Origin of the sequence: Micromonospora sp. CPCC 206171, from assembly GCF_036906755.1 — a bacterium.
Taxonomy (GTDB): domain Bacteria; phylum Actinomycetota; class Actinomycetes; order Mycobacteriales; family Micromonosporaceae; genus Micromonospora; species Micromonospora purpureochromogenes.
On record NZ_JBAKHT010000024.1, the window covers coordinates 1 to 57,353 of the forward strand.

The 57,353-nt window shown below is 74.9% G+C and carries 50 protein-coding genes; 17 read left to right on the top strand and 33 right to left on the bottom strand.

All coding sequences use genetic code 11. The features are described 5' to 3' along the window. Positions 1-234: 234 nt before the first annotated feature. The 7 genes from V6U89_RS23560 to V6U89_RS23590 all read right to left on the bottom strand — a co-directional run bounded on the left by V6U89_RS23560 (position 235) and on the right by V6U89_RS23590 (position 8,811). Positions 235-957, bottom strand: a complete 723-nt coding sequence (locus tag V6U89_RS23560; protein WP_334573521.1) for an ABC transporter ATP-binding protein — start codon at positions 955-957, stop codon at positions 235-237. After that, positions 954-1,952, bottom strand: coding sequence for an ABC transporter ATP-binding protein (locus tag V6U89_RS23565; RefSeq protein WP_334573523.1), 999 nt, complete (start codon positions 1,950-1,952; stop codon positions 954-956). Before V6U89_RS23565 ends, V6U89_RS23560 begins: the two co-directional genes overlap by 4 nt. Position 1,953: 1 nt before the next feature. Further along, positions 1,954-4,707 (bottom strand): FtsX-like permease family protein, encoded by a 2,754-nt coding sequence (locus tag V6U89_RS23570; RefSeq protein ID WP_334573525.1) that lies wholly within the window; start codon positions 4,705-4,707, stop codon positions 1,954-1,956. Next, positions 4,704-7,895 (bottom strand): FtsX-like permease family protein, encoded by a 3,192-nt coding sequence (locus V6U89_RS23575; RefSeq protein ID WP_334573527.1) that lies wholly within the window; start codon positions 7,893-7,895, stop codon positions 4,704-4,706. Before V6U89_RS23575 ends, V6U89_RS23570 begins: the two co-directional genes overlap by 4 nt. Positions 7,896-7,983: 88 nt before the next feature. Then, positions 7,984-8,388, bottom strand: coding sequence for a hypothetical protein (locus V6U89_RS23580; protein ID WP_334573529.1), 405 nt, complete (start codon positions 8,386-8,388; stop codon positions 7,984-7,986). A 49-nt stretch (positions 8,389-8,437) separates the two neighbouring features. Continuing rightward, positions 8,438-8,626: a hypothetical protein gene (locus V6U89_RS23585; protein ID WP_334454231.1), complete on the bottom strand. Its 189-nt coding sequence runs from the start codon at positions 8,624-8,626 to the stop codon at positions 8,438-8,440. 11 nt (positions 8,627-8,637) lie between these two features. Then, positions 8,638-8,811 (bottom strand): hypothetical protein, encoded by a 174-nt coding sequence (locus tag V6U89_RS23590; RefSeq protein ID WP_218897567.1) that lies wholly within the window; start codon positions 8,809-8,811, stop codon positions 8,638-8,640. 103 nt (positions 8,812-8,914) lie between these two features. On the opposite strand from V6U89_RS23590, the gene V6U89_RS23595 reads away from it, so the two are divergent. Further along, positions 8,915-9,214 (top strand): hypothetical protein, encoded by a 300-nt coding sequence (locus tag V6U89_RS23595; protein ID WP_334573531.1) that lies wholly within the window; start codon positions 8,915-8,917, stop codon positions 9,212-9,214. A gap of 1,153 nt (positions 9,215-10,367) precedes the next feature. Here V6U89_RS23595 and ligD read toward each other — a convergent pair. After that, a complete protein-coding gene (gene ligD, locus V6U89_RS23600) occupies positions 10,368-11,396 on the bottom strand; it encodes a non-homologous end-joining DNA ligase (RefSeq protein WP_334573533.1) in 1,029 nt (342 codons plus the stop codon). Between the two features lie 47 nt (positions 11,397-11,443). On the opposite strand from ligD, the gene msrB reads away from it, so the two are divergent. Continuing rightward, entirely contained in the window at positions 11,444-11,857 is a 414-nt protein-coding gene (gene msrB / locus V6U89_RS23605) for a peptide-methionine (R)-S-oxide reductase MsrB (protein ID WP_334573534.1), read from the top strand. 155 nt (positions 11,858-12,012) lie between these two features. Here msrB and V6U89_RS23610 read toward each other — a convergent pair whose 3' ends face one another. The 3 genes from V6U89_RS23610 to V6U89_RS23620 all read right to left on the bottom strand — a co-directional run bounded on the left by V6U89_RS23610 (position 12,013) and on the right by V6U89_RS23620 (position 13,772). After that, positions 12,013-12,573 (bottom strand): DUF305 domain-containing protein, encoded by a 561-nt coding sequence (locus V6U89_RS23610; RefSeq protein WP_334573535.1) that lies wholly within the window; start codon positions 12,571-12,573, stop codon positions 12,013-12,015. A gap of 68 nt (positions 12,574-12,641) precedes the next feature. Next, positions 12,642-13,379, bottom strand: a complete 738-nt coding sequence (locus V6U89_RS23615) for a lytic polysaccharide monooxygenase (RefSeq protein ID WP_334573537.1) — start codon at positions 13,377-13,379, stop codon at positions 12,642-12,644. Between the two features lie 117 nt (positions 13,380-13,496). Next, on the bottom strand, positions 13,497-13,772 hold the full coding sequence (locus tag V6U89_RS23620; protein ID WP_334573539.1) for a glycoside hydrolase: 276 nt from the start codon (positions 13,770-13,772) through the stop codon (positions 13,497-13,499). A 157-nt stretch (positions 13,773-13,929) separates the two neighbouring features. Between V6U89_RS23620 and V6U89_RS23625 the strand changes: the two genes are divergently transcribed. The 3 genes from V6U89_RS23625 to V6U89_RS23635 all read left to right on the top strand — a co-directional run bounded on the left by V6U89_RS23625 (position 13,930) and on the right by V6U89_RS23635 (position 15,931). Then, positions 13,930-14,187 carry a Prokaryotic metallothionein gene (locus V6U89_RS23625; protein ID WP_280836355.1) on the top strand — a complete coding sequence of 86 codons (258 nt, stop codon included), beginning with the start codon at positions 13,930-13,932 and terminating at the stop codon, positions 14,185-14,187. A gap of 71 nt (positions 14,188-14,258) precedes the next feature. Then, positions 14,259-14,735 carry a GNAT family N-acetyltransferase gene (locus tag V6U89_RS23630; RefSeq protein WP_334573541.1) on the top strand — a complete coding sequence of 159 codons (477 nt, stop codon included), beginning with the start codon at positions 14,259-14,261 and terminating at the stop codon, positions 14,733-14,735. Positions 14,736-14,854: 119 nt separating this feature from the next. Beyond that, positions 14,855-15,931, top strand: coding sequence for a lytic polysaccharide monooxygenase auxiliary activity family 9 protein (locus V6U89_RS23635; protein ID WP_334573543.1), 1,077 nt, complete (start codon positions 14,855-14,857; stop codon positions 15,929-15,931). 80 nt (positions 15,932-16,011) lie between these two features. On the opposite strand, the gene V6U89_RS23640 is transcribed toward V6U89_RS23635, so the two are convergent. The 6 genes from V6U89_RS23640 to hemE form a co-directional block, all read right to left on the bottom strand. Then, the gene (locus V6U89_RS23640; RefSeq protein ID WP_334573545.1) at positions 16,012-17,388 is read right to left on the bottom strand and encodes an extracellular solute-binding protein; all 1,377 of its coding nucleotides are present in this window, start codon (positions 17,386-17,388) and stop codon (positions 16,012-16,014) included. Beyond that, positions 17,385-19,967: a trypsin-like peptidase domain-containing protein gene (locus tag V6U89_RS23645; RefSeq protein ID WP_334573547.1), complete on the bottom strand. Its 2,583-nt coding sequence runs from the start codon at positions 19,965-19,967 to the stop codon at positions 17,385-17,387. Before V6U89_RS23645 ends, V6U89_RS23640 begins: the two co-directional genes overlap by 4 nt. Before the next feature lie 25 nt (positions 19,968-19,992). Continuing rightward, positions 19,993-20,319 (bottom strand): CU044_2847 family protein, encoded by a 327-nt coding sequence (locus V6U89_RS23650; protein WP_334573549.1) that lies wholly within the window; start codon positions 20,317-20,319, stop codon positions 19,993-19,995. A gap of 87 nt (positions 20,320-20,406) precedes the next feature. Beyond that, complete coding sequence (gene hemQ / locus V6U89_RS23655) at positions 20,407-21,108, bottom strand: hydrogen peroxide-dependent heme synthase (protein ID WP_334573551.1); 702 nt, start codon at positions 21,106-21,108, stop codon at positions 20,407-20,409. Further along, positions 21,105-22,514: a protoporphyrinogen oxidase gene (hemG, locus tag V6U89_RS23660; protein WP_334573553.1), complete on the bottom strand. Its 1,410-nt coding sequence runs from the start codon at positions 22,512-22,514 to the stop codon at positions 21,105-21,107. The genes hemQ and hemG overlap by 4 nt, the downstream gene beginning before the upstream one ends. 6 nt (positions 22,515-22,520) lie before the next feature. Continuing rightward, positions 22,521-23,618, bottom strand: coding sequence for a uroporphyrinogen decarboxylase (hemE, locus tag V6U89_RS23665; protein WP_334573556.1), 1,098 nt, complete (start codon positions 23,616-23,618; stop codon positions 22,521-22,523). Between the two features lie 208 nt (positions 23,619-23,826). Between hemE and V6U89_RS23670 the strand changes: the two genes are divergently transcribed. From V6U89_RS23670 to V6U89_RS23695, 6 genes are all read left to right on the top strand, one after another. Continuing rightward, positions 23,827-24,399: a DUF3000 domain-containing protein gene (locus V6U89_RS23670; RefSeq protein WP_334573558.1), complete on the top strand. Its 573-nt coding sequence runs from the start codon at positions 23,827-23,829 to the stop codon at positions 24,397-24,399. A 175-nt stretch (positions 24,400-24,574) separates the two neighbouring features. Beyond that, a complete protein-coding gene (locus tag V6U89_RS23675) occupies positions 24,575-25,882 on the top strand; it encodes a ribonuclease D (protein WP_334573560.1) in 1,308 nt (435 codons plus the stop codon). A 192-nt stretch (positions 25,883-26,074) separates the two neighbouring features. Beyond that, positions 26,075-27,268: a thiolase family protein gene (locus V6U89_RS23680; protein ID WP_088963308.1), complete on the top strand. Its 1,194-nt coding sequence runs from the start codon at positions 26,075-26,077 to the stop codon at positions 27,266-27,268. Beyond that, on the top strand, positions 27,265-29,334 hold the full coding sequence (locus V6U89_RS23685) for a 3-hydroxyacyl-CoA dehydrogenase NAD-binding domain-containing protein (RefSeq protein ID WP_334573563.1): 2,070 nt from the start codon (positions 27,265-27,267) through the stop codon (positions 29,332-29,334). Before V6U89_RS23680 ends, V6U89_RS23685 begins: the two co-directional genes overlap by 4 nt. A gap of 200 nt (positions 29,335-29,534) precedes the next feature. Continuing rightward, entirely contained in the window at positions 29,535-30,512 is a 978-nt protein-coding gene (locus V6U89_RS23690) for a hypothetical protein (protein WP_334573565.1), read from the top strand. A gap of 168 nt (positions 30,513-30,680) precedes the next feature. Further along, positions 30,681-31,538: a hypothetical protein gene (locus V6U89_RS23695; RefSeq protein ID WP_334573567.1), complete on the top strand. Its 858-nt coding sequence runs from the start codon at positions 30,681-30,683 to the stop codon at positions 31,536-31,538. A gap of 55 nt (positions 31,539-31,593) precedes the next feature. Here V6U89_RS23695 and V6U89_RS23700 read toward each other — a convergent pair whose 3' ends face one another. From V6U89_RS23700 to V6U89_RS23715, 4 genes are all read right to left on the bottom strand, one after another. Continuing rightward, positions 31,594-31,980, bottom strand: coding sequence for a VOC family protein (locus tag V6U89_RS23700; protein WP_154942882.1), 387 nt, complete (start codon positions 31,978-31,980; stop codon positions 31,594-31,596). 163 nt (positions 31,981-32,143) lie between these two features. Further along, positions 32,144-33,385: an AEC family transporter gene (locus V6U89_RS23705; RefSeq protein ID WP_334573569.1), complete on the bottom strand. Its 1,242-nt coding sequence runs from the start codon at positions 33,383-33,385 to the stop codon at positions 32,144-32,146. A gap of 34 nt (positions 33,386-33,419) precedes the next feature. Next, positions 33,420-34,634 (bottom strand): sensor histidine kinase, encoded by a 1,215-nt coding sequence (locus tag V6U89_RS23710; RefSeq protein WP_334573572.1) that lies wholly within the window; start codon positions 34,632-34,634, stop codon positions 33,420-33,422. After that, positions 34,631-35,299 carry a response regulator transcription factor gene (locus V6U89_RS23715; RefSeq protein WP_334573574.1) on the bottom strand — a complete coding sequence of 223 codons (669 nt, stop codon included), beginning with the start codon at positions 35,297-35,299 and terminating at the stop codon, positions 34,631-34,633. The genes V6U89_RS23710 and V6U89_RS23715 overlap by 4 nt, the downstream gene beginning before the upstream one ends. A gap of 132 nt (positions 35,300-35,431) precedes the next feature. Between V6U89_RS23715 and V6U89_RS23720 the strand changes: the two genes are divergently transcribed. Next, positions 35,432-36,706 (top strand): peptidase C39 family protein, encoded by a 1,275-nt coding sequence (locus V6U89_RS23720; RefSeq protein WP_334573576.1) that lies wholly within the window; start codon positions 35,432-35,434, stop codon positions 36,704-36,706. A 58-nt stretch (positions 36,707-36,764) separates the two neighbouring features. On the opposite strand, the gene V6U89_RS23725 is transcribed toward V6U89_RS23720, so the two are convergent. After that, positions 36,765-38,051, bottom strand: coding sequence for an outer membrane protein assembly factor BamB family protein (locus tag V6U89_RS23725; RefSeq protein ID WP_334573578.1), 1,287 nt, complete (start codon positions 38,049-38,051; stop codon positions 36,765-36,767). Positions 38,052-38,166: 115 nt separating this feature from the next. On the opposite strand from V6U89_RS23725, the gene V6U89_RS23730 reads away from it, so the two are divergent. After that, the gene (locus V6U89_RS23730) at positions 38,167-40,038 is read left to right on the top strand and encodes a hypothetical protein (protein ID WP_334573653.1); all 1,872 of its coding nucleotides are present in this window, start codon (positions 38,167-38,169) and stop codon (positions 40,036-40,038) included. Positions 40,039-40,096: 58 nt separating this feature from the next. Here the strand turns inward: V6U89_RS23730 and V6U89_RS23735 are convergent, their stop codons facing one another. Beyond that, entirely contained in the window at positions 40,097-41,950 is a 1,854-nt protein-coding gene (locus V6U89_RS23735; RefSeq protein ID WP_442933975.1) for a hypothetical protein, read from the bottom strand. A gap of 480 nt (positions 41,951-42,430) precedes the next feature. Between V6U89_RS23735 and V6U89_RS23740 the strand changes: the two genes are divergently transcribed. Further along, complete coding sequence (locus V6U89_RS23740) at positions 42,431-43,624, top strand: hypothetical protein (protein ID WP_334573581.1); 1,194 nt, start codon at positions 42,431-42,433, stop codon at positions 43,622-43,624. A 273-nt stretch (positions 43,625-43,897) separates the two neighbouring features. Here the strand turns inward: V6U89_RS23740 and dxs are convergent, their stop codons facing one another. The 4 genes from dxs to V6U89_RS23760 all read right to left on the bottom strand — a co-directional run bounded on the left by dxs (position 43,898) and on the right by V6U89_RS23760 (position 50,425). Then, positions 43,898-45,847, bottom strand: coding sequence for a 1-deoxy-D-xylulose-5-phosphate synthase (gene dxs / locus V6U89_RS23745; RefSeq protein WP_334573583.1), 1,950 nt, complete (start codon positions 45,845-45,847; stop codon positions 43,898-43,900). Positions 45,848-45,917: 70 nt separating this feature from the next. Continuing rightward, on the bottom strand, positions 45,918-47,078 hold the full coding sequence (locus V6U89_RS23750) for an anhydro-N-acetylmuramic acid kinase (RefSeq protein WP_334573584.1): 1,161 nt from the start codon (positions 47,076-47,078) through the stop codon (positions 45,918-45,920). Positions 47,079-47,090: 12 nt separating this feature from the next. Then, positions 47,091-48,356, bottom strand: coding sequence for a class I SAM-dependent RNA methyltransferase (locus tag V6U89_RS23755; RefSeq protein WP_334573585.1), 1,266 nt, complete (start codon positions 48,354-48,356; stop codon positions 47,091-47,093). Beyond that, positions 48,353-50,425, bottom strand: coding sequence for an APC family permease (locus tag V6U89_RS23760; RefSeq protein WP_334573586.1), 2,073 nt, complete (start codon positions 50,423-50,425; stop codon positions 48,353-48,355). The genes V6U89_RS23755 and V6U89_RS23760 overlap by 4 nt, the downstream gene beginning before the upstream one ends. A 167-nt stretch (positions 50,426-50,592) precedes the next feature. Between V6U89_RS23760 and V6U89_RS23765 the strand changes: the two genes are divergently transcribed. Continuing rightward, positions 50,593-51,258, top strand: coding sequence for a potassium channel family protein (locus V6U89_RS23765; protein WP_334573587.1), 666 nt, complete (start codon positions 50,593-50,595; stop codon positions 51,256-51,258). 2 nt (positions 51,259-51,260) lie between these two features. Then, positions 51,261-51,950 (top strand): potassium channel family protein, encoded by a 690-nt coding sequence (locus V6U89_RS23770; protein ID WP_334573589.1) that lies wholly within the window; start codon positions 51,261-51,263, stop codon positions 51,948-51,950. Between the two features lie 122 nt (positions 51,951-52,072). Here V6U89_RS23770 and V6U89_RS23775 read toward each other — a convergent pair whose 3' ends face one another. The 4 genes from V6U89_RS23775 to dut form a co-directional block, all read right to left on the bottom strand. Next, a complete protein-coding gene (locus V6U89_RS23775) occupies positions 52,073-52,750 on the bottom strand; it encodes a DUF3159 domain-containing protein (protein ID WP_334573591.1) in 678 nt (225 codons plus the stop codon). Further along, positions 52,747-53,127, bottom strand: coding sequence for an OB-fold nucleic acid binding domain-containing protein (locus V6U89_RS23780; RefSeq protein WP_154942867.1), 381 nt, complete (start codon positions 53,125-53,127; stop codon positions 52,747-52,749). Before V6U89_RS23780 ends, V6U89_RS23775 begins: the two co-directional genes overlap by 4 nt. A gap of 360 nt (positions 53,128-53,487) precedes the next feature. Continuing rightward, a complete protein-coding gene (locus V6U89_RS23785) occupies positions 53,488-54,156 on the bottom strand; it encodes a DUF3710 domain-containing protein (RefSeq protein WP_334573594.1) in 669 nt (222 codons plus the stop codon). A gap of 25 nt (positions 54,157-54,181) precedes the next feature. Further along, positions 54,182-54,709 (bottom strand): dUTP diphosphatase, encoded by a 528-nt coding sequence (gene dut, locus V6U89_RS23790; protein ID WP_334573596.1) that lies wholly within the window; start codon positions 54,707-54,709, stop codon positions 54,182-54,184. A 91-nt stretch (positions 54,710-54,800) separates the two neighbouring features. Here dut and V6U89_RS23795 point away from each other — a divergent pair, with 91 nt between their 5' ends. Continuing rightward, on the top strand, positions 54,801-55,295 hold the full coding sequence (locus V6U89_RS23795; RefSeq protein WP_211364601.1) for a DUF3093 domain-containing protein: 495 nt from the start codon (positions 54,801-54,803) through the stop codon (positions 55,293-55,295). 4 nt (positions 55,296-55,299) lie between these two features. Here V6U89_RS23795 and V6U89_RS23800 read toward each other — a convergent pair whose 3' ends face one another. Then, complete coding sequence (locus tag V6U89_RS23800) at positions 55,300-56,178, bottom strand: hypothetical protein (RefSeq protein WP_442933976.1); 879 nt, start codon at positions 56,176-56,178, stop codon at positions 55,300-55,302. Positions 56,179-56,787: 609 nt separating this feature from the next. Next, positions 56,788-57,084: a DUF4193 domain-containing protein gene (locus V6U89_RS23805; RefSeq protein WP_046565779.1), complete on the bottom strand. Its 297-nt coding sequence runs from the start codon at positions 57,082-57,084 to the stop codon at positions 56,788-56,790. Positions 57,085-57,353 lie beyond the last annotated feature (269 nt).

Genomic DNA, 57,353 nt, shown 5'->3' on the forward strand with positions numbered 1-57,353 from the left:
TAGCCGGACGTGTCACCCACGTCCCGAGACTGATCTGTCACGCAGGTCCTGAGACTCGACATCAAAACGCCAGAGCACATTGACCTGCCAGCGGCTGCATACCCCTCTGACGGCCCCCACCCCGCTCTTCACCTCGGTGATCAAGAAATGTGCGGCAGAACCCGCCGCCCTCACGGCGACGCAAACGTCCTGACCATCGAGGCGAAGCCGAGGCGAGGGCGGACGGGGTGGGGGTCAGGCGTCGACCAGGTGGCCGTCGCGCAGGGTCAGGGTGCGGTCGGCCAGCTCGATGAGGGCCGGGTCGTGCGTGGCGACCAGGGCCGTCATGCCCCGGGCGTGCACCACCGCGCGCAGCAGGTCCATGATGGAGCGCCCGGTCTCCGAGTCGAGCTGGCCCGTCGGCTCGTCGGCGATCAGCAGGGCCGGCTCGTTGGCCAGCGCCCGGGCCACCGCCACCCGCTGCTGCTGCCCGCCGGAGAGCTCGTACGGCCGCTGCGCCGCGTGCCCACCCAGCCCGACCAGCTCCAGCAGTACGGCCACCCGCTCCTCCCGTTCCGCCGCGGGCACCCGGGCCAGCCGCAGCGGCACGCCGACGTTCTCCGCGGCGGAGAGGATCGGCACCAGCCCGAAGGTCTGGAACACGAAGCCCACCGTGCCCCGGCGCAACCGCAGCAGCTCGGCCTCACCGGCGGCGGTCACGTCGTGCCCGGCCACCCGCACCCGGCCACTGTCCGGCCGGTCCAGCCCGCCGACCAGGTTCAGCAGGGTGGTCTTGCCGGCGCCCGAGCGGCCCCGGACGGCCACCAGCTCACCCCGGCCGGCCGAGAAGGAGACGTCGCGCACCGCGTGCACGGCGTGCTCACCCCGGCCGAAGGTGCGGCTCACCCCCTCCACCCGGACCACCTCGTCGACGACGGCCGCGGCACCGGCCGGGCCGGCGGAAACCTGCTCGCTCATGCGTCACTCCCATTCGGTTCCGGCGTGCGGTCGCCGGGGCGGACCTCGACGTGGTCCGGTTCGAGGTTGAGGCGGACCCGGTCGCGCAGCGCCAACGCGTCGACGAAGGACGCCGGCAGCTGCATCCGGCCGGCCCGGTCGAGCACGGCGTACTCCTCGCTGACCAGCTCGGTGCTGCCGTCGGCGCCGATCCGCGCCGTCCGGCGTACCTCGGAAGAGGTCCGGCCGTCGCGGATCGCGACGGTCCGGCGGACCTGGGTGGCCACGGCCTGGTCGTGGGTGACCACCACGATCGTCACGCCCAGCTCGGCGTTGATGGTGCGCAGCGCCGCGAAGACCTCCGCACCGGTGGCCTCGTCGAGTTCACCGGTCGGCTCGTCGGCGAAGAGCACCTCCGGGTCGTTCGCCACCGCCACCGCCACCGCGCAGCGCTGCTGTTCACCGCCGCTGAGCTGGCTGGGACGCCGGTCGGCGCAGTAGCCCACCCCGACCAGGTCCAGCAGCTCCTCGGCCCGCCGCCGCCGGGCCCGCCCGCCGCCGGCCCGGCCGGCCAGCTTCATCGGCAGCTCGACGTTCTCCCGCGCGGTCAGGTACGGCAGCAGGTTCCGGCCGGTCTGCTGCCAGACGAAGCCGACCACGTCCCGCCGGTAGCTCAACCGTCGCCGGTGGGAGAGGGCGAGCAGGTCGTAGTCGGCGACCCGGGCGATCCCGGCGGTCGGGGTGTCCAGCCCGGACAGGATGTTGAGCAGCGTCGACTTCCCGGAGCCGGACGCGCCGACGATCGCCACCAGCTCACCCCGGTCGATGACCAGGTCGAGCCCCTGCAGGGCGACCACCTCCACCCCCTCGGTCTTGAAGATGCGGACCAGGCCGTCGCAGACGATGTGCCCGCGCAGGCGGTCCTGCCCGCCGGCCCGCTCGGCCGCACGCTGCGCGGCCCGCCGCTGCAACGCGGCCAGATCCGGTACGGCGGACGTCTCGGCGGTAGCCGTCATCTCAGCTCTCCTCTCCGAGCCGGAGCACCTCGCCGAGGCGCATCCGACGGTTGTTCACGGCCTCGACCGCGACGGCGAAGGCCAGCGCCAGCAGGGCCAGCCCGAGCACCCCGGCCACCAGGCCGGGTTCGAAACGCACCGTCACCGGCGCCCCGCCGGTGAACGTGGACAACCCCAGCACCGGGTTCAGCAGCACCGGCAGCAGGGCGCCCACCACGGCGCCGGTCAGCACCGAGACCACCACCAGCGGGGCGAGTTCCACCAGCAGCAGGCCCCGCCATTGTTGGCGGGACAGCCCCATCGTGCGCAGCCGGGACAGCACCTGCGCCCGGCCGCGGGCACCCGCGAGCACCGCGAACGCCAGCGCGAGCAGCCCCAGCAGGCCGCCGCCGGCCGCGCCGGTGGCGAAGCCGAAGACGAGCAGCCCGTTGACCCCGCTGCCGCCCAGCCGCTCCCGCTCGGCCGCCCAGGTCGTCACCTGCGGGGGCAGCGGTCGCTTCCCGCCGGTCACCGCGCCGCTGGTCTGGTAGCGGGTCTGTCCCTCCTCGGCGACCCGCGCCAGCGCCGCCGGGTCGACCGTGGCGTCCCCCGCGGCGAGCAGGAACCCGGTCGGCGCGAGCGGATGCGGGGCGTTGGCGGGCTGCCCCGGCCAGGGCAGCACCAGGAATCGTCCGGTCCCGCCCGGGATCAGCGGGAACTCCGCCGCCGTGCCGGCGACCCGGAACGGCAACCGGTTGCCCTGCACGTCCACCCAGCCGGGCCGGCGCCCCGCGCCGTCGGCGAGCTGCGCGTCGGCGAGGGCGGCGGCGAAGTCCGGCGACACCAGCGCGGGCAGCGCCGTCGCGACGTCCCCGCCGGCCCGCAGCGCGGCGGGCACCACCAGGTCGAGCCCGGAGCGCCGGGCCACCTCCGCGAAACCGGCGGGCTCCACCAGCAGCACGTACGCCTCGCCGGCCCCGCCGGGGCGGCCGTCGGAGTCGGCGTAGAGCCGCTGCCCGGGAGTGGCCAGCACGGGGGTGACCGCCCGGATGCCGGGCAGCCCGGCCAGCTCGGTCGCCGTGTCCGGGGCGAACCGGTCGCCGCTGACCAGCGCGTCGGCCGGCACCGTCCGGGTGACCGCCCGGTCCCGCCCGTCCTCGATGCCGACGGCGACCACCCCGCAGAAGGCCGCCGTGGCGACCGCCAGCACGACCACCACCAGCGGCGCGGCCACCCCGGCCCGGCCGGCGCGGGCGGTGCCGAGGAAGGCGACCGCGCCGCGCGCCCGCGCGGCCAACCGGCTGAACAGCCGCAACGGCCACGGGTACGCCCGCAGCGCCAGCAGCGCGGCGGCGCCTGCGAGCAGCACCGGCACCGACACCAGCAGCGGGTCCACCTCGCCGCCGAGGACGAGACCCCGCCTACGCAGCAGGAACGCGGCGAGCGCGGCCAGGCCGACCACGGTCACCTCGACGGTGAGCCGGCCCGCGCCGCTGCGGGCGCGCAGCAGATCTGACCGGCCGCCGCCGTCCCGCTGGCCGGTCAGCACCGCCACCGGCAGCGCCAGCGTGGCCAGCACCGCCGCCGCCACGGTCAGCCGGCTCGCCGCGTCGGGTGTGCCGGCGCCCAGCGGGTCAGCGGGGAGCAGGCCACCGAGCAGCCACCCCGCCACCGCGGCGACCGGCACCACCAGCAGCGACTCGGCCAGGCCCCGTCGGACCACGGTGGTGGTCGAGCCGCCCCGGGCGCGCAGCAGCAGGTACTCGTCGCGGCGGCGGCGCACGGCCAGCCGGGCGGCGAGCACGGTGAGGCCGGCAAGGGTGGCGAGCACCCCGGCGGCGATGACGGTCAGCAGCGTACGGGCGGCGGCGAGCGAGTCCGCGTACTGCCGCAGCGGGATGTCGACGCCCTGGGCGAGCAGCAGCCCGGCGGGGCGCTCGCGATCGAGCTGGGCGACGCCGTCGACCACCGCGTCGAGCCGACCCGGGGTGAGCCGCTCGGCGTCGATCCGGTACCGCCAGCCGAAGCCGACCGCCCAGCCGGCCGCCGCCCGGTCGTCGAAGCCGGCGTCGTCGGTCAGCCCCACCAGTTGGAAGGGCTCGCCGTCACCGACCGGTGGGGTGAGCCGCAGCGCCGAGGGGAGCGCGTCCCACGCACCGCCGCCGGCGTCGACCGGTCGGAACAGCCCGACCACCGCGACGGTGGTGGCGGCGTACTCCCGGCCGTCTGGGGCGAGCAGCGCCAGGTGCAGCCGGCTGCCGGCGCGCAGGCCGAGCTGCCGGGCGACCGGTTCGGCGAGCGCGGTCTCCACCGGCGCGGCCCGGTCCGCCCCCTCGCCCGGCCAGCGGCCGTCGACCAGGGTGGCCGACTCCGACAGTCCGGTCATGGTGCGCAGGCTCAGGTCGATCAGCCCCTCGTCGGGGGTCAGCTCCGCCCCTTTGAGCCGGCCGAACTCGGTCTCGGCGGTGTACCAGCGCTCGCCGACCACCTCGCGCACCGGTGCGGGCATCCCCGCCAGCAGGGAGTCCAGGCCGGCCCGATGGTCGGCGGCCACCCCGGGCTGGCCGGGCCGCGGCTGCGCCGGCCGGGTGTAGAGCATGTCGCGCCGGGGTCCCGGCAGGTCGGCGAACTGTTCGCGCAGCCCTTGGCCGGACAGCCGGTCGGCGATCCGGGGCATGCCGGTGACCAGCAGCGCGGTGACCAGCGCCAGCACCGCGAGGAGCAGGAAGTGCCCCCCGTACGCGCGCACCCGGCGCAGCACGGCCAGGACGCTCATCGTTCTCCCCCGATCCGCAGCTGGACCGCCGCGACACGTTGCCGGATGCCGGTGGTCAGGACGGCGCTGCACGTGAGGGCGGCCAGCAGCAGCCCGAGCCCGGTGAGCCCGATCGGCGTCCACGGCAGGCTGAAGGCCGCCTCCGGCACCGGTCGGCCGGCGCTCGGGGTGAGGATCACCAGTGGTGCCATGGTGGCGCCCACCCCCGCGCCCACCAGCAGGCCGACGGCGACCCCGATGCCGGCCAGGAAGGTCTGTTCGGCCAGCATCGCGCGGGCCAGCAGGGGCGGCCCGGCGCCGAGGGTGTGCAGGACGGCGAACTCGGCGAGCCGGTGCCGGGCGGTGGCCCACACGTCCACGGCGAGGCCGACCAGGGCGAGCAGCACCGACCCGAGGGCTGCGGCGAGCAGCCCGGTCCGCGCGCCCCGCCAGTACGGGTCCCGGCCGGCCTCCTCGGCCACGGCCCGCCGGTCGAGGACCGTCACGGCCGGCAGGTCCCGGATCGCCGCCGCCGCAGCGGCGTGCCCACCATCGTCGGTCCGTACCCACCACTCCGGCACCGGCCGGACGGCGGCGCGCTGCCGGATCAGCCAGTCCGCGGCGGCGGGCAGGTCGATCAGCATGCCCCCGCCGTCGGCCACGCCCGGCACCGCGTCCAGTTCGCCGACCACCCGCACCGGCACGGACGCCCCGGACAGTGGCAGCGGGACGACATCGCCGAGCCGGACGTTCAGGGCCGCCAGCACCTGCGGGGTGACCAGCGCCGGCACCGGCCGGCTCTCTCCCACCGGTACGACGGCGAAGCGGACCGTCGGCTGCCGGGCGAAGCGGCCGCCCTCCGTCAACGTGATCCGGTAGTCGGCGTTCACCCCGCCCGCGGTGACGGCCGTCGTCGGCACCGGCGTGTCCAGGACCGCGTCCACCATGGACCAATCGCCGTCCAGCACGACCGGCCGGGAAGTGCCGGCCGCGTCGGTCACCCGCAGCCCGTCGATCCGCAGCCCGTAGCCGGGGGCCGCCGCGTCACCGGCGTCGGCCTGAAAGCCGGCCACCCGCCAGGCGCCAGGGGGCAGGTCGACGGCGAACGGCACCGGGCGGTCGACGAGGGAGTCGGTGGTGGCCAGCGGCAGCGCCAGAGCCAGCCCGTCGGCCCGGGCGAGCAGCACCGACGCCTCGATCCGTTGGGCGGTCACCGGCTGGCGTACCGGGGTGCGGACGGTGCCGCTGAGCTGCCGGGCGTCGGCGGGCAGCGGGACGCCGGCCGGGGCGTCGCGGTCGCGCGCCAGCCGGGCGAGCAACTCGCCGGGCGGCCGGTCGGCGAGCCGGTCGGCGATCCGGGCCACGTCCGGCGCGGCGGTCGCGTCCAGGGCGAGCACGGTGGTCGGCAGGCTGTCGCGGCCCAGCCGCACCTCGTCCCGCCAGGCCGGCAGCACCTGCCGCACCCCCGGCACGCCGGCCAGGTGGGCGGCCCGGTCCACGGGCGCGGCACCGCCGCGCTCCGTGACCCGCAGGTCGGCGCCGACGCCGTGGTCGGCCTGGTCGGTGTGCGACCGCTCCCAGGTGCTGACCAGCGACCAGGCCAGGGTGCTGCCGCCGACGGCGAGCGCGAGCAACAGCACCGGCCCGGCGTGCGGGCGGCGGCCCGCCTGCCACATGCCGAACATGGTCGCCGTCCACGGCCGCCGGTCGACGAACCGTTCCGCGACCCGGGTGGCCGGGGGCAGCAGCCGCAGGGCGAGCACCGCCCCGGCCAGCACGCCGAGGGTGGGGGCGACGGCGAGCAGCGGGTCGATGCCGAGCCGGCCGCCCGCGCCGGCCAGCGGCGAGGAGTACTGGCGCAGCTGCGCCCAGGCGAGCAGGGCGAGCAGCACCAGCGCCAGGTCCACCCCGGCCCGCTGCACGGTGGCGGCCCGGGTGGGGCGGGACCGGGCGGCCATGTCGGCGACGTAGCTGCCGGCGCGGCGCAGCGCCGGCAGCACCATGGCGAGCAGGCAGCCCACCGCCGCGGCGAGGGCGATCGCCCAGACCGCCCCGGCACCGCCGTCGTCCAGTCGGAGGCCGGCCGGGCCCTCGCCGCCGCTGATCCCGCGCAGCGCCGCGCCGGCCAGCGGCGGCGCGAGCAGCGCGGCCGGCAGCACCACCAGCGTCGCCTCCCGTACGGCGAGATTGGCGAGCTGTCCCCGGCCGGCTCCGCGGGCGCGCAGCAGGGCCGTCTGCGCCCGGCGGTCCTCGTTGAGCAGCGCGGCGACCAGCACCAGCGCGTAGCCGCCGAGCACCACGATCAGCAGTAGTGGGGTGAGCAGCGCCGAGCGGCCCACCAGGTCGGCCCGGCCGAGCCGGTCGATCAGCCGGTCCAGGCCGGTGACACTCTGCGCGGACGAGCCGAGACCGGCTTTCTCCGGCACCTCGACGGCGGCGGTGGCGACCGCCTGCTGCACCTCGGGCAGCCGGCTCGACGCGACGCTGCGCAGGTCCGGCTCGACCACCCAGGAGACCGAGGTGGAGCCGGGGAAGGTGCGGGCGAAGTCGGCCGGGTCGAGGGCGAACGGGCCGTACGAGTCGCCGTCGTCACCGGTGCCGCTCACCCCCGGCGCGAGCTGCCAGTACGGCGCGGCCAGGTCGCGGGGGCGGAAGATCCCGGACACCACCACGTCGGCCGCGCGTCCGGAGCTGCGGTCGGTCATCGGCACCTGGGTGCCGGGGGTGAGCCGCAGCGCGCCGGCGACCCGTTCGGGGACGGTGACCTGGGTCGGGTTCGCCCCGGCGACGGGCCAGGCTCCACCGACCAGCTCGGCGCGGCCGGCGAGGTCGTCGAGGGTGGCCAGGTCGGCGAAGACCGGGTCGTCATCGGTGCGGGCGGCGCCGAGGTCGCCGGTCAGCTCCCGGCCGGTGCCGTGGCGGGCGCCGGACACGACGACCGTCGCCCCGCCCAGCCCGCCGGCGAAGCTGTCCCGGACGGCCCGGTCCCGGCCGGCGGCCTCGGCCGCGTCCCGGCCACCGGACCCGCTGATCAGCAGGCTGCGCTCGGCGGCGGGCGCCGCCGCCAGCATCGCCCGCTGCCCGGCGTCGATCGCCCGCTGGTTGTAGTCGGACAACCCGGTGACCAGCGCGACGGCGACCAACGCCGCGACCGTCGCCGCCGCGAGCAGGCCCCGCGCCTCGTAGGCCCGCCTCCACACCAGCTTCATCCGTACGCCTCCCCCGGGGCCCTCGCTGGGCCGGTGACCAGGTAGAGCGGGTACGGGCCGGAAAAGGTTCGCGCCCTTTACATGATCGTTATCCGACGCCGTCCCAGTGCAGGCCGGCCAGCGTGGCGGCCGCGCGCAGCGCCTCGGCGAAGCGGGCGACGCTGCCGTTGAGGGCGGCCAGCTCGTCCGGGCCGAGCAGCACCACCGGGCCGCCGTCGGTCACCGCCAGCACGCAGGGGGTACGCCCCTCGCTGGCCGCCCGGACCGCCGGGCTGCGCTCGTTGAGGTGCACCAGGTCCACCGGCACGCCCAGCTCGGGCACGAGTTCCCGCCACTCCCGCTTGCGACCGAGGCCGTGGTGGGTGACGTCACAGAGCGGACACGAGGTGGTCCCCCGGACCTTGCCGACCAGGTACGTCAGTTCGCCGCGCAGCCCGCCGTCGGCGTGGTAAACGCCGACCAGTCGCCGGACCACGCCCGAGGTGGAGGTCATGCCGGCCAGTGTGCCGGACGTCGACCTGCGCGGACAGGAATCGGCGCGCTCAGTCGGTGGCCAGGTCCGGCCGGTGCTGCTTGATCCACTTTTCGACGTCGGACTTCCGCCACACCTTGCCCTGCATCAGATCAGCGACCGGCTCGGGGAAGTTGCGGTGACTGGTGATCACGTAAACGCGCTGCTTACTGATGTTGCCCAGCATCACGCGGATCTCGTGCGCTCCCACCAGCTCCATACAGCGGACGCTCAGTCGGCCAGCGAGTCCGGCCGGTGCTGCTTGATCCACTTTTCGACGTCGGACTTCCGCCACACCTTGCCCATGGCCAGGACGGCGATCGGCTCCGGGAAGTTCCGTTGATTGGCGATCACCGACGCGCGCTGCCGGGAGACGCCACCGAGCATCTCGCGAATCTCCGACACGCCGACAAGCTCCACACGTTGACGATGACAGCGCCGCAGTCGCCACACGGCGACAACTACGCTGATTGTTGACGTAGACAACAAGACCGGTCAGCATGGGTGCATGACCATGCCGCACACCTCCGCCGTACCGGACCGTCAGCGGCGGGCGGTGCGCCCGCACGTGCCGATGCGGCCGCTCTGGCTGTGCCGGGTGTGCGCCGCCGCCTGGCCGTGCCCGCCTGCGCGGCTACTGCTCGGCATGGAGTACCGCCGGGACCCAGTGGCGCTCTCCATCTACATGGCGGGCTGCCTCTTCGACGCCACCGCCGACCTGATCAAACTCAGCCCGAACCCGGCCCCGTCCCCGGCGGACCTATTCGACCGGTTCCTGGCCTGGACGGCCCGGCGGCGGGCGCAGTAAGGCCCCGATGAACGCCCGCCGTATCGCGTCCATTGCTGGCACCGTTGCCGCCACCGTGGTTGCCGCTGTCGGCAGCTACGACCACATGCCGACCCTGGCCTTGAGGCGGGCCAGACCCCTTTCCTGGCAACCGTTCTGCCGCTGTCGTAGACGGAATGATCCTGGTTGCCACCCTGGCCCCCGGGGACGGTAGGCGGTCCCGCTGGTCCGACTGGTTGGCCTTCCTGGTCGGCGTAGCCGCTTCCCTGGTCGCCAACGTCATAGTTGCCGACCCTGACCCGGTGGCCCGGGTAGTTTCCGCGTGGCCTGCCGTGGCCCTGCTGCTCACGGTTGAGGTGTTGGCCCGTTGCGGGAAGGGTGCCGCCGTTGTTCCGGCGGAAGTTGTTACCCGGCAACGGAAAACGGCCCCTGAGGGCCCGGAGGTTGCCGCCCCTGCCGACATCCGCCGAAGGCTCTACGGATGGCCCCAGCGGCTCCGTAGCCCCGGAACCTGAGCGGCCCCGGAAGGTCCGTCGCCCGGTGGCGGACACCCGCCGCCTGGCCGTGGCGATGCTTGCGGAACCCGGGGCCAACCGTGAGCGGGTTGCCGCCGCTCTCGGGATCACTCCCCGGAGGCTCCGCCAAGTCCTGAACGTCGCCGGGTAGGTGTACGGTCCGCGCCATGGTTGCCGTCAAGCTGTGGCACATAGCCGTGTGCGTCGTGTTGTCAGCCGTGCTCATCGGCGGTTTGGTCCGGCTCCTGGTGAAGAGGGCCAGCCGCCGGTAGCGCGGGACCGTTCGGCACGCAGGAAGGATCATGGTTCTTGAGGGTTGTTAGGGACTCCCCCGGAGTGTGGGTTAGCACCGTTGAGCCGCCCGTTACCGCCGCCGCCCTGGCGGAGCTGATCGCCCAGGTTCCCCCGGAGTCTGTGCTCACTGAGGTACTGCTAGACCCTGACGGGGACCTGTTCGCCACGTTCGAGCTTCCCGACGTCTCCTGAGTCCAGCCGTAGCCGGGGGCCCGTTCACGGGCCCCCGGCTACCCGCAGCTGCCACCCACGGCCGGACCGCACCAGATAACCGTCGGGCGACCGTTGGCCGCCTCAACAGCGGCCATCGCATCAGCGATAGCGTCGTGCGAAATCCTCGGGCTTCCGCCCCTTGGGGCGGTGTTTTACCTGGTCCGGTCCCGGTCCTTGGAGGGCTGCACGCGCTTCGGCTCCCCCGGCATCTTCGGGTGGTCCGGCGGGTACGGCATGTCGCCCTGGCCGGCGGACGCGTCGCGCTCGGCCCATTCCAGCAGCGGGGTGATGTCGAACGGCGCGTCGTCGATGCCGGCGTGCGGGTCGCCCCGCTCGGCGAGCCGGGTGGGCACGCTGCGCAGGTCGAAGTCGTCCGGCTCGACGTCGGGCAGCTCGTCCCAGGTGACCGGGGTGGAGACGGTGGCGCGGGCGTTGGCGCGCAGCGAGTAGGCGCAGGCGATGGTGCGGTCCCGGGCCATCTGGTTGTAGTCGACGAACACCCGCCGGCCCCGCTCCTCCTTCCACCAGGCGGTGGTGACCAGGTCGGCGCGGCGGCGCTCCAGCTCGCGGGCGAGCGCGATGGTGGCCCGGCGCACCTCGGTGAACGTCCAGCGGGGCTCGATGCGCAGGTAGACGTGCACGCCCCGGCCGCCCGAGGTCTTCGGCCAGCCGGTCGCACCCAGCTCGGCCAGGAGCGCCCGCACCTCGCCGGCCGCGGTCGCCGCGTCGGCGAAGTCGGTGCCGGGCTGCGGGTCGAGGTCGACGCGCAGCTCGTCGGGGCGGTCGACGTCGGCGGCCCGCACCGGCCACGGGTGGAAGACGATGGTGCCCATCTGGGCGGCCCAGGCCACGTGGGCGAGGTCGGCCGGGCAGAGCTCGTCGGCGCTGCGGCCACTGGGGAAGCTGATCTTCGCCGTGCGCACCCACGGCGGGACGCCCCGGGTCGGCACGCGCTTCTGGAAGAACATCTCCCCCTCGATGCCCTCGGGGAAGCGCTGGAGCGTGGTGGGGCGGTCCCGCAGGGCGCGCATGATCCCGTCGCCGACCGCCAGGTAGTAGTGGAAGACGTCCGCCTTGGTGAAGCCGCGGCCGGGGAAGATCAACCGGTCGGGACTGCTCAGCCGGACGGTGTGCCCGGCGACCTCGATCTCGGTCACCGTAGCCTTCGAGGAGCCGCCCATTCCGCGACCATATGCGACGCCCCCGACATCCGACGTACCGTTGACGGGTGAGTCTTGACAAGAACGAGCTGCCCCGCACCGAGGAAGAGTGGCGGGTCCGGTTGAGCCCGCAGGAGTTCCGGGTGCTGCGCGAGGCCGGCACCGAGCCACCGTGGACGGGCGAGTACGTCGACACCAAGACCCCCGGCGTCTACCACTGCCGGGCCTGTGGCCTGGAACTCTTCTCCAGTGACACCAAGTTCGACTCGCACTGCGGCTGGCCGAGCTTCGACGACGCCATCCCCGGCCGGGTCAAGGAGATCGAGGACCGCACCCTGGGCATGAGCCGTACCGAGATCCGCTGCGCGCGCTGCGACAGCCACCTCGGGCACGTCTTCCACGGTGAGCACTTCACCCCGAAGGACACCCGGCACTGCGTCAACTCGCTGTCGATCCGGCTGGAACCGCGCACCGAGGCCTGACCCACCGGGCACCGGCGAGACCGTGTCGGCCGCCCGGGCCGGCTGATCGACTCCGTGTCGGCGAGGTGGCGGTGTCCCGGTCCCGCTCATACCGCCGTTCCGGCGACATGGAGTCGATCGACGACCGCGTGACCTCGGTCGTGTGGGTGGCGTGGCTACCGGCCGGCCGGCCCCGTCAGGAGCCGCACCTCGGCGGTACGGGACTGCTCGACCCGCCCGGCCAGCTCGCGCACCCGTGGGCTGGTCGCGGTTTCCCGGTGCGCCCGGGCCAGGTCGGCGGCCTCCTGCTGGTGGCTGCCGAGCAACCGCCGCAGGACGGCGTCCGCCTGGCCGGCCGGGGCCTCGCGCAGGCGGGCGAGGTCCGCGGGGGCGGCGAGGTGACCGCTGTGGTCGTGCCGCCCGGCGGTGGCGGCCGGCCCGGCGTCGCGCAGCCAGGCGCGCATGGTGGCCAGCTCGTCGGCCTCGGTCACCTCGATGGCGGCGACCAGGGTGCGCAGCTCGGGGTCGGTCACCCGGTCGCGCCCCAGCCGGACGATCTCCATCGTCTGCTCGGTGTGGGCCACCATCATGGTCAGGTACACCACGTCGAGGGTGCCGAGCGCGGTGTCCGTCGGGGCCGCGGTCGCGGGGCGGGTCGCCTGCGGGGTCGGGGCGTCGGCGCAGCCGGCGGCCGGCAGCAGGGTGGCGAGCGCGACGAGCACCACCGCCCGTGCCACGCCACCCCTGGCCGGGTCGTGCCGAGGGGCGGATGCGGCCCGCACCGGCACGGGCCGTACCCGTCCGGTCAGACCTGCGACCACAGCGCCGGCACATTCGGCGGTTCCCAGCCCGGAAGCGCGGTGTGCGCCTGCCGGCACCGGTAGGTCAGCCCGTTGTAGGTGACCTGGTCACCGACCTGGTAAGCCCGACCCGCGGTCCACGTGCCGCCGGGGGCGGGCGGCGGGGTGGTGGGAGCCGGCGGCGTCGGGGTGGGTGTCGGGGTCGGCGTCGGGCTGGGGGCCGGACCGCCGCCGCCACCGATCTGCACGTCCACGCAGGAGTAGAACGCGTTGGCGGTGTCCGCGATGTTCCACACCGCGAGGATCTTCTGCCGGCCGGAGAAGCCGCCGAGGTTCACCGTGTGCGACACGGTGGCACCGGGCTGCTGCCCGCCCCCGTTGAAGACGCCCACCCGGGTGCCGCCGATGAAGTACTCCCAGTTGCTGGTGGCGTGCCGGGCGGTGTTGGTCCAGGTGAACGTCACCGAGCTGCCGACCGACGTGGCCGGCCAACCCCGGCTGTCGTCGTTCAGGACGGCGAACTGGGCGATGTTGGCGTGGCAGTTGCGCAGCCCCTTCGGGCCCTCGACGCTCTGCGGCTCGTACTTGATCTGCCCGCAGTCGGGCACCCGGTTCTGCGCACAGAGCGCCTGGCGGCTAGGCGGTCCGGAGACGTAGCCGTGCGCCTGGGCGGGGGCGGCGACGGCGAGCGAGGACACGACGGCACCCGCCGCCAGGACCGGGACGGTGACTCTTCGACGCATGATGGCAACTCCTCGGCTCGGGCCTGCTGAAGGTGCCACCAAACATAATTTAAACTTTGTTAACAGTAAAGACTCCTGTCGATTAAACTCATCGACGCTTGTGAGCCTGGCCGGTGCTCACAGGAGCAGCAGGCTGCCCTTCTCGTCGACCCGGTCGGCGGAGTCGTCGTCCAGCCAGACGCCCCCGCTGGCGAGGTACCGGAAGCGGTACTCGCCGGGGCCGAGCTTGACGGTCACCGTCCGGGTGCCGTCGCGGCGGACGACCAGCTCGTGCCGGCCGGGCTCCCAGCCGTTGAAGCAGCCGACGACGCTGACCGGGCCGGGCGGGGTGTCCCGGGGCAGGCAGAAGGTGACCCGGGTCTGGTTGCCGAAGAGCTTGTTGCGCTTGATCACGTGATCCTCCGGGGTCGAGGCGGTTCACCAGGCCCAACGCGCGACACGCCGGGGGCGAAACGCCGTCCGGCCGGATCCGGTCGCGGCATTTCGCCCCCAACGGCCCCGCCCTGGCGCACCCTGATGTCACATGTCCTGATTCGGGGGGTTTTTGATCGTGGCTACCTGTGAGGTCTGCGGCAACGAGTACTGGATGGCGTTCGAGGTGCGCACGGTCAGCGGTGACACGCACACCTTCGACTGCTTCGAGTGCGCGGCGCAGAAGCTGGCGCCGATCTGCGAGCACTGCGAGGTCAAGATCCTCGGCCACGGCGTGGAGGTCGGCGGCCGGTTCTTCTGCTGCGCGCACTGCGCCCGGGCCGAGGAGGCCCAGGGCGCCGAGATCCGCGACGCGGTCGGCGCCCGCCCGGCCTGACCGCGCGCCCCGGCCCGCACCGGGCCGGGGCTCTCCGGGGTACGCGCCACGGCGCGGCCTACCATCGCGGGATGCCGCCGCCGACCACTCAGGTCCGGGTCGCCGCCTTCGCCGACCTGGCCGCCCGCACCTTCCACGACCTGCTCCGGCTGCGCATCGACGTGTTCGTGGTCGAGCAGCACTGCCCGTACGCGGAGCTGGACGGCCGGGACGTCGAGCCCGGCACCCGGCACCTCTGGCTGGAGCGCGACGGCGCCGTGCTGGCGTACCTGCGGATCCTGGCCGACCCGGACGGCGCGGCGCGGATCGGCCGGGTGGTGGTGGCGCCGGCGGCGCGCGGCGGCGGGCACGCCGGCCGCCTGATGACCGAGGCGCTGCGGCTGGTCGGCGACCGGCCGTGCGTGCTGGAGGCGCAGTCGTACCTGGTCGACTTCTACGCCCGGCACGGCTTCGCGGTGACCGGCCCGGAGTACGTCGAGGACGGCATCCCGCACGTCCCGATGCGCCGGCAGAGCCGACCCGGCCGCCCGGGAGACATTGACGGATAGCGTTTTCCCGTGGGAGCCTGCGGGGCAGAGCCGTCGCGGGAGCCACGCAGGGGTTCGGGAGGGGGCAACTCCCGGCCGTCCGGGCGTCGTCGACCGACACTCCAGACCCCGGAGGCTCCATGTCCGTCCTGCTGCGCAGACGCCCCACCCCACTGGTGGCGGCGCTGCTCACCGTCGGCGCGATCGTCGCGCTGCTGCTCACCACCGCCCTGGCCCGCTCCGCCTCCGCTCACGGATCGGTGGTGGACCCGGCGTCACGCAACTACGGCTGCTGGCAACGCTGGGGCAGCGACTTCCAGAACCCGAAGATGGCCACCGAGGACCCGATGTGCTGGCAGGCCTGGCAGGCCGACCCGAACGCCATGTGGAACTGGAACGGCCTGTTCCGCGAGGGCGTCGCCGGCAACCACCAGGGCGCCATCCCGGACGGCCAGTTGTGCAGCGCCGGGCACACCGCCAGCGGCCGCTACAACGCGCTCGACACGGTCGGCGCCTGGAAGACCGTGCCGACCAGGACCAACTTCAGGATCAAGCTGTACGACCAGGCCAGTCACGGCGCCGACTACATCCGGGTGTACGTGACGAAGCAGGGCTTCAACGCCCTGACCAAGCCGCTGGCCTGGAGCGACCTGGAACTGGTCGGCCAGATCGGCAACACCCCGGCGGACCGGTGGACCCCGGAGGCCCAGGGGGTGTCGATCCAGGTGCCGGCGAACGCGCCGGGGCGCACCGGCCGGCACATCGTCTACACGATCTGGCAGGCCAGCCACCTGGACCAGTCGTACTACCTGTGCAGCGACGTCGACTTCGGCGGCGGGCCCGGTACGCCGCCCACCACGACGCCGCCGCCCACCAGCCCGCCGCCCACCAGCCCGCCGCCGACGACGCCGCCGCCAGCCGGGGCCTGCACCGCCAGCTACCGGGTCACCGCGCAGTGGTCCGGCGGCTTCCAGGGTGAGGTGGCGGTGACCGCCGGCGCCGCCGCGGTCAAGGGCTGGACCGTGACCTGGACGTTCGCCGGCGGCCAGCAGGTCAGCCAGGCGTGGAACGCGACGGTGACGAGCAGCGGGTCCACCGTCACCGCCCGGAACGTCAGCTACAACGGGTCACTGGCCGCCGGGGCGAAGACGTCCTTTGGCTTCCTCGGCTCCGGCAGCCCGGCGAACCCGACCCCGACCTGCACCGCGACGCTCTGATCCCCGAACGGCCGTGACCCGGCAGCCAGCCGGGTCACGGCTGCGCGGTCGTGGTCCGCCTCGCCGGGGAGCGCCGCCCGTCAGCCACCCCGCAGCGCCCGGTTGAGCCGGGCCTCGAAGTCCTCCGGCAGCGTGCCGTCCCCCTCCAGGGCGGTCCGGACGCCCTCCCGGAACACCCGGCTGAACTGGAAGTAGTGCGGCACCCGGGGCCGTACCCGGGCCTCCCGGACCGCCTCGCCGAGCAGCGCGAGGTACGGGAACCGCTGCCGCAGCGCCGCGTCGGCGTAGACGTCCGTGCGGGTCGGGGCGAAGCCGCCCACGGTGAACAGGGTGCGCTGGGCCTCCTCCCGGGTCAGGAACTCGATCAGCGCCTGGGCGGCGCGCGGCTGCCGGCTCTGCTTGGCGATGGCGAGGTTCTGGCCGCCCAGCGCCGAGGGGCCGGGCAGCCGGGTCACCTCGAACGGCACCCGGGGCCCCGGCGGGTCGGTGGCGGCCAGCGACCGGTAGTTGACCGGCCAGTTGCGCATGAACAACGCCCGGCCCTCCTGGAAGTCCCGGAGGCCGCGCGCCTCGTCGCCGGGGACGGTGAAGGCGTCGCCCACCAGCAGGCCGTCGCGCCGGGCCGCGGCGACGTCACGCAGCCGGCGCTCCCACCGCTCCCGCTGGAAGACCACCCGGTTCTCCGTCTCGTCGACGAGTCGGTCGACGCCGCCGGCCCAGAGCAGTTCCATCCCGTTGACGGTCAGCCCCTCGTACGGGCCGAACTGCCCGACGTACCCGGCGACGGGCCGTTGCGTCCCGCCGCCCGCGCCGGTCAGCGCCGCGCTCCGGTCGATGATGGCGTCCCAGTCGAAGCGGGGCGCCTCGCCCGGCGCGGCCGGCGCCCCGCCGGTCACCAGGTCCGACCGGTAGAAGAGCAGGCCGGCGTCGGTGTTGAAGGGCAGCGCCCAGAGCGAGCCCCGGTAGCGGCAGCTGTCCAGCACCTCCGGCACGAACGCGTCGAGGTGCCCCGGGGCCAGCCGCGCCTCGTCGATCGGGCGCAGGTGACCGGCGGCGGCGAACTCCGCGGTGAAGGTGACGTCGAGGTTGTAGATGTCCACCTCGTCGTCGGGGTCGTCGCCGCCGCCCGCCGCCTGCGCCTGGGCGATCCCCACCATCTCGCTGTGCTGCTGGTCGGTGGTGACCGGGGCCTCGCGGATCCGGGCCGGGCTCTGCGGGTGCAGCACGTTCCAGAGCTTGACCAGTTCCTTGCGCGGCCCGCCGGAGCTGGTGTCCTTGCCACTGAGAATCACCAGCTCGCCGCGCTCCAGCGGCTCCTCCCGGGTGGCGACGTACCAGCCCAGCGTGGCGACCACACCGACCACCGTGCCGACGGCCACCCCGAGCAGGAACGACGCCGGCACCCGACGCCGGCGACGAGGAGTCCCGGACGCATCATGCGGCTTCCGGTCGGTCACTGGCCGACTCCCTTCTCCCAGAGTTGACGGAACAGCCCGGTCAGCGCCCGGTCCACGGTGCTCGCCTCGGCCTGCAGGCACTGCCCGCCGCTGGCCCGGGCGGTCTGCCGCAGGGTGCGGGTCCGCACCCGGTCGTCGCAGCTCGCCTCGCCGACGGCGAGCACGTAGAGGCGTACCGGGGGGTCGCCCTCGACCCGGGGCACCAGGCCGCCGCTGGCGGTGTCGCGCCCGTCGGTGAGGACCACGACGGCCCGCAGGTGGTCGTCCCCGCCGCCCCGCCGGCGCACCTCGCCGATCGCGGCGTCGATGGTCCGGTACAGCGGCGTGTCCCCCGCCGGCACGGTCCGCCGCAGCCGGGCGACCAGCGCCTCGTCCCGCGCCGGGTCGGCCCGCCCGATCGCCCGCAGCCGCCCGGCGTTGCCCCGGTAGGCGGTGGAGAACGCCCACACCCCGACCTCGTCCCGGCCGCCGAGGCGGCGCAGCGAGGCGGCGATGCCGTCCACCGCCACGTCGAACCGGGTGCCGCGGCCCGCCTCCGCCAGCATCGAGCCGGACGTGTCCAGCGCCAGCAGCACCCGGGCGGGCCGCCGGGCCTCCCGGTACCGCTGGTCGGCGGTGTTCAGCGCGAGCGCGTCGGAGCCGTCGACGAGTTCCCACTGCGGGTTGTCCAGCAGCCAGCCCGGCAGCACGCCGTTCTCCTCGGTCAGCGCCGGCCCGGTCCCGTCCCGGCCGGGCACCCGGAAGCCCCGGGCCAGCAGCTCGTCCCGCCCCGGCCCGGTCAACCAGCGGCGCAGGTCGTCCGCGGCGGCCCGGGCGGCGGGGCTCTGCACGGAGTCCGGCCAGCGCAGCAGGACCAGCCGGTGGTCCACCCCGGGGGTCAGCTCCGGATAGAAGGCCACCAGCCCCCGGCCGGACGCGGGACGGCCGCGCTCGACGCAGCCGTCGCCGAGCCGCTCGCCGAGGTTGAACTGGACCAGTGCCTGCTCGGTGGTGACCACCGCGGGCGGCGGCGGGGCGGCCGGGTCGGCGGCGAGTTGGCGCTGCCGGCACAGCACGGCGGCGAGGCTGCCCAGTGGGAAGCCGCGGGCGTCCTGGGCGGCCTCCAGGCGCTGCTCGACCTGCTGGCGGATCCACGCCGTGTCGGGTGCGCCGTCGTACAGCGCCACGTCGACCATCCGGGCCTCCGGGGACACCGCCGGATCGGGGCGGACGACCTGCCAGCCGGTGCCGGTGACCCGCCGGCCGGAGTCGGTGACCGTCGGCTCCTCCCCCGGGCCCCGGCTGGCCTTGGCGAACAGCTCGGGCCAGGACAGTGACCGCTGCCGGTCGGCGTCGTCGCGGGCAGGGTCGACGAGGGCGCGCGGCACCGCCAGCACCAGCGGCGTACGGGCCACCGTCAGGTAGTCCCGGACGGTGGTCAGGTTCAGCACCTGCTGCGACGGCATCTCGGCACCCGGGAACCAGGCGTCCGGGCGCGGCCCGACGTCGGCCGGGTACCAGCCCGGCGTCCCCGGGTCCCCCTCGGTCGCCGGCCGGCCGGCGGACTCCGACCAGCCGAGCTGGACACCCTGTGCCACCTCGCGCGGCGCGGCGGGATAGACGAAGACGTTGGTCGTCCGGCAGCCCCCGGCGCGGGCCGCGGTCCACGACTCGTACGCGGCGGCCACCGCCTGGTAGGTCACCAGGTCGTCCGGGGCGGCGGCGACCCGCAGCTCGACCGGCCCGGCGCAGCCGCCCAGCGGCTCGGGCACGGCGGCGAGCCCCACCGCCAGCAGCGCCACCACCAGCGCCGCCGCCCGGGCCCGGACCCGCGGCGACCAGCGGGCGGCGGCCGGGGCGGGACCGGTGCGCCACCGGCTGAACGGCTGCCGCCAGCGGGGCAGCACCCGGGGCCGGCCGTACTGGTCGGCCACCGGCAGCCGGCGGATCGGGATCATGAAGGCGGCCGGGCGGGCCGGCTGCGGCCGGACCACCTGGTCGACCGCGACGATCATGCCGATGACGCAGCGCAGCCGGCTGTCCCACACCGGCGCGCCGGAGAATCCGGGCTCGATCTGGTAGCCGGAGTCGCTGCGGTTGGCGAGTTGGATCCAGCCGCCGCCGATCGGCCCGACCACCCACCCCTCGAACCAGCGGCCCTCGGGCAGCGCGCGGGGGAAGCCGAAGACCCGGCAGACCCGGTCCCGGGTGCCGGCCTGGCCGGGGCGGGCCAGGCGGACCGGCCGGGCCCCGACCGGCGCCGGCGCGACGAGCTGGAGGACGGCGTAGTCCCCCGACCCGTCCGGCCGCCCCGGCTGCCAGTGCTGCGGCAGGACCAGCGCGGCGAGGCGGCGGCCCGGCGCCACCAGAGGGAAGCTCACCGACACCACGACGGCCTCGGCCGGCCCGGGCGCCACCGCCTCCGGGCCCAGTGCCGCCTGCACCACGTGGGCGCAGGTCAGCAGACGGGCGGAGTCGATCAGGAAGGCCGCGCCGACGACGTTCCCGGCCCGGTCGTGCACGGCCGCCACCGCGAGCGTCGCCTCGCCGGGCACCGGGCGCGAGGGCCGCTGCGGTGGACGCCCCGTCGCGCCGGGCATCACGCGGTGGTCCGGCGCCGCCGGCTCAGGCGGCGGGGTCGGCGCGGTTCCATTCGAGCTGCACCTTGAGGTTGGCTTCCGAGGTGCCGCTGGCCACGACGAGCCCGCCCTTGGCCGCCAGCTTCACGCCGAACTCCACGCAGACCCGGTCCGGCGGCTCGGCGGCGTCGCGCAGGTTGCGCAGCACGGCGTCGGTCACCGGCCGCAGCTGGGCCAGGGCGGACTCCAGCGTCTGGTGCGCCCGCGCCACCACCTCGCCGGCCCGGCCGACCGGGACCACGCCCTCCTCGTCGCCGACCTCGACGCGGATTGCGCCACCGCCGTCCAGCGGGAACTCGACGAGCTGCGACACCGGGCCTCCAGACGGATCCGCACGGCAGCGACAGTTACCGTGATGGATCTGACACGTTACCGGGGGTACGCAAACCCGGTAAGCCCGTCACACCAGGCAGTTGACGATGTCGGCGACCGAGCGGCGCCGACCGGTGTAGAACGGGACCTCCTCGCGGACGTGCCGGCGGGCGCCGGAGCCGCGCAGGTCGCGCATCAGGTCGACGATCCGGTGCAGCTCGTCGGCCTCGAAGGCGAGCATCCACTCGTAGTCGCCGAGGGCGAACGAGGCGACCGTGTTGGCCCGGACGTCGGGGTAGCCGCGCGCCATCTTGCCGTGCTCGGCCAGCATCTCGCGCCGCTCGGCGTCGGGCAGCAGGTACCACTCGTACGAGCGGACGAACGGGTAGACGCAGAGGTAGGGGCGGGGCTCCTCGTTGGCGAGGAAGGCCGGGATGTGGCTCTTGTTGAACTCCGCCGGCCGGTGCAGGGCCATCTGCGACCAGACCGGAGTCATCGCCCGGCCCAGGGTGGTCCGGCGGAACCGCAGGTAGGCGTCCTGGAGGGCGTCGCTGGAGGAGGAGTGCCACCAGATCAGCAGGTCGGCGTCGGCGCGCAGGCCGGCCACGTCGTACAGGCCGCGGACCACGACGTCCTTGCCGGCCAGCTCCTCGAAGAGCGCCTCGACCTCGCCGGTGACGTTCTCCCGCAGGGCCGGCAGCGGGCTGGTGGCCCGGAACACCGACCACATGGTGTAGCGGATGCTCGCGTTGAGCTCCTTGAGCCGGGCCGCGTTGGTCTGCTCGGTCATGAACCCGATCCTCCCAGTGCTTCGATGATCTCTCCGGCCGCCGTCTCGCCGGAGCGGACGCAGACCGGAATGCCGACCCCGTCGAGGCCGGCGCCGGCCAGGACCAGCGTCGGGTGGGCCGCGCGCAGCGCCGTCCGGGCGGCGGCGACCCGGTCGCCGTGACCCGGGGCGTACTGCGGCAGCGCCCCGCCCCAGCGCTGCACGTGGCTGGCGAGCGGCGCGGGCAGCGCCACCCCGAGCACGCCGGACAGCTCCCGGTGCACGGTGGCCACCAGGTCGGCGTCCGCCAGGTGCAGGGACGTCTCGTCGCCGTACCGGCCGACGGAGGCGCGGACCAGGGCGATGCCGTCCGGTCGGGCCAGGTGCCCCCACTTGGTGGTGAAGAACGTCGACGCCTTGATCAGCAGGCCCTCGGTGGCCGGCACCAGGAACCCGGAGAGCGCCGGCAGCTCCGGGTCGGGCAGGGCCAGGGTGACCAGCGCGACGCTGGCGTAGTCGAGCCCGCCGATCGTCGTGGCCACCTCGGCGGCGATCGGGGCGAGCAGCCGGGCGGCGGGCCGGGCCGGCAGGGCGAGCACCACCGCGTCCGCCTCGACCAGCTCCGGGTCGCGGGTCGGGCCCACGGTCAGCCGCCAACCGTGCGCGATGGGCGCCAGCTCGCGGACCGCGGCATGAAGTCGGATGGTCGCGCCGCTGGCCGTCGCCGCGGCCTCGACCAGCGTGGAGAGCCCGCCGGCCAGGGTACCGAAGACCGGCGCGCCCGGGGCGCGCGGCGCGGCGGCCTGGGCGGCGCGGACCGCCCCGGTCAGGGTGTGCTCGACGCGGGCCGCGCGGGCCAGCGCCGGCATGGTGGTGACCAGCGACAGGTCGTCGGCCCGGCCGGCGTAGACGCCGCCGAGCATCGGGTCGACCAGCCGGTCCACCACCTCGTCCCCGAGGCGGGCCCGGACCAGCGTCCCGACCGCGACGTCCTCGTCCGGCCCGAGCAGCGGCCGGCCGCCGTCGCGGTCGGCGTCCGCCGCCGGCTTCGCGACCGTCGCCACCCGCTCCAGATCCCCGGGTACGCCCACCAGCGTGCCGCCCGGCACCGGGCGCAGCCCGCCGTCTACGGCGAGCGCCGCCTGCCCGACGGTGGGGTGGACGATCCTCTCCGCCAGGCCGAGCCGGCGGATCAGCGTGACGGCGGCGGACTCCCCGCCGGCCGGGTCACGCATCAGGAACGACTCGGCGCCGAACTCGACGGGCTGCCCGGCCAGTTCACCGGTGCGCAGCTTGCCGCCGAGCGCGCCGGACTGCTCATACACGGTGATCTCGGTGCCGGCGGGGGCGCGGTCGCGCAACCGGACGGCGGCGGCCAGCCCGGCGATCCCGCCGCCGACCACCGCCACCCGCCACGGCCGCGACACGACGCCTCAGCCCTGCTCGGCCCGGCGCGCGGACACCTCGTGCACCAGCGCGACCACCCGGGTCAGCACCTCGGGGTCGGTCTCCGGCAGGACGCCGTGGCCGAGGTTGAACACGTGGCCGGGGGCCGCGCGGCCCTGCTCCAGGATCCGCCGGACCTCGGTCTCCACCACCGACCAGGGGGCGAGCAGCACGGTGGGGTCGAGGTTGCCCTGCACCGCCCGGTCCGACCCGATCCGGCGGGTGGCGACGTCCAGCGGGGTACGCCAGTCCACGCCGACCACGTCGGCGCCGGCCTCGCCCATCGCGCCGAGCAGTTCGGCGGTGCCCACCCCGAAGTGGATCCGGGGCACGCCGGCGTCGGCCAGCCCGGACAGCACGGTCGTCGAGTGCGGCAGCACGTAGCGGCGGTAGTCGGCCTCGGAGAGCGCGCCGGCCCAGGAGTCGAAGAGCTGCACCGCGGAGACCCCGGCCTCGACCTGCACCCGCAGGAACGACAGCGTCACCTCGGCCAGGCGGGCGCAGAGCGCGTGCCACAGCTCCGGCTGGCCGTACATCAGGGCCTTGGTCTTCGCGTGGGTCCGCGACGGGCCGCCCTCGACCAGGTAGCTGGCGAGGGTGAACGGCGCGCCGGCGAACCCGATCAGCGGGGTCTCGCCCAGCTCGGCCACCAGCAGCCGGACCGCCTCGTCCACGTAGGACACGTCGTCGCGGCCGATCGGGCGGATCCGCGCGACGTCCTCGGCCGTGCGGACCGGCTCGGCCACCACCGGCCCGGTGCCCGGAACGATGTCCAGGTCGACCCCGGCCGCGGCGACCGGCACCACGATGTCGCTGAACAGGATCGCCGCGTCGACCCCGTGCCGGCGCACCGGCTGGAGGGTGATCTCGGCGACCAGGTCCGGGCGGCGGCAGGACTCCAGCATCCCCACGTTCGCCCGGATCTCCCGGTACTCCGGCAGCGACCGGCCGGCCTGGCGCATGAACCAGACCGGGGTGTGCGGGACGGGCCGGCGGCGGCAGGCCCGGACGAAGGGCGAGTCGGCCGGCCCGCCGGGGCGGGGTTCTCCGTCTCGGGCGACAGTGCCCGTGGTGTCGGTGGTCATCGCGGCAATCGTGCCACGCGCGGGGAGGACCCCAGCGGGCAGCGCCGGCTTTTGTGACCCGCGCCCACCGGGCCCTCCGGCCCTGGTGCGGACGGGCGGAATCGTGTCGCCGGTCCGCCGCGCCGCACCGCTGCGGCCCCCCACCGCGGTCCCGGCGTTCGGCGCGCCGTCCGCGCGGGCGAGCGGAGCGCGGCATAGGCTGCCGGTCATGGCCCCCCCGATCGCGCTCCCGGAGACCTTCGCCCACGCGGTCGCCGGACTGCGGTCGGTGACCCCCCGGGCGGAGATCGCGCTGGAGGAGGTCGGCGCCCCCCAGCGGCTCGCCCCGTACGCCTTCGCACTCTCCGCCGCCGTGCTGCGCGACTCCGACGAGGTGGCCACCGGGCGGCTGATCCTGCTGCACGACCCGGCGGGTCACGAGGCGTGGCAGGGCACCCTGCGGCTGGTCACCTACGTCACCGCGGAGCTGGAGGTCGACCTGGCCGCCGACCCGCTGCTGCCCGGGGTGGGCTGGACCTGGCTGGTCGACGCCCTGGAGGCGCACGACGCGCGCTACCGGGCGGCCGGCGGCACGGTCACCCAGACCATGTCGACCCGGTTCGGCGAGCTGGCCGGCCCGCCCGCCGCCGGGGACGTCGAGATCCGCGCCTCCTGGACGCCGCTCGGCGACGACCTCGCCCCGCACCTGGAAGCGTGGTGCGCGCTGCTCGCCTCGACGGCGGGGCTGCCGCCGCCCGGGGTGACCGCGCTCTCCGAGCGCCGCTCGGCCGGCGCCGCCTGAACCGGGGCGGCACCGGCGTCCGGTTCCACCGGCGCGCCGCCCGCGGGACGTACCTGCGCGAACGGGCTCTCTCTCCCCCGTTGTCCGACTGCGCCGGGACACCTGTCGGCCGCTTCACCGACACACCCCGGACCGGCTGCACACACCGGATCGCGCGGCGCACTAGGGTTGTCAGGTGACCGACGAACCACCCCTGCGCCGTCGGGCCGCCGAAAGCCGTACGGGAGACGACCAGCCCTCGGCCGCGCCGGAGCCGGAGGACGTGGGGACCGACCAGCCCAGCGGCGGCCCCGTTCCGCTGACCGCTCCCCGCGACGGCACGCCCCAGCCGGTGGCCACCCCGAGCGAACTCGACGAGGTCGTGGCCCGCTTCGCCGCGGGCGACGGCCCGGTGGCCCTGGACGCCGAGCGTGCCTCCGGCTACCGCTACAGCCAGCGCGCCTACCTCGTGCAGCTACGCCGGGAGGGCGCCGGGACAGCGTTGATCGACCCGCTGCCGCTGCCCGACCTGACCGCGCTCGACGAGGCGATCGGCGGGGCGGAGTGGGTGCTGCACGCCGCCAGCCAGGACCTCGCCTGCCTGGCCGAGGTGGGGCTGCGCCCGCGCCGGCTCTTCGACACCGAGCTGGCCGCCCGGCTGGCCAACTTCGAGCGGGTCGGCCTGGCCGCCCTCACCGAGCAGCTGCTCGGCTACACGCTGGAGAAGCACCACTCGGCGGCCGACTGGTCCAGCCGGCCGCTGCCCGAGTCCTGGCTGACCTACGCCGCCCTGGACGTCGAGATGCTGGTCGACCTCCGCGACGCCCTGGACGAGGAGCTGAAGCGGCAGGGCAAGTCGGAGTGGGCGGCGGAGGAGTTCGCCGCGCTGATCCGCAACGGCGCCCGCCCGCCCCGGGTCCGGGCCGAGCCGTGGCGGCGCACCTCGGGCATCCACCGGGTACGCGGGGCGCGCGCCCAGGCCCGGGTCCGTTCCCTGTGGTACGCCCGGGACCAGATCGCCGCCCGGCGGGACGCGGCCCCGGGTCGGGTGCTGCCGGACTCGGCGATCGTCGCCGCCGCCGAGCTGGACCCGAAGGACGAGCGGACGCTGCTGACCCTGCCCGGGTTCGGTGGCCGTTCGGTGCGCCGGCTGGCCCGCACCTGGCTGGCGGCGCTGGACGACGCCCGGCAGCTGCCGGACGACGCGCTGCCGGTCACCCCGGCGGTCGAGGGTCCGCCGCCGCCGCACCGCTGGGCGGAGCGGGACCCGGTGGCCGCCGGCCGGCTGGCCCGCTGCCGGGAGGTGGTGGTCCGGGTGGCTGCGGAGCACAACCTGCCCGCGGAGAACCTGATCGCCCCCGACTCCGTACGCCGCCTGGCCTGGCTACCCCCGGACGAGATCACCGAGGCCACCGTCGCGGAGACCCTACGCGGCTACGGCGCCCGCGAGTGGCAGCTCACCCTCCTGGTCCCCGCCCTCACCGAGGCCCTCCCCACCACCTGACCCACCGCTGCGCTTCGTCGATCATGAAGTTATCGCCCCGACCCGCCGAGGGCAGGGGCGATAACTTCATGATCGACGGCGGGCGGGTCAGTGCGCCCGGGTGTGGGGTGGGCCACATGGGGGGTGCTGTCGGGGTTGGTTACTGGCGAGTAGCATCCGGGGGAACATGCCCGTGCCGGCTAGGAGGCTCAAGTGCCCCGTGAAGTTCGGGATGTCGTCTTCGTCGACGGCGTCCGTACCCCGTTCGGCAAGGCGGGTGGCATGTACGCCAACACCCGCGCCGACGACCTGGTGATCCGCTGCATCCGCGAGCTGCTGCGCCGGAACCCGCAGCTGCCGCCGGAGCGGGTCGAGGAAGTCGCCATCGCCGCCACGACCCAGATCGGCGACCAGGGCCTGACCATCGGCCGCACCGCCGCCCTGCTGTCCGGGCTGCCCAAGACCGTGCCCGGCTTCTCCATCGACCGGATGTGCGCCGGCGCGATGACCGCCGTCACCTCCGTCGCCGGCGGCATCGCCATGGGCGCGTACGACATCGCCATCGCCGGCGGCGTCGAGCACATGGGCCGGCACCCGATGGGTGAGGGCGTCGACCCCAACCCGCGGATCATCGCGGAGAAGCTGGTCGACCCGTCCGCCCTGGTCATGGGCGCCACCGCGGAGAACCTGCACGACCGGGCCCCGCAGATCACCAAGGAGCGCACCGACGCGTTCGGGCTCGCCTCGCAGCAGAAGACCGCCAAGGCGTACGCCAACGGCAAGCTCCAGGACGACCTGGTGCCGGTCGCGATCCGCGACGCCGACGGCGGCTGGGGCCTGGCCACCACCGACGAGGCTCCCCGGGAGACCTCGCTGGAGAAGCTCGCCACCCTGAAGACGCCGTTCCGCCCGCACGGCAGGGTCACCGCGGGCAACGCGGCCGGCCTGAACGACGGCGCCACCGCCAGCCTGCTCGCCGACGAGGCCACCGCCCGCGAGCTGGGCCTGCCGGTCGCCATGCGCCTGGTGTCGTACGGCTTCGTGGGCGTCGAGCCCGAGGTGATGGGCGTCGGCCCGATCCCCTCGACGGAGAAGGCGCTGCGCATCGCCGGCCTCACCATCGACGACATCGGCCTGTTCGAGCTGAACGAGGCGTTCGCCGTGCAGGTGCTCGCCTTCCTCGACCACTTCGGCATCGCCGACGACGACCCGCGGGTCAACCCGTGGGGTGGGGCGATCGCCATCGGCCACCCGCTCGCCTCCTCGGGCGTACGGCTGATGACCCAGCTCGCCCGCCAGTTCGCCGAGCACCCCGAGGTCCGCTACGGCCTCAACGCCATGTGCATCGGCATCGGCATGGGCGGCACCGTGATCTGGGAGAACCCGCACTGGGAGGGCAACAAGTGAGCGCGCTCGCCGCACCGAACGAGGTCGTCACCAGGGCGCTGCTGCGCGCGGTACGGGTGCCGGGGCTGGACAAGCCGGCCGCCCTGATCACCCTCGACAACGGCTTCGACCACACCAAGCCGAACACCTTCGGCCCGGCCGGTCTGACCAGCCTGGACGAGGCGATCACCGCCGCGCTGGCCGCCGACCCGGCGTTCATCGCGGTCACTGGCAAGCCGTACATCTTCTGCGTCGGCGCCGACATCGTCGGCCTGCCGGCGCTGGCCGACCGCGAGCAGGCGCTGGAGATCGGCCGGCTCGGCCACCGGGTCTTCGCCCGGCTCAAGGACAGCGAGATCCCGACCTTCGCCTTCGTCAACGGCGCGGCGATGGGGGGCGGCCTGGAGCTGGCGCTGCACTGCCACTACCGGACCCTGTCCCGCGGCGCGGCGGCCCTGGCGCTGCCCGAGGTCTCGCTCGGCCTGGTGCCCGGCTGGGGCGGTACCCAGCTGCTGCCGAACCTGATCGGCATCCCGGCGGCGACCCAGGTGATCATCCAGAACCCGCTGATGCAGAACAAGATGCTCAAGCCGAAGCAGGCTGCCGAGCTGGGCATCGCGGACGTGCTGCTGGAGCCGGCCGACTTCCTGGAGCGGTCCCTGGAGTGGGCCGCCGGCGTCGTGCGGGGCGAGGTCACCGTGACCCGGCCCGAGGTCGACAAGGACATGTGGGCGGGCGTGCTCTACTTCGCCCGGCAGACCCTGGACCAGCGGCTGCACGGCGCGGTCCCGGCCGCGTACAAGGCGCTGGACCTGCTGGAGACGGCGAAGGACGCGGACTTCGCCACCGGCACCGCCGCCGAGGACGAGGCGCTGGCGGACCTGGTCTTCTCCGAGGAGCTGCGCAGCGGCCTGTACGCCTTCGACCTGGTGCAGCGGCGGGCCAAGCGGCCGGCCGGCGCGCCGGACAAGGGCCTGGCCCGGCCGGTCACCAAGGTGGGCATCGTCGGCGCCGGCCTGATGGCCAGCCAGCTCGCCCTGCTCTTCGCCCGCCGCCTCCAGGTCCCGGTCGTCATGACCGACCTGGACCAGGCCCGGGTGGACAAGGGCGTCGGCTACGTGCACACCCAGATCGAGAAGGCCGTCAGCAAGGGCCGGATGGACAAGGGCACCGCCGCCAAGCTGTACGGCCTGGTCAGCGGCTCGGTCGACAAGGGCGTCTTCGCCGACGCCGACTTCGTCATCGAGGCGGTCTTCGAGGACCTGAACGTCAAGAAGCAGGTCTGGGCCGAGCTGGAGAAGATCGTCAAGCCGGAGGCGGTGCTCGCCACCAACACCTCGTCGCTGTCGATCACCGCGATGGCCGAGGATCTGGAGCACCCCGAGCGGGTCGTCGGCTTCCACTTCTTCAACCCGGTCGCGGTGCTGCCGCTGCTGGAGATCGTCCGGGGCGAGCGGACCGACGACGCCACGCTGGCCACCGCGTTCGCGGTCGGCAAGCAGCTCCGGAAGTCCTCCGTGCTGGTCTCCGACGCCCCGGCGTTCGTGGTCAACCGGCTGCTCACCCGCTTCCTCGGCACGGTCTTCGCCGCCGTGGACGCGGGCACCCCGCTGGACGTGGCGAACAGCGCGCTGGACCCGCTGGGTCTGCCGATGCGTCCGCTCGCCCTGCTCCAGCTGGTCGGGCCGGCCGTGGCGTACCACGTGGGCGGCACCCTGCACGCCGCCTTCCCGGACCGGTTCGGCGTCAGCGAGAACCTCAAGCGGATCGCCGACTCCGGCCAGCCGATCGTGGTGGACGACCAGATCAACGACGAGGTCGCCAAGCTGCTCGTGGTCGGCGACCAGCCGCTGACCGCCGAGCAGGTACGCCAGAACGCGCTGGACGCGCTGGCGCAGGAGATCCGGCTGATGCTCGACGAGGGCGTCGTCGCCGAGGCGCAGGACATCGACCTGTGCATGATCCTCGGCGCCGGCTGGCCGTTCCACCTGGGCGGCGTCACGCCGTACCTGGACCGGACCGGCACCTCCGAGAAGGTCACCGGCAAGCGGTTCCTGCCGCGCGGGGTCGCCAGCCTGCGCGGCTGATCCCTTCCGCTGCACCGCGATCGCGGTGGTCGGCACGCCCGTCACCGGGGCGTCGCCGGCCACCGCGATCGCGTCTGGGGCACCGGCGGGGGCCCACCCCGCGCGCCACTTGCCCGGGCCGGTCAGACTCGGACGGGGCAGCGCGGCCGGTCCACGGCTCGCTAACATCACGCGTTCTCACCCTCGCCTGGAGCTGATGCATGTCCACACCGCCGGTCGACCCCTGGTCCACGCAGCCGGAGCCCGGCTCGTACCCGCCTCCGCACCAGCCACCGCCGCCCCCGGGCACCGGGCCCACCCAGGCCTGGCCGCACGTGCCGCACCAGGGCGGCCACCCCGACGCCACCCAGCCGTACGGCCGGCCGAACGACCCGCAGCCCACCCAGGCGTACCCCGCGTACCAGTCGGGGCAGGCGGGGGTCCACCCGCCGGCCCAGCCCGGCGGGTATCCGGGCGTGCAGCCGGACGGGTTCGCCGGTGCCCCGGCGTACGGCCTGCCGCCGGCGCCCCCGCCGGCGAAGAAGTCCCGGCTCGGCCTGATCCTGTCGCTGGTCCTCGCCGGGTTGCTGGTGCTCTGCGCGGGCGGCGGCGGCCTGGCCTACGTCGCGCTCTCCGACGACGACCCGGACCCGAAGGCCAGCTCCAGCCCCGGCGTCTCCGGCGCCGCACCGACCACGGCGGCCCCCGAGCCGAGCCCGTCAGAGGAGGTCGAGCCGGCCCCGGAGATCCGGCTGGTGACGCCGAAGACGCTGGCCGGCCGGTCGAGGAACACCGAGCCGCAGCTGCGCCGGATCGCCGACGAGATGGTCCGGGACATGAAGTCCGGGGTACGCAACGAGACCGGCGCGGTGGGCGCCTTCTACGGCAGCGCCGGCAAGCGCAACCTGGTCATGGTGGCCGGCGCCTCCGGCCCGGTGCTCTTCCCCGAGAAGGAGCTGGACGACGCCGTCGCCGGGCTGTCCTCGTCGCTGGCGGTCAAGAAGATGTCCACGGTCGACCCCGGCCCGCTCGGCGGCGTGGCCAAGTGCGGCGCCGGCAAGAGCTCCGGCATCGCGCTCGGGGTGTGCACCTGGGCCGACGAGGGCAGCGTCGGCCTGATCGTGATGTTCTTCTCTTCCGCGGCGAAGGCCAAGGCCGAGTTCGCCACCATCCGAGGTCAGGTCGAGAAGCGCTCCTGAGGCGAGAAGGCGCAGGTCACGGTGGTCGGACGCCCCGTTCGGGCGGCACCGGCCACCGGGACCGTCGACCCCGGAGCGACCGGTCGTGCCCGGTGCGGACGGGACAGCGGGGGTCGGGTGAGCTGGCTAATATCACGCGTCCTCACCTGACGATCTGGAGCTGACCTCATGTCGCAGCCGCCGTCCGATCCCTATCAGTCGCAGCCGGGAAGCGGCGCGCCGTACGGCTCGTACCCGCCGCCGCAGCAGCCGGGCGGTTACCCGGCGCCGCAGCAGCCCGGCGGCTATCCCCCGCCGCAGCAGGGTGGCTACGCCGCGCCGCAGCACGGTGGCTACTCCGCGCCGCAGCAGCAGGGCGGTTACCCGGCGCCGCAGCAGCCGGGAGCCTTCCCGGCCCAGGGCGGCCAGCCGTACGGCGACCCGAGCCAGCCGCCGGCGAAGAAGAAGTCCAACGTCGGCAAGATCGTGCTGATCTCCCTCGCCGTGGTGCTGGTGCTCTGCCTGGGCGGTGCCGCGATCACGTTCTTCGCGGTCAAGGACGAGGTCAAGGAGACCGTCGACGCCACCAAGACCCGGGTGGTCGCCCCGGCGACGCTCGCCGGTCGGGCCAAGTCGACCGAGCCGAAGCTGCTCGACGGCGCCAAGCAGCTCGAGACGGAGCTGAAGAACTCCCTTCCGGACGCCACCAGCACGGTCGGCGGGTTCTACGGCTCGGCGGCCAAGAAGGACCTGGTGATGATCGCCGCCGCCTCCGGCCTGAACACCAACCCGACCAAGACGATGGACGACACCATCAAGGGCGCCGGCCAGAGCGCCGTGCAGCTCGGCGAGATGAAGAAGGTCGACGCCGGGCCACTGGGCGGGGAGGCCAAGTGCGGCGACGCCGAGGCCGCCAGCGTGCCGCTCGGTGTCTGCGTGTGGAGCGACAAGGGCAGCCTGGGCATGATCATCGTCTACTTCAAGTCGGGTGACGAGGCCGCCGCCGAGCTGCCCACCATGCGCGGGCAGATCGAGCAGAAGTCCTGACCCGTACGACCTGAGGAAGGCCCCGTCCACCGAGGTGGGCGGGGCCTTCGTCGGCTCAGCCGGCCGTGGCGGCCCGTTCGGCGGCGCTGCGCAGCACGCAGAACTCGTTACCCTCCGGGTCGGCCAGCACCACCCAGCCGGAGCCGTCCGGCCGGCGGTGGTCGGCGACCTGGACCGCGCCGATGCCGAGCAGGCGCTGCACCTCCTCGTCCCGGGTCCGGTCCGTGGGCTCGATGTCAAGGTGCAGGCGGTTCTTCACCACCTTCTCGTCCGGCACGGCCAGGAAGAGCACCTCCGGCCCGCCCGGCGGCAGCAGCATCGCCTCCGGGTCGCCGGGGAAGTCGTCCGGCTGGCGGGGGCACTCGAAGACCTGGGCCCAGAATCCGGCCAGGGCGTAGGTGTCGCGGCAGTCGATGCCGATGTTGTGGATCCGTGCACTCACGGTGTTCCTCCGTAATGGATGGACGCGCCCCGGGTGCGTGGGATGTCAGCGGTGAACGGGGTGGGGCGCGGCCTTGGTCGTGATGGACATCTGCGCACCCCCTTCCGCCCGTCGGGCCGACGCGACGATCTTGTCATCCCCGCCCAGCGGCTGACAAGCCCGGTCAGCCCAGCAGCGCGCCGATCAGCGCCAGCGTCCCCATCGCGCAGGCGGTGGTCACCACCACCGTCTCCCGGGCCACCACCTCGGCCCGCCCGTACTCGCGGGCGAAGATGTAGGTGTTCTGGGCGGTCGGCAGCGCGGCGCAGACCACCAGGGCCAGCAGGTCCGTGCCGGTGACCCCGACCAGCCGCCCGACCGACCAGGCGATCACCGGTTGGACCAGCAGCTTCAGCCCGGACAGCAGGGCCACCTCCACCTTCACGCCGCCTCCGCGCGACCCATCGCCGGTCGGCGGGGCGCCATCGGTGACCTCGCTGTCGGGGCTGCCGGCCGCACCGTCGACCGTCGGTAGCGCACGGATCGCCAGTACGCCGCCGGAGGCCTGGACGCCGTCGGCGTGCGGTCCGGTGCCGACGGGCGGCGGTCCGGCGCGGGGAGCCGGCCGGTCGCCGGTAGCCGGCGCGGCGTGGGAAGCCAGCCGGTGGCCGGCCGGCGGCCCGGCGTGCGGAACCGGCCGGTCGTCGGTGGGCGGTCCGGCATGGGGAACCGGCCGGTCGCCGGTGGGCGGTCCGACGTGCGGAGCCGGCCGGTCGCCGGTGGGCGGCCCGGCCGCGCGCGAGCCGGCGGTGAGCGAGAGGCCGAGCGTGACCAGCGCGGTCGGCACGGCCGCGGCGCCGAGCATGGCGAGCGGAGCGCCGATCAGGTCCGGCGGTCGCCAGTGCAGGGCGGCGCAGAGCGCGCCGAGGGCCGGCCCCGCGATCACCGGGTTGCGCAGCGGCAGGGTCAGCAGCCGCCCGGGCCGCCACGCCCGCCCGGCGGACCGGTCCAGCAGGACCAGCACCACCGGGGTGACCACCAGCACCTGGAAGAGCAGCACCCCGGTGAGGAAGGTGGCGTCGCCCAGCACCTGCAGCGCCACCGGGATGCCCAGGTTCGCCGAGTTGACGTAGCCGGCCGCCATCGCCCCGATCGTCGCCTCGCCGCCCCCACGGCGGCGAGCCACCGCGCAGAGGACGAACGCCAGCGCCATGGTGGCGGCGGTGCTCGCCGCGAAGGCGCCGAGTGCGGGCAGGCGCACGTCCAGCTCGGTGCGGGACAGCGCGGTGAACAGCGCGGCGGGCATCGCCAGGTGGAACACGAAGCCGCCGAGCACCCGCTCGGCCGCACCGCCCAGCAGCCCGCGCCGTCCGGTCACCCAGCCGAGCCCGGTGAGCAGCCAGATGGGTACGAAGGCGGCGAGCACCTGGGCAGCGTACGGACGCCGGGGCGGGCCGGCCTCACCGCCTCCGGGGCGGCTCCGACCGGGCGGCCGGCGCGGCGCCGCCGGAGCGGGCCACCGTCACCGGGCAGTCGACGTCGGCGGCCGGCAGCGCGACGGTCACCTCCAGGCCGCCACCGGAGCGGGCGAGCACCGTCACGGTCCCGCCGTGCGCGTCGCAGACCGCCCGGACGATGGAGAGCCCCAGCCCGGAGCCGCGCGCCCCGGTCCGTTCCCGCCCGCCCCGCCGGAACGGCTCGAACAGCCCCGGCACGTCGGCCTGGTCCACCTCGAACCCGGTGTTCCCCACCACCAGCCGCGACGTCCGGCCGTCGGTGTCGGTGCGCACCCAGAGCCGCCCGTGCAGGTGGTTGTAGCGGACCGCGTTCTCGATCAGGTTGCCGGCCAACCGGTCCAGCAGCCCCGGGTCGCCGACCACCGGGGCGGGCCGCAGGGAGGTCTGCACCCGCAGCCCGATCCGCTCCACTTCCCGGGCCATCGCGGACAGCGCGTTGGCGGTGCCGGTGGCGAGGTCGCACTCGGTACGCCGGGCCAGCCGGCGGCCGGTCTGCGCCTCGCTGCGGGCCAGCACCAGCAGCGCGTCCACCAGTCCGTTGGCCCGCTCCGAGGCGTCGCGCACCACGGTGGCCATCCGGCGGTACTCGGCCGTGTCCGCCTCGTCGTCGCTGAGCGTCACGTCGATCTCGGTACGCATCACCGCCAGCGGCGTACGCAGCTCGTGCGAGGCGTTGGCCACGAAGCGTTTCTGCGACTCGAACGCGGCGGCGATCCGGTCGAGCATCGCGTCGAAGGTGCGCGCCAGCTCGGCCACCTCGTCGTCCGCCCCGGACCAGCCGATCCGCTGGTCGAGGGTGGCCTCGCCGAGCCGTTGCGCGGTGGCGGTGACCTGGTGCAACGGGCGCAGCGCCCGGCCGGCCACCAGGTACGCCCCGGCGACCCCGACCACACTGATCGCCAGCAGCGCGACAAGCCCCTTCAGCAGCAGTTCCTGCGAGGCGGCGTCGACGAGCTGGCGCTGCCAGTCGGCGGCGTCCAGCGTCCGGCCGTCGGCCAGCAGCACGGTGGTGCCCGCCCGCAGCTCGTCGCTCGGGCGCAGCGCGTCGCGGACCAGCAGCCAGGCCAGCACCACCAGGACCGCCCCGGCGCCGACCAGCAGCACCCCGTTGAGCAGGGTCAGCCGCAACCGCAGGGTGGGACGCAGCCGCCGGCTCACGCGGTCACCTCGGCGGTGCGGTAGCCGGCGCCGACGACCGTCTCGATCAGTGGCGGGTCGCCGAGCTTCTTGCGCAGGGTCATCACGGTGACCCGGACGATGGTGGTGAACGGGTCGGTGTTGGCGTCCCAGACCCGTTCCAGCAGCTCCTCGCTGGAGACCACCGCGCCGCGCGCCTTGACCAGTTCGCAGAGGACGCCGAACTCCTTGTTGGTGAGGTCGACCGGCGTCCCGCCCCGGGTGACCACCCGACGGGCCGGGTCGATCACCACGTCGCCGACCGCCAGCACCGGCGGGGCGGCCGGGGTGGCCCGCCGGCCGAGCGCCTGCACCCGGGCGACCAGTTCGTCGAAGGCGAACGGCTTGGGCAGGTAGTCGTCGGCGCCCAGGCCGAGCCCCTCCACCCGGTCGGCGACGCTGTCGCTGGCGGTCAGCATCAGCACCCGGGTCAGGGTGCCGGAGGCGGCCAGGTCGGCGCAGATCTGGTCGCCGTGCACGCCGGGCAGGTCCCGGTCGAGGACCACCACGTCGTACCGGGTGACGAAGGCGGCCTCGTGGCCGGTGTCGCCGTCGTACGCCACGTCGACCGCCATGCCGCGCTTGCGCAGCCCGCGCGCGATCGCGTCGGCGAGGTTCCGCTCGTCCTCGACCACCAGCACCCGCATCCCGACCTCCTCGCCGACCTGCCCGACAACCTAGTGCCGGCCGCCAAACCGGCGGCACCGCCCGCCCCGGTCGTTGCAAGAAACCTCCGGGGTACGCGATGCTTTTGGCACTGATCTACAGGAGGGCGGGCCGTGACCGCGACACCGACCGGGCGGGACATCGCCTACCGGGGCTTCCGCCTCGCCGTCGACGCGCGCCTCGGCACCGGCGTCGGCGTCCGGTCGCACGCCGGTGGGCTGGAGCTGGCCGACCCGGTCGACCGGCGCAGGCACGACGGCCGGACGTACGAGCTGGGGAGCTGGACCTCTCCCCCGGTGCCGGCCGGCTTCGCCGTCGCGGAGGTGGTGCCCTCCTGGACGGCCCGGACGCCGCCCGGCTGCTGGGTCGAGGTGGAGCTGCGCGGCCGGCACGCGGACGCCCCGACCACCGGCTGGTACACGCTGGCCCGCTGGGGGGAGGGCGAGGAGCCGGTACGCCGCACCTCCGTGCCGGGGCAGCGGGACCCCGACGCCCGGGTGGACACCGACACGCTGGTGATCGGCGAGGCCACGGTGACCGGCTGGCAGGTCCGGGTGACCCTGCTGCGCCCGGTGGGCGCGACGACCGGCCCGGTGCTGCGCACGATCGGCGCGGTCGCCTCGGGCCCGGCCCGCCGCCCGGCGACCGACCCGTCCGACCAGCCCTCGCACGGGACCGGCAGCCCGAGCGACGGATCGGCACCCGGCACCGACGGGCCGACCGACGAGTCCGCGCACCGGGCCGCCACCGACGAGCCGGCGGGGGTGGCGGGCGCGCGGGGCGTGGTGCTGGCCGTGCCCCGCTACTCCCAGCGCCGGCACGCCGGGGGCGAGTCGCGCTGGGGCGGTGGCGGGGACTCCTGGTGCAGCCCCACCTGCATGTCCATGGTGCTGGCCTTCTGGGGCGCCGAGCCGCCGCCCGAGCGGTACGCCTGGGTCGAGCCGCCCGGCCCCCGCCCGGTGGTGGTGCACGCCGCCCGGCACTGCTACGACCACGCGTACGCCGGGGCCGGCAACTGGGCGTTCAACACCGCGTACGCCGGGCTGCACGGGGTGGAGGCGTTCGTCACCCGGTTGCGCTCGCTGGCCGAGGCGGAGGCGTTCGTGGCCGCCGGCGTGCCGCTGGTGGTCTCCGCGGCGTTCCGCGCCGGCCAGGTACCCGGGCTGGACTACGACACCCGCGGGCACCTGATGGTGCTGGTCGGCTTCACCGAGGCCGGCGACCCGGTGCTCAACGACCCGTACGCGCCGGACGACGCGTCGGTGCGCCGGACCGTGGACCGGGCCCGCTTCGAGGCGGCCTGGCAGGACGGCAGCGGCGGGGCGACGTACGTGGTCCACCCGGCGTCGGTGCCGCTGCCCGCGCCGCCCGCCCAGCCGAACTGGTGATCAGCGGGGCGGTCGGACCGGTTCGACGCCCTGGCCCACCTCGCCCGGGTCGATGACGTCATCCGGCCAGCCGCCAGATCCCGAAGCCACCGCCACTGCGGCGACAGAGCAGCAGTCGCGCGTCGGCCTGGCAGTCGCCGGTGACCCCGCTGAGCACGTCGAGGACCCGGGTGCGGCCACCGGCGACGTCCAGTTCGGCGACGAACAGCCGGTCATCGTCGGCGGGCCGTACCCCGATCGGCCGGCCGTCGGCCGGATACCGGCCGGACACCTCCCAGGTGCCCAGGTCGGCGACGGCCCGCCCGGTGGCCGCGTCGAGGATCGCGAAGGAGTCCTGCGCGCCGCTGCCCGGTCCCCTGACCAGCATCCGGCCCTCGCGCTCGACGAGCGTCTCGTGCCAGCGGGTGGCGCGCCACCGGACGTCCCCGGTGGCCCGGTCCAGCGCCCACATCCCGCCGGTCTGCCCGTACGCGCAGAGCAGCGGCCCGCAGGCGGCGAAGTAGGCGACCAGTCCCAGCCGGATCTCCCAGCGCCGGTCCAGCTCGTCCAGGCCGTACGCCGTCACCCGGGCGGCGGTGTCCCGGACCACCAGCAGCAGCTCGTCGACCGACTGGCTCCGCTGGTAGTTGGGGAGTTCGCCGGGGTGGATGTCGGCGCTGCGCAACCGCGCCCCGCTGCGGGCGTCCCAGACCTCGACCTGCCCGGAGGAGGGGCTGGCCACGATCCGGTCGACGCCGTCGGGCCGGATGCGGAAGGTGGTGGCGTCCGCCGGCGTCGCCACCGACCAGCCGACCCGCCCGGTGGCCGGGTCGACGGAGCTGACCCGCGCGGGCTCCTCGCCCCCGGTCTCCAGCGTCAGCAGCGCGTTCCCGGCCGGTGCAACGTGACCCGGCCGCTCCCACCGGAGCCGCCCGGTGCCCAGGTCGAACGCGACGGCGCGGGGCGGCCCGTCCGACGAGCCGCCGGTGACCAGCACCACGTCCCGGTGGACGAGGACCGCATCGTCGGCGCCGGCGGCCGGCAGCGGCGTACGCCACAGCGGCGTCAGAGGACCGTCGCCCGCCGCCGGCACGGCGTACGCGGTCAACTGCCCGCCCCGCCCGGCGGGCGCGTCCGCAGGGTCCAACAGGAACAGCCGGTCGTCGGAGAGGAAGGCCGTGGTGGTGGGCCGGGCCGGGACGGTGAAGCTGCTCGGCGCCGCCACCGGGGCCGCTCCGGCCAGCGAGACCAGGGTGAGCACGAGGGCCGCCGCCACCCGCGCCGGCCGCCCGACGGTGCGCGGCGGACGCCGGCCCGGTTCCGGCGCCGACTCCTCGCGGACGTCACCCAGATCGATGAGCGCCACGTCCGACCTCCCCCGACCGTCGGCTGCCGGCCGCAGCGCACCCTGCGGGACGCCCCACCGGCCCGGCGGTTGCGGCGCGTCACCGCCTGTACGATGGCCCGTCGTGGCTGTGCCGGTGGTAGATCCCTCGTTGAACCAGACGTCCGCGCCCGAGGCGGTCGAGCCCGTCGCGGCCGATCCGGCACGGCGGCCCCGTCGGCGCCCCAGCCGGGCCGACATGCTGGCCATCGGAGCCTATGTGCTGCTCGGCGTTTTCGTGTGCCTGAACTACTGGGTGGACGTGCAGCACCGGGTCTCGTCGCACCTGCCGACCGACCACAGCTGGTTCGAGTGGCTCTTCCAGCACGGCGCGTACTCGGTGCGCCACCTGGAGAACCCGCTGTTCAGCGCGCGGCAGAACGCCCCGGACGGGGTGAACATGATGGCCAACACCTCGCTGCTGGGGATGACCCTGCCGCTGGCCCCGGTCACCCTCCTCTTCGGTCCGCAGGTGACGTACGCGCTCTACCTGGGCGGCGCGCTGGCCGCGACCGCGGGCACCTCGTACTGGATGCTGTCGCGCCACCTGGTGCGCTCGCGGGCGGCGGCCTTCGTCGGCGGCGCCTTCCTCGGCTTCGCGCCGGGCATCGTGCACCACGCCAACGGGCAGCCGAACTTCGTCTCCAACTTCCTGCTGCCGGTGATCGTGGCCCGGGTGCTGCGCCTCGGCGAGCCGGGCCGGTGGCGGCGCGACGGGGTCGTGCTGGGGCTGCTGGTGGCGTACCAGATCTTCATCAACGAGGAGATGCTGCTGCTCACCGCGCTGGCCTGCCTGGTGGCGGTGCTGGCGTACGTGGTGCAGCGGCCCCGCACGGCGCGGGCCCGGGTGGGCGGTTTCCTGGCCTCGCTCGGCCTTGGCGGCGGGCTGGCCCTGCTGCTGACCGCCTACCCGATCTGGTACCAGTTCAACGGCCCGCAGTCCTACCGGGGGTTGCAGGGCGGGGTCTTCCACAACTGGGGCGAGGACCTGATGGCCTTCGTCACCTTCGCCCGGGACACCGTGGCCGGTGACGAGGCGGTGGAGAAGACCATCGGCCTGACCGAGCAGAACACCTGGTTCGGCTGGCCGCTGGTGCTGGTGGCGCTGGTCGCCCTGGTGCTGCTCTGGCGTCGCTCGCTGGCGGCCCGGATCGCCGGCGTGCTGGTACTGGTCTTCACCGTCGCCGCGATCGGCCCGAAGGTGCGCTTCGACGGCGTGGAGACGACGGTCGACGGCCCGTGGGCGTACATCCCGGACGACCTGCCGCTGGTGGAGATGATGATGCCGACCCGGCTGGCCCTGGTGGTGGCCGCGGCGGTCGGCGTCCTGCTCGCGCTCGCCTGGGACGCCGCGGCGGGTTACGGCCGCGCCCGGGTCCCCGCGCCCCGCGCGGCGGCCGACGACGCCGGCCCGGCGGCGGCGAAGGCCACGCCGGCCCGGCGGCGCTGGGTCCGGCCGGTCGGGTACGCGGCCATCACGCTCGCCGTGCTGCCGCTGTTCCCGCGCCCGCTGCCGGCGCAGCCGATCGACCCGCCGCCGCACTTCATCACCGCCGGCGGCTGGCGCCCGTACGTCCCGGCGGGCCGGACCCTGGTGCCGGTGCCGATCCCGAGCAACGTGCACGGCCTGCCCACGCTGCGCTGGAGCGCGCTGACCGGGCACGAGTTCCCGGTGCCCGGCGGCTACTTCATCGGGCCCAACCTCGACGGTGAGGGGGTCTTCGGCGCGCCGAACCGGCCCACCAGCACCCTGATCTACTCCAGCATGGACACCGGCACGGTGCCGGCGCTGACCGAGGAGAACCGCCGCCAGGCGGTCGAGGACCTGCGCTACTGGAAGGCCTCGGTGGTGGTGCTCGGCGCCCACCCGCGCGAGGCGGTGCTGCGCGAGCTGATGACCGGCCTGATCGGGCCGGCGCAGCGGGTCGACGACGTGTGGCTCTGGGACGTGCGACCGCTGGTCGGCTGACCGCCCACCCGGCCCGGCCAGGGCGGACCGCCCACCCGGCCCGGCCAGGGCGGGCGCGTCAGGCGGTACGGGCGGTCAGCGGCCGGACGTCCCAGACCCAGACGTCCAGCTCCCGCTTCGCGGGCCCGACCAGCTGCTCGACGGTGCGCCGCAGCGGCTCGGCGTGCTGGTGGCCTACCGGCAGCACCAGGACCGCCGCGTTCCAGTGGCGCAGCTCGTCGAGGCAGCGACGGCGCTGCCGGTCGTCGAGCTTGGGCGTACGCCCGGTGGTGGCGACCTCGTCGAGCAGCTCGCCGATGCCGCTGGGCCGACCACCGAAGCGACCCGGGTCGCCGGTGTTGCCGTTGCGCGGGGCGAGGAAGTAGCCGCCGGGGATCTTGAAGTCGAGGTTGGTGGAGGCCGCCCACCGCATCCCGTTCGTGTTGCCCATGCTCGGCACGGGCACCGGCACCAGCGTCTGGTCCGGGCCGACGTACTGCCGCCAGCGGTCGGCGGTGATGAAGGTCGGCACCGGCGGGCGGGAGGTCACCTTCAACGGCATCGGCACGATCGGCAGCAGCGCGAGCACCAGGGCGCCGACGGTGACCGTCTTCGCGTGCCGCCACTCCAGGCCGCGCAGCGTCCACGCCCGCTGCACGGCCAGCGCCAGCAGCATGCCGATCACCACGCTGGTGATCAGGGCGAACCGGGTCGGCACCACCGCGTCGAGCAGCGGCAGCCGGACCAGCAGGTCCCACGGGCCGGTGACGAGGTCCCGGTCCCACCAGGACACCCGCTCGCCGAGCGAGAGCACGGCGAAGAACAACCCGGTCGCGGCGAGCGCCCGGACCAGCACCTCGCGGCGCAGCCAGACCACGATGCCGACGGCGAGCAGCGACAGGCTCCAGCCGAAGAAGGCGTTCTCCTCGGAGTAGTTCGGGGCCAGGTTGACGTTCGCCCGCTCGTTGCCGCCGAAGGTCGGCGAGCCGGGGGCGAAGAAGGCGGCGATGTCGTTGCCGTAGTCGCGGACCGCGTCGCTGAGCCCGTGGTACGCCATCGGCCCGGCGAACTGGATGTAGAGCGGGTACGCCAGCAGCGCCCCGGCCAGCACCGCGCACACCGGCAGCCCCTTGGCCAGCGGACGCCAGGCCACCGACCACAGCGCCGGGCGCTGCACCACCATCGCGGTCAGGAAGACGCCGCAGGCCAGCGCGGTGAAGAGCAGGATCTCCTCGTTGATGAACGCCTGCACGGTGACCAGCAGCGCCAGCAGCGCGCCGTCGCGCACCGGCCGGGTGGAGCGGGTCAGCACCATCACCCGCCAGACGATGAACGGCAGCAGGAACTGGGAGATGATGTTCGGGTGCCAGTTGGCGTGCGACAGCATCGCCGGTGAGAACCCGCAGAACCAGGCGCCCACCGCGGCGGCCAGCCGCCGGCGGACCAGGTGCCGGGAGAACACGTGGTACCAGGCGGCGGCGGTGCCGGCGAGGCCCAGGGTGACCAGCACCACGAAGGACACGGCCGGTCCGAAGAGCAGGGTGACCGGCACCATCGGGATGCCCAGCGCCAGCACGGCCGTGTTGGCCATCAGGTTGACGCCGTCGGGGTAGTTGAACTGGTCGGTGAAGAACGGGAACTCGCCGTGCAGCACCACGCGTACCGAGTGGGCGAGGAAGAACTGCACCTGGGCGGGGTCGCTGCTGTAGAGCGAGGCGACCCGGCCGGCCGGGTCGACCCAGAGTTGGCTGGTCACCCAGAGCGCGACGAGCAGGAAGATCCCGTAGACGGCGAGGTCCTTGCGCCGGGCCGTCCAGCGCCAGCGCCGCGCGGGGGCCGTCGCACCGTCGCCGTCCGCCGTCGCCGGCCGCTTCCCGGGTACGCCCCGCGCCGGCGCGTCGACGGCCGGCGCCGCCGGAGCGGGTCTGTCCACGCTCGGCGCCGCCGGAGCGGGCGCGTCGACGGCCGGCGCCGTCGGGGCGGGCGCGTCCACGACCGGTGCCGCCGAGGCGGGCGCGTCCACGACCGGCGCCGCCGGGCCGGGCGCGTCGACGACGCGTGCGTCCACGGTCGGCGTTCGGCCGGTCGATGTGTCCACGGTCGGCGCCCTCCCGGTGGACGCGGTGGCAGCGGGTGCCTTCGCCGCCGGTGTGTCGAGGACCCGTGCCGGGAACGCGGTCGCGGTCGCCGTGGCGCCGCGGGCGGAGCCCGGAGAGGCGTCGGGGTCCGGTGCGGAGGCGCCACGGGGCTCGACAGACGTCACAGTCGGCGGAGTCTACCGGAGCCGGAGAATAGCCCGAAATTCACACTGCTGTCCCTTGTGGCCGCCGGACACGGCCGCGAGGCGCTCCCCGACCGTTGCGTACCATGTGGGCTTCCGGCAACGACGGCGAGGCGATCGGGAGGCGTACAGGTGGCTTCAGTCCGCCGCCGCGGCATGACGGCCACCGCACTGCTCACCATGGTGCTGGCCGCGACCGCCTGCGGCCCGGTCGCCGACCGGGGGGCCCGCGAGCTGCCGGTCGGCTACGACAGCCTGGACGGCACGCTGCCGGTCTGGCCGCCGCGCGGCTCGCTCGCCGGGGACGCCGCCGCGACCCGGGCGGTCACCGAGGCGGTACGCGCCTGGCGGTCGCCGATCGACGACCGCGCCCACCTGCCCTCCTCCGGCATCCTCTTCTCCGGCGAGGTCGACGGCACCCGGCTGGCCCTGGTCGCCGCCGACGTGCCCGGCGAGGGCGCGTCCTGGCTGCTCCAGCTCACCGGCGACGGCGGCCGGTACACGGTGACCCGGGCCAGCGAGTACTCCGACCCCGGCTACCTCGCCTACGCCGACGTCCTGCCGGTGCAGCTGGCCGACGGCCGGCGCTACCTCACCTCCGGGCGGGTGGAGCGCCTGCTCGGCCCGGACGGCCGGGCGCTGGTGCGCTCCGACGGGCTGAGCCGCCCGGTGCGCGTGCCGGCCTGCGCGGCCGTGCCGGTCACCGCGACGCTGCGGGCCACCGAGTCGCTGCCGCGCGGTCGCGCCGCCGAGCGCCTGCTCGACCTCGGCACCGCCACCGCCGAGCCGCGCTACCCGCTGGTCCGGGACGAGACCGGCTCCGGCCGCCGGGCCCTGGACGGGCTGGACACCTGCGTGCTCGCCGACGAGCGGGGCCCGTTCGGCAGCGTCCCGCGCCGCATCGGCGACCGGGACGCGCCCCGCTCGGCGCCGGAGTCGTGGCCGATGGAGAAGGTGAGCGTCCGGGCGATCGGCGAGATGGCGCTGGGCGGCGGCGACCCCGGCGACCTGGAGCAGCTCACCTGGGAGACGGACGCCGGCACGATGACCGCTGTGGTCTACCGGCCCGCCGACGGCGGCACCCCGGTGGTCTCCCCGGCGGACCGGTCCAACCCCCTGCAGACGTACGTGCTGCCGGTGCCCGGGCAGCCGCTGGTGGTGCTGACCTGGCGGGGCACCCGGGACGCCTCGCTCTCGGTGCCGCCGGGCACACCCCGGCTGGTGGACCGCCCCGGCCTGGCGGTGGTGCCGATGCCGGCGGCGAAGCAGACCTTCAGCCTGGCCGGCGCGGAGAAGACCTACTACCGCTCCGTCGGCGGCCGCTGACCCACCGCGCGGGCCCCGCACCGCCGGTCCCGCTCGCACCGCCGGTTCCGCTCCGCACCCGTGGGCTCGATCGACTCCGTGTCGCCGGCTCGGCGGTATGAGCGCGACCAGGAAACCGCCACGTCGCCGACACGGAGTCGATCACGCGATCGGGACACCGCCAGCTCGCCGACACGGAGTCGATCACGCGGGCGACCAGCACCCGGAGACCGGGCCGGAGACGGCGGCGGGCGGTCCCCGCGAGTGCGGGGCCGCCCGTCGGGGTCGTACCGGTCAGTTGGAGCTGGGCTCGCTGGCCGGCAGCCGGACCGGCTCCACCGGCTCCGCGTCCAGGCCGGAGATCCAGCCGATGACGTCGCGCGCCACGTCCTGAGCGGTGAGCCCCAGGTCGCTGAGGATCTGCGCGCGGGTGCCGTGCGGGTGCCAGCCGGCCGGCACGCCGAGGTCGCGCAGCGGCACCCGGACGTCGGCGTCCCGCATCGACTGGGCGAGCGCGTCGCCGACGCCGCCGACCCGGACGCCGTCCTCGACGGTGACCACGAGCCGGTGCCCGGCGGCCAGCTCGACCAGCTCGGCCGGGACCGGGCGGACCCAGCGCGGGTCGACCACGGTCACGCCGTAGCCCTGCTCGGCGAGGCGGGCGGCGACCTCCATGCCCAGCTGGCCGAAGGAGCCGACCGCGACCAGCAGCACGTCGGTACGCGCCGACTCGGCCAGCACGTCGACGGTGCCGATCCGGCGTACGGCCGGCAGGTCGGCGGCGACGGTGCCGGTCGGGAAGCGGACGATGGTCGGGCCGTCGTCGACGGCGACGGCCTCGCGCAGCTCCTCGCGGAGGCTGGCGGCGTCGCGGGGCGCGGCGATGCGCAGGCCGGGCACCACGCCGAAGACGGACATGTCCCAGATGCCGTAGTGGCTCGGCCCGTCCGGCCCGGTGATGCCGGCCCGGTCGAGCACGAAGGTCACCGGCAGCTTGTGCATCGCCACGTCCAGCAGGACCTGGTCGAAGGCGCGGTTGAGGAAGGTCGCGTAGACCGCCACCACCGGGTGCAGCCCGCCCATCGCCAGGCCGGCGGCCGAGGTGGCGGCGTGCTGCTCGGCGATGCCGACGTCGTACACCCGCTCGGGGTGCTTGCGGGCCAGGGTGGCGATGCCGGTGGGCTCGGCCATGGCGGCGGTGATGCCGACCACGTCGGGGCGCTCGTCGGCGATCGCCACCAGCTCGTCGGCGAAGACCTGGGTCCACTTCACCGACGGGGCGGCGAGCAGCTTGCCGGTCTCGGCGTCGAACGCGCCCGGGCCGTGCAGGCAGTCCGCCTCGTCCTCCTCGGCGGGGCGGTAGCCGTAGCCCTTGCGGGTGACCGCGTGCACGATCACCGGGCCGCCGAAGTTCTTCGCGGCGCGCAGCGACGACTCGACGGCGGCGATGTCGTGCCCGTCGACCGGGCCGACGTACTTGATGCCGAGGTCCTCGAACATCGCCTGCGGGGCGACCGCGTCCTTGATGCCCTTCTTGACCGCGTGCAGCACCTCGTACATCGGCTTGCCGACCAGCGGGGTGGAGCCGAGGGCGTCCTTGACGGTGTCGAGGACCTTCTCGTAGCCGGGGTTGAGCCGCAGCGAGGAGAGGTGGTCGGCGAGGCCGCCGATGGTCGGCGAGTAGGACCGGCCGTTGTCGTTGACCACGATGACGAGGGGGTTGCCGGCGGTGGCGATGTTGTTCAGCGCCTCCCAGCACATGCCGCCGGTGAGCGCGCCGTCGCCGACCACGGCGACCACGCTGCGCTGCTCGCCGCGCAGGGCGTACGCCTTGGCCAGCCCGTCGGCGTACGACAGGGCGGTGGAGGCGTGCGAGTTCTCGATCAGGTCGTGCTCGCTCTCGGCCTGGCTCGGGTAGCCGGAGAGCCCACCGCGCTGGCGCAGCTTGTCGAAGCCGTCCTGCCGCCCGGTGAGGATCTTGTGCACGTACGACTGGTGGCCGGTGTCGAACAGGAGCCGGTCGCGGGGAGAGTCGAAGACCCGGTGCATCGCCAGGGTGAGCTCCACCACGCCCAGGTTGGGGCCGACGTGCCCGCCGGTGCGAGAGACCTTGGCGATCAGGAAGTCACGGATCTCGGCGGCGAGGATGTCCAGCTGCTCGGCGGTCATCCGCTTGACGTCCTGCGGACCGCGGACGGCGCCCAGCAGCCGACCGTGGTTGGCCGTGCCCTCTTCAACACTCATGAGCGAAGAGTCTATCGGCCGCCCGCCGCACCGCAGCTCGGCCGTGGATCATCCCAGCTGGTTCCCAGGTTCACGGCACGACGACCAGCCGCCGGGGCGGCGTGGGCGGGGTGGCGCCGTGCGGCGGCCCGGCCGGCGTCCAGGCGCCCAGCACGGCCGCCCGGCGGGCGCCGGTGACCGAGGGGATCGCCCCGGGCAGGCCGTGCCAGGAGAGCCAGCCGAGCAGGGCGAACGCGTACGCCTCCTTGGCCTGCGCCGGCACGCCCAGCTCGTCGGTGGTGCGCAGCCGCCAGCGCCCGGCGCCGAGGGCGGCCAGCCGGCCCAGCAGTGTGGGGTTGCGCACTCCCCCGCCGGCGACGACCACCTCGGTGACCCGGTGCCGGTCGCACGCGGCGGCCACCGTGCGGGCGGTCAGCTCGGTCAGGGTGGCCAGCACGTCGTCCGGGGCCACCGGCTCGCCCAGCGCGGCCAGCCGGTCGTCCAGGTAGCCGGCGTGGAACAGCTCCTTGCCGGTGGACTTGGGGGGCGGCGCGGCGTAGTAGGGCTCGGCGAGCAGCGCCTCCAGCAGAGCGTCGTGCACCAGGCCGGCGGCAGCGCGGGCGCCGTCGAGGTCGCAGGGGCGGCCGAGGAGCCGCCGGGCCGCCGCGTCGAGCAGCGCGTTGGCCGGTCCGACGTCGTACCCGAGGACCGGCGCGCCCGGGGCGACGACGGTGAGGTTGGCGATGCCGCCCAGGTTGAGCGCTGCCCGGGGCCCGCCGGCCGCGTCGAGCAGCAGCGCGTCGAAGGCCGGGACCAGCGGCGCGCCCTGACCGCCGGCGGCGACGTCCGCCGAGCGCAGGTCCGCCAGCACGGGTACGCCGACCCGGGCGGCCACCCGCGCCGGCGCGCCGAGCTGCAGGGTGCCCCGGGTGGTGCCGCCCTCGACCCAGTGGCAGACGGTCTGGCCGGGCGAGACCACCAGGTCGGCGCGCCCGCCGGCCAACTCGACGCCGAGCGCGGCGGCGGCGGCGAAGACCTCGCCGAGGGCGTTGTCCAGCCGGCAGACCGCCTCGATCGTGGTGGCCGCCGGGGGCAGCAGCGCGCCGATCGACTCGCGCAGGGCGTCGTCGTAGTCCAGCCCCCGGTGCCCGAGCGGACGCATCCGCAGGGTGTCGCCGTCGGCGGTGAACTCGGCGGCGACCACGTCCACCCCGTCGTACGAGGTGCCGGACATCAACCCGACGATCTTCATCGGGTCAGGCTGTCACCGGGCGGGCGGCAGGAGCAACCCGACCAGCTCGACGTGCTGGGTCATCGGGAACAGGTCGTACCCGCGCAGCCCGGCGAGCCGCCAGCCGAGCCCGGTGAAGGTGCGCACGTCCCGGGCGAAGGCGGCCGGGTCGCAGGCCACGTACGCGACCGCGCGCGGCCGGGCGGCGACCACGTCCCGCACCACCGGCGCGCCCGCGCCGGAGCGGGGCGGGTCGAGCACCACCAGGTCGACCGGGCCGGTGATCCGGCGGCGGGCCAGCGCGGTCTCCACCCGGGCGGCGACCACCTCCACCCGGGGCAGGTCGGCCAGGTTCTCCCGGGCGGCGGCGACCCCCTGCGCGGAGGACTCGACCAGGGTGATCCGGGCCTGCGGGCCGACCCGGGCGGCGAGGGCGGCGGCGAAGAGGCCGGCCCCGCCGTACAGGTCCCAGGCGGACTCGCCGGGGCGCGGGTCGAGCAGGTCGAGCACAGCCCCGACGAGGGTGTCGGCGGCGGCCGGGTGCACCTGCCAGAAACCGGCGGCGGGCAGCGTCCACTCCCGGCCGGCGGCCACCTCGCGGACGGTCTGCGGCCCGCTGACCGGGGTGGCCACCCCGTCGGTGACGGCGGCGACGGTGACGTCCCCGCCGGTGGAGGCGACGGTCTCGACCGCCTCGGCGTCCGGCCAGCGCGCGCCCGACGGGGTGAGCACCGGCAGCTCCCGGATCGCCGGGTGGGCGATCCGGCACCAGTCGATCGGCACCACCTCGTGCGAGCGGTGCTTGAGCAGCCCGGCCCGGCCGGCGGCGTCGACGGCGTACCGGACCCGGGAGCGCCAACCGAGCGGCCCGCCCGGCAGCGCCGCGACGGCCACCCCGAGCGCGTCCACCTCGGCGTCGGTGAGCCCGCCCAGCCGGGTGAGCTGCTCGCGCACCACGGCGGTCTTCCAGTCGAGCTGGGCGGCGGGGGTGACGTGTTGCAGGTCACAGCCTCCGCAGCGGCCGGGTTTCGCCCACGGGCACGGCTGTTCGACCCGGTCCGGCGACGCCTCGAGGATCTCCACCGCGTCGGCGCGGGCGAAGCCCTTGTGCAGCTCGGTGATCTCGGCGATCACCCGCTCGCCGGGCAGCGCGTGCCGGACGAAGACCACCTGGCCGTCGACCCGGGCCACGCAGTGCCCGCCGGGGGCGACCGCGCCGACGGTCAGCTCGACCCGCTCGGCCTCCTCCAGCCCGCGCCGCTCCCCCGCGCCCGGCACGCCGCCGGTCGGGCCGGTCACGACCGGTCCCCGCTCGACGGGCCGCTCTCGCCCGGCGGGGTGGAGACGACGGGTGGGACGCTCGGCGGCAGGGTGCTGCGCGGGGCCACCCGCGGCCCGCGGGCCGGGGTGCGGCTCAGGGTGGCGTCGAGGCGGTCGAGGTTCTTGCTGGCGGTCGAGGCGAGCTGCCAGGGCACGCTGGTCACCATCACGCCCGGCTCGAAGAGCAGACGTCCCTTGAGGCGCAGCGCGCTCTGGTTGTGCAGCAGGTTCTCCCACCAGCGGCCGACGACGTACTCGGGGATGAAGACGGTGACCACGTCCCGGGGCGACTCCCGGCGGGTGTTGGCCACGAAGTTGAGGATGGGCCGGGTGATCTCCCGGTACGGCGAGTCGACCACGGTGAGCGGGACGGGCAGCTCGCGCTGCTCCCACTCCGCCTGGAGCTGCCGGGTGTCCTTCTCGTCGACGTTCACCGTCACGGCGGTCAGCGTGTCCGGCCGGGTGGCCCGGGCGTACGCGATGGCCCGCAGGGTCGGCTGGTGCAGCTTGCTGACCAGCACGATGGCGTGGTTGCGGGCGGGCAGCACGCCCCGGACCTCGGTCGGCTCCAGCTCGGCGGCGACCCGGTCGTAGTGCCGGCGGATGGCGAGCATCACCAGGTAGATCACCGCCATCGCGGCGATCGCGATCCAGGCGCCGAGCAGGAACTTGGTCAGCAGCACGATGATCAGCACGGTGCCGGTCATCACCATGCCGAAGGCGTTGATCGCCCGGGACCGGATCATCCGGTGCCGGGCCTCCGGATCACGCTCGGTGCGCAGGTGCCGGTTCCAGTGCCGGATCATGCCTGCCTGGGAGAGCGTGAACGAGACGAACACCCCGACGATGTAGAGCTGGATGAGTTTGGTGACCTCGGCCTGGAAGCCGACGATCAGCACGATCGCGAAGACGGCCAGGAAGACGATGCCGTTGGAGAAGGCCAGCCGGTCGCCCCGGGTGTGGAACTGCCGGGGCAGGTAGCGGTCCTGGGCCAGGATCGAGCCGAGCACCGGGAAGCCGTTGAACGCGGTGTTCGCGGCCAGGAAGAGGATCAGCGCGGTCATCCCGGCGACCACGTAGAGCAGGATCGAACCGCTGCCGAAGACGGTCTCACCGAGCTGGGTGGTGACGGTCTTCTGCACGTAGCCCTCGGGGCCGGAGACGATCTGCAGCTCCGGGTTCTCCACGAACTGCAGGCCGGTCAGCCGGGACAGCCAGATGATGCCGACCAGCATGGCGACCGCGATGGTGCCGAGCAGCAGCAGGGTGGTCGCCGCGTTGCGGCTCTTGGGAGCCTTGAACGCGGGCACGCCGTTGGAGATGGCCTCCACACCGGTGAGCGCGGCGCAGCCCGAGGAGAAGGTCCGCAGCAGCAGGAAGATCAGGGCGAAACCGGTCACGCTGTGCTCGGCCTGGATCACCAGGTCGGCGCTGGGCGCGCGCAGGTCGTCGCCGAGCACGAAGTACCGCACCAGCCCGGTGAGGATCATCCCGACCATCACGATGATGAAGCCGTAGGTGGGGATCGCGAAGGCGGTGCCCGACTCGCGCAGGCCGCGCAGGTTCATCGCGGTGAGCAGCGCCACCGCGATGACCGCGATGAGCACCTTGTGGGTGGCCACGAAGGGCACCACCGAGCCCAGGTTCGCCACCCCGGAGGAGACCGACACCGCGACGGTGAGGACGTAGTCGACCATCAGCGCGCTGCCCACGGCCAGGCCGGCCCGCGCCCCGAGGTTGACGGTGGCCACCTCGTAGTCGCCGCCGCCCGACGGGTAGGCGTGCACGTTCTGCCGGTAGCTGGCGACCACGGTGAGCATCACCACGACCACCGCGAGGGCGATCCACGGCGAGAAGAGGAACGCCGAGGCCCCGGCGATGGAGAGGGTCAGCAGGATCTCGTCGGGCGCGTACGCCACGCTGGAGAGGGCGTCGGAGGCGAAGACCGGCAGGGCGATGCGCTTGGGGAGGAGGGTGTGCTGGAGCCGGTCGGACCGGAAGGGTCGACCGACGAGGAGTCGCTTCAGCAGCGAGGTGGGACTGGCCACAAGCGCTAAGGGTACGACCACCGCGCGCCGACCGTCGGGGGGTGCCTGATCACCACCGAGGCGCACCCGCGCGGTACGGTCGGTCCCCCGTCGGCGCGGCGGACGTGGCACGCTCGCAGAGAGCGCCGCCGTCCGCCGAACGGGCGGCACCGTTGGGAGGGACACCAGTGCATGTCGTGATCATGGGCTGTGGCCGGGTCGGCTCGACCCTCGCCCACAGCCTGGAGTCCCGGGGTCACTCGGTGGCGGTGATCGACCAGGACGCCGACGCGTTCCGCCGCCTCGGGCCCGACTTCGCCGGCATCACCGTCACCGGCGCGGGCTTCGACGGCGAGGTGCTGCGCCAGGCCGGCATCGAGCGGGCGGACGCCTTCGCCGCCGTCTCCAGCGGCGACAACTCCAACATCATCTCGGCCCGGCTGGCCCGCGAGACGTTCGGCGTCTCCCGGGTCGCCGCCCGCATCTACGACCAGCGCCGGGCGCAGGTCTACGAGCGGCTCGGCATCCCCACCGTGGCCACCGTCCGGTGGACGGCCGACCGGATGCTGCGGCACCTGGTCCCCGAGGGCAACATCGAGATCTTCCGCGACCCCACCAGCACCGTCTCGATCATCGAGGTGCCGGTGCACAAGGAGTGGGTCGGGCGGGCGCTGCACCAGCTGGAGGAGGCGGCCGGCGCGCGGGTGGCGTACCTGATCCGCTTCGGGATCGGCACGCTGCCCACCGCCTCCACCGTCGTGCAGGAGGGCGACCAGCTCTACGTGCTGGTCACCGACGACATCGCCGCCTCGGTCACCGCGGTGGCCGCGGCGCCGCCCGAAGGAGGGCTCTGAGCATGCGGATCGCCATCGCCGGTGCCGGCAACGTCGGCCGGTCGATCGCCCAGGAGCTGATCGACAACGGCCACCAGGTGATGCTGATCGAGCGCCAGCCCCGGATGCTGCGCCCGGACCGGGTGCCGGCCGCCGACTGGGTACTGGCCGACGCGTGCGAGCTGACCAGCCTGGAGGAGGCCAACGTCGCCGGCTGCGACGTGGTCGTCGCGGCGACCGGTGACGACAAGGTCAACCTGGTGGTGTCGCTGCTGGCCAAGACCGAGTTCGCGGTGCCCCGGGTGGTCGCCCGGGTCAACCGGGCCGAGAACGAGTGGCTCTTCACGGAGCAGTGGGGCGTCGACGTGGCGGTCAGCAAGCCGCGGGTGATGGCGGCGCTGGTCGAGGAGGCGGTCACCGTCGGCGACCTGGTCCGGCTGATGACCTTCCGGCAGGGCGAGGCGAACCTGGTCGAGATCACCCTGCCGCCGACCGCGCCCTACGTCGGCCAGCCGATCCACGCGGTGCCGATCCCCCGGGACGCCGCACTGGTGGCGATCCTGCGCGGCAAGCGGGTGCTGGTGCCCAGCCCGGACGACCCGATCGAGGCCGGCGACGAGCTGATCTTCGTCTGCACCGCCGAGGTCGAGGACGAGGTCCGCGCGGTGATCCTCGGCCCCGACAGCGTCGAGCGGACCCGCGGCAAGGGCTGAGCGCGACCGCCGCCGGCTCACAGGCGTTCAGCCCGCCGCACGGCGGTGCGGGCGTCCTCGGTGACGGAGAAGGCCGGGAGCGCCGGCCGACTTCCGCCGCGCCCGGGGTGGGCCGGACGGGCTCAGGCGCCGGGCAGCGGCTGCGGCGCGCCCTGCCGGGTCACCCGGCGGACCGCCCAGACGGTGATCAGCAGCAGCAGCGCGTACGGCGGGTAGCCCAGCGCCAGCCGTGCCACGCCCAGCGCGGTGTCCTGGTGGGCCAGGTAGAGCCCGGCCTGCACGCCCACCTTGGCCAGCCAGACCACGCCCCAGAGCACGGTGAGCTGGGTGAAGGTGCGTACCAGCCGGGGATCGTCGCGCCACTCGGAGCGCCCCTTGGCAACCAGCACCGACCAGATCCAGCCGACCAGCGGCTGGCGGATCGCCGCCGAGATCAGCAGGGCCACCCCGTAGGCGATGCCGTAGAGGATGCCGGGGAGGTAGAAGTCCCGCTCGTCGCCGGTGCGCCAGGCGATGAACGCGCCGATGCCGATGCCGACGAGCCCGTTGACCGCGTGCCGGACCGGGCGCCGCTGAGCCAGCCGCGCGACGGCGATCAGCACCGCCACCCCGACCGAGGCGATCACGGCGGGCCGCAGGTCGCCCACGATGTTGGCGAGCACGAAGACCAGCACGGGGATGCTGGACTCGACCAGGCCCCGCCAGCCGCCGAGCTGGTCGGCCATCTGCTCGGCGAGGCTGGGCAGCTGCCCGTCGTCCTCCGGGTGCGGCGCGGTGGCCGGCTGCTGTCCCGTCGTCACTTCGGCGACTCCAGCTCGTAGTACGGGTTATAGATGACCTTGCGGTCGTCCCGGACGGCCACCCGGCCGCGGGCGGTGAGGTGCCGCCCCGGCTCGATGCCGGCGATGTGCCGCCGGCCCAGCCAGACCAGGGTCACCACGTCGCTGCCGTCGTAGAGGTCCGCCTCCAGGGTGGGCAGGTTGGTCCGCGGGGTGTAGACCACGGTGCGGAGCCGGCCGGTGACCGAGACCACCTGGCCGCGCGTGCACTGCCGGGCCGGCACCCCGCCGCACTCGGCGCTCTCCCGTTGCAGCTCCTGCGCCTCGATCTCGGCCTCGCTCGCGGTGAGCCGCCGCAGGATGCGCCGTAGCGACACCCGGCCCTCGTCGGTCGTCATGACCTCCGCGCCACCCTCTCCACGCTGACCGGCCCGCGCCGGCACTGGCCCGGCCCCGCCGATGCCGGAACCGTCCCGCCAGCGTACGCCGATCCCGCCCGCCGGACCGGTCCGGCGTACCCGCGACGGCCGGCGGGCGGGCGGAGCTGGCCGGACCCGGTCCACCGGCCCCCGGCGACGGGTGGGCCCACCGAGACGGCCGGCGGGCGGGCAGAGCCCCCCGGACCCGCCCACCGGCCCCCGGCGACGGGTGGCCCACCGGGGCGGGCGGAGCCGGGCGGGACCGGCCGGACACGGCACCGGGCCCGGCTCCGTCGGTGGACGGTGCCGGGCCCGGTGAAGTGGTCGTTGCCGGGCCGGTCAGGCCTCGCGCGGGGCGGGTGCCGGAGCGCCGCCCTCGCCACCCTCGGCCTGCTCGGCGACCTCGCGGGGCAGCCGCAGCGGCAGCGGCTCGCGGACCGGCTTCGCCTCCTGCCCCCGGTCGACGACCAGGCCGTCCAGGCACTCCCCCAGCGGCCCGGCCGCGGCCGGGTCGGTGGCGGCAGCGCCCTGGTAGACACCGCGAACCATCCAGCGCGGCCCGTCGATGCCGACGAAACGCAGGTCGGTCAGGCCGTCCGGGGTGCGGACCCGGGCGTGCAGCTCGGTGCCGTACTCGCCCTCGACCTCCTGGGCGGCGGCACCGTCGGCGAAGAGGGACTGGCGGATCTCCTCGCGCACCTCGTCCCAGATGCCCTCAGAGCGGGGCGCGGCGAAGACCCCGAGCTGGAGGGCGTTCTCCCCGTGCACCAGCACGACCTGCTGGATCACACCCTGCGGGTCGGCCTGCACGCGCACCTCGACGCCGGGCACCGCCGGGATGTGCAGGCTGCCCAGATCGAGCCGCTCTACGCCCTCCGGCGCCTCCGAGCTGTCGTACGGACCGCGCGACGGACCCGTCGGCTCGGCGTCGTACGAGTCGAGGACCTCGGCGGCCCGGTCGTCACGGGCACCCCGCCCGCCGTCGGCCCGCTTCCGGCTGAAGATCACTGCGCCCACCCTCCGCTGTTCGCACTCACCCTGCCACCTCTTCCGTCTGTCCGCCCGCCCGGTCGGGATCTTCCCGTCGACCGGTCGCGGGCGGCGGCACCAGACCGGCGTGTCCGCCGGTCGAGCCGTGTCCACCGGCCCCGCGCCGCGAGCCGGGCAGCTCGGCCACCGGCTGGAAATCCGCCCGCTCCACCCGCTGGACAACGAGCTGCGCGATGCGATCGCCACGGGAGATCTTCGCCGGCGTGTGCCGATCATGGTTGATCAGGTTGACCAGGATCTCACCCCGGTAGCCGGCGTCGACCGTACCGGGCGCGTTGAGCACCGTCACGCCGAGCCTGGCGGCCAGGCCGGAGCGCGGGTGCACCAGGCCGACGTACCCCTCCGGCAGCGCCAGCGCCACCCCGGTCGGCACCAGGGCCCGGCCGCCGGGAGGCAGCTCGACGTCCGCGGCGGCCACCAGGTCGGCCCCGGCGTCACCGGGATGGGCGTACGCGGGCAGCGGAAGCTCCGGGTCGAGCTGCCGCACGGGCACGGGTACGACGTGGGTCACGATGCTCCCTCTTCCGTCGGGTTCGTGGGCTGGCCCTGCCATCCTGCCGGGTCGCACGGCCACCGCGCGCCGTACCCTCGCAGGTGTGAGCGTGTCGCCTTCCCCGTCCTCGCCGGCCCCGCGCACCGCGGCGGCCGCGGAGCACTCCGAACGGCTGAGTCTGCCCTGGTGGCTCTGGGTGGTCGGGCTGGCCCTGTCCGGGCTGCTGGCCGCCGAGGTGTGGATGGGCGCCCCCGGGGTGCGGGCCTGGCTGCCCTTCGTGGTCCTCCCGCCGGCGACGGCGGTCGCGCTGTGGTGGCTGGGCAGGGTCCGGGTGGCGGTGCGCGACGGCGAACTGTTCGTGGACGACGCCCACCTGCCGGTGCGGTACGTGGCGGACGTGGTGCCGTTGGACGCCGCCGGGCGCCGGGAGGTCCTCGGCGTGGGCGCGGATCCGCTGGCCTTCGTGGTGCAGCGGCCCTGGATCGGCGGCGCGGTGCAGGTGGTGCTGGACGATCCGGCCGACCCGACCCCGTTCTGGGTGGTCAGCACCCGTCACCCGGTCGAGCTGGCCCGCGCGGTCATGGCCGCCCGCGACGCGGCCTGACCCCTCAGGGCAGCGCCAGCCGGCCGCCGGGCAGCGCCCCGCCCTTGCGGCGCAGGTCCCGGCGGATCTCGTCGGCGAGGGTCCTGGTGGCCCGCCCGTTGAGGTAGCTGGCCACGGCCGCGCCGGTGAGGAACGGCCCCAGCGTGGTCAGGTTGCGCCCGAACCGCTTGAGCAGGGTGTCGCGCAGCTCCCTGCGGGCCGCGGTGCCGAGCACCGCGCCGACGCCCACCCCGGGCGTCATCGGGTTGATCCCGCGTTGGTTGGCCCAGGACTGCATCAGGGCGACCGCCCGCTGGCTGCCGCCGGTGGCCAGCGGCACGTGGTAGACCTCGTGCAGTTCGCCGATGAGCTTCAGCTCGATCGCCACCACGGCGACGGTCTCGGCGGCCAGCAGCACGGGCGCCGAGAGCAGGGTCGGGGTGGCCACCCACTCCACGGCGGCGACGCCGCCGCCGGCCGCACCCACCCCGGCGGTGGCCCGGGCGGCGTTGCGCACCAGCCGCTCGGCGAGCGCCTCGTCGTCCAGCCCAGGGAAGTGCCGGCGCAGCGTGGCCAGGTCCCGGACCGGGATGTGCGGCGCCACGTCGGAGACCGTGTCGGTCATCCAGCGCAGCGCGGCCTTCGGCTTGAACAGGTCGGCCAGCCCACGGGCGCGGGCCAGCCCCACCAGCCGGGTGAGCAGTTGACGGCGGCGGGCCGGCTCGATGTCGTCGGCGGTCAGCGCGGCGACGGTCGCGCCGAGTTCCTCCGCGGCCCGGTCGGCCGATTCCGGCGGGCCCGCGCCGAGGGTGCCGCCGGCCGCGCCACCGGACGTCGGGCCGGCGGTGGACGGTGCCGCCTGCCGGGCACCGGTGGCCCCGGCGCCCGGGAGGTGCCGGCGCAGGTCCCGGACCGGGATGTGCGGCGCCACGTTGGAGACCGTGTCGGTCATCCGGCGCAGCGCGGCCTTCGGCTTGGACAGGTCGGCCAGCCCGCGGGCGCGCGCCAGCAGTTGACGGCCGCGGGCCGGATCGCTGTCGTCGGCGGTCAGCGCGGCGGCGCTCTCACCGGATTCCTCAGCGGCCCGGTCGGCCGATTTCGGCTTGCCGGACGGCGTGTCGAAGGTGCCCCCGGCCGCTCCGGCCGCGCCACCGGACGTCGGGTGCCCACCGGACGTCGGGTCCCCACCGGACGTCCGGGCACCGGTGGTCCCGGTGCGCGGACCGCCGGTGACGGTGCCGTCCGGGCGGTGGGTGGCACCCGAATCCGGGCTCGTCGTGGCTCCCGGCTGCGCCGGGGCGTCCGCCCCGGCACCGGAGCGCGGCCCGGTCGGCGTACCCCCCGCCGAGCCACCGGCCCGCTCGTCACGTTCGCTCATGCCGCCCGACCTCCCGTGCTCCCGGCGGCGTGGTCACCGCCCGTTACGAGTCAAGCAGCTCCCCGCCGCCCCCGCACGGCAGCTCGAGCAGCGGCGGCCCCGTCGTGGCGGCCGCCGCCGATGTGCGGTTCGGGGTCAGACGCACTCGCGGCAGATCAGCTCGCCGTTGCGCTCGACCGCCAGCTGGCTCCGGTGGTGGACCAGGAAGCAGCGGCCGCAACGGAACTCGTCCTGCTGCATCGGCAGGACCTTGACGGTCAGCTCCTCGTCGGCCAGGTCGGCGCCGGGCAGCTCGAAGCTCTCGGCCACCTCGGCCTCGTCGACGTCCACGGCGCCCGACTGTGAGTCGACCCGCCGGGCCTTGAGCTCTTCCAGGCTGTCCTCGCCGAGGTCGACCTCGTCGCGACGCGGGGCGTCGTAGTCGGTGGCCATCGGTTCACTCTCCCATATCGATATTGTCGCTTCCGGTTGTAACGCCGGACGACGTTGTTTCGGTTCCCACTGGCCGGCCACCCTTTGTGTCGGTCACCCGACCCGCCGGCCGCTCTGGCCGGGGGCCGACAGGGGCTCCCCCAGCGAGCGCGGAACCTTACCCCCCTCGGGCGAGGCATGTATACCGCCCTCGTGGCTGAGATGTACGCCCCAGCACCCCGAGTTGTTCCCAATGTGACTCAGGCGACACGAAGATAGGGGTAGTAGTA

Coding starts and splice junctions, on each gene's coding strand:
- V6U89_RS23635 (WP_334573543.1), top strand. CDS start 14,855: ATGTCCGTCCTGCTGCGCAGACGCCCCACCCCACTGGTGGCGGCGCTG.
- V6U89_RS23750 (WP_334573584.1), bottom strand. CDS start 47,078: ATGAAGATCGTCGGGTTGATGTCCGGCACCTCGTACGACGGGGTGGAC.
- V6U89_RS23570 (WP_334573525.1), bottom strand. CDS start 4,707: ATGAGCGTCCTGGCCGTGCTGCGCCGGGTGCGCGCGTACGGGGGGCAC.
- V6U89_RS23560 (WP_334573521.1), bottom strand. CDS start 957: ATGAGCGAGCAGGTTTCCGCCGGCCCGGCCGGTGCCGCGGCCGTCGTC.
- V6U89_RS23715 (WP_334573574.1), bottom strand. CDS start 35,299: ATGCGGGTGCTGGTGGTCGAGGACGAGCGGAACCTCGCCGACGCGATC.
- hemQ (WP_334573551.1), bottom strand. CDS start 21,108: ATGACCGAGCAGACCAACGCGGCCCGGCTCAAGGAGCTCAACGCGAGC.
- V6U89_RS23615 (WP_334573537.1), bottom strand. CDS start 13,379: ATGCGTCGAAGAGTCACCGTCCCGGTCCTGGCGGCGGGTGCCGTCGTG.
- V6U89_RS23645 (WP_334573547.1), bottom strand. CDS start 19,967: ATGCCCGGCGCGACGGGGCGTCCACCGCAGCGGCCCTCGCGCCCGGTG.
- hemE (WP_334573556.1), bottom strand. CDS start 23,618: ATGACCACCGACACCACGGGCACTGTCGCCCGAGACGGAGAACCCCGC.
- dxs (WP_334573583.1), bottom strand. CDS start 45,847: ATGAGTGTTGAAGAGGGCACGGCCAACCACGGTCGGCTGCTGGGCGCC.
- V6U89_RS23580 (WP_334573529.1), bottom strand. CDS start 8,388: ATGACCTCCACCTCGGGCGTGGTCCGGCGACTGGTCGGCGTTTACCAC.
- V6U89_RS23585 (WP_334454231.1), bottom strand. CDS start 8,626: ATGGAGCTGGTGGGAGCGCACGAGATCCGCGTGATGCTGGGCAACATC.
- V6U89_RS23780 (WP_154942867.1), bottom strand. CDS start 53,127: ATGACGACCGACGAGGGCCGGGTGTCGCTACGGCGCATCCTGCGGCGG.
- V6U89_RS23805 (WP_046565779.1), bottom strand. CDS start 57,084: ATGGCCACCGACTACGACGCCCCGCGTCGCGACGAGGTCGACCTCGGC.
- V6U89_RS23670 (WP_334573558.1), top strand. CDS start 23,827: ATGGCCCCCCCGATCGCGCTCCCGGAGACCTTCGCCCACGCGGTCGCC.
- V6U89_RS23695 (WP_334573567.1), top strand. CDS start 30,681: ATGTCGCAGCCGCCGTCCGATCCCTATCAGTCGCAGCCGGGAAGCGGC.
- V6U89_RS23770 (WP_334573589.1), top strand. CDS start 51,261: ATGCGGATCGCCATCGCCGGTGCCGGCAACGTCGGCCGGTCGATCGCC.
- V6U89_RS23565 (WP_334573523.1), bottom strand. CDS start 1,952: ATGACGGCTACCGCCGAGACGTCCGCCGTACCGGATCTGGCCGCGTTG.
- ligD (WP_334573533.1), bottom strand. CDS start 11,396: ATGGGCGGCTCCTCGAAGGCTACGGTGACCGAGATCGAGGTCGCCGGG.
- V6U89_RS23595 (WP_334573531.1), top strand. CDS start 8,915: ATGACCATGCCGCACACCTCCGCCGTACCGGACCGTCAGCGGCGGGCG.
- V6U89_RS23575 (WP_334573527.1), bottom strand. CDS start 7,895: ATGAAGCTGGTGTGGAGGCGGGCCTACGAGGCGCGGGGCCTGCTCGCG.
- V6U89_RS23690 (WP_334573565.1), top strand. CDS start 29,535: ATGTCCACACCGCCGGTCGACCCCTGGTCCACGCAGCCGGAGCCCGGC.
- V6U89_RS23630 (WP_334573541.1), top strand. CDS start 14,259: ATGCCGCCGCCGACCACTCAGGTCCGGGTCGCCGCCTTCGCCGACCTG.